Source organism: Sphingobacterium sp. HJSM2_6 (assembly GCF_049316305.1).
In the GTDB taxonomy this organism is placed as follows: domain Bacteria; phylum Bacteroidota; class Bacteroidia; order Sphingobacteriales; family Sphingobacteriaceae; genus Sphingobacterium.
Genome location: NZ_JBMOXB010000011.1, coordinates 115,343 through 160,018 on the forward strand (window position 1 = coordinate 115,343; position 44,676 = coordinate 160,018).

Annotated in this window: 49 protein-coding genes and 1 pseudogene; 29 read left to right on the top strand and 21 right to left on the bottom strand. The window is 35.5% G+C overall.

What is annotated here, in order from left to right:
- Positions 1 to 925 precede the first annotated feature (925 nt).
- Positions 926 to 1,183: pseudogene (locus tag ACFRAE_RS11215) on the bottom strand (hypothetical protein); the annotation flags it as partial.
- A 353-nt stretch (positions 1,184 to 1,536) separates the two neighbouring features.
- Between ACFRAE_RS11215 and ACFRAE_RS11220 the strand changes: the two are divergent.
- The 3 genes from ACFRAE_RS11220 (at position 1,537) to ACFRAE_RS11230 (ending at position 5,616) form a co-directional block, all read left to right on the top strand.
- The gene (locus tag ACFRAE_RS11220; protein ID WP_422797247.1) at positions 1,537 to 3,930 is read left to right on the top strand and encodes an FtsX-like permease family protein; all 2,394 of its coding nucleotides are present in this window, start codon (positions 1,537 to 1,539) and stop codon (positions 3,928 to 3,930) included.
- A gap of 124 nt (positions 3,931 to 4,054) precedes the next feature.
- Positions 4,055 to 4,714, top strand: coding sequence for an ABC transporter ATP-binding protein (locus ACFRAE_RS11225; RefSeq protein WP_422797248.1), 660 nt, complete (start codon positions 4,055 to 4,057; stop codon positions 4,712 to 4,714).
- Positions 4,715 to 4,761: 47 nt separating this feature from the next.
- A complete protein-coding gene (locus ACFRAE_RS11230) occupies positions 4,762 to 5,616 on the top strand; it encodes a transglutaminase-like domain-containing protein (protein ID WP_422797249.1) in 855 nt (284 codons plus the stop codon).
- 8 nt (positions 5,617 to 5,624) lie between these two features.
- On the opposite strand, the gene ACFRAE_RS11235 is transcribed toward ACFRAE_RS11230, so the two are convergent.
- Positions 5,625 to 6,689, bottom strand: coding sequence for a hypothetical protein (locus ACFRAE_RS11235; RefSeq protein WP_422797250.1), 1,065 nt, complete (start codon positions 6,687 to 6,689; stop codon positions 5,625 to 5,627).
- A 125-nt stretch (positions 6,690 to 6,814) separates the two neighbouring features.
- Between ACFRAE_RS11235 and ACFRAE_RS11240 the strand changes: the two genes are divergently transcribed.
- From ACFRAE_RS11240 to ACFRAE_RS11330, 19 genes are all read left to right on the top strand, one after another.
- On the top strand, positions 6,815 to 7,465 hold the full coding sequence (locus tag ACFRAE_RS11240) for an epoxyqueuosine reductase QueH (RefSeq protein WP_422797251.1): 651 nt from the start codon (positions 6,815 to 6,817) through the stop codon (positions 7,463 to 7,465).
- A 74-nt stretch (positions 7,466 to 7,539) separates the two neighbouring features.
- Positions 7,540 to 8,076: a YceD family protein gene (locus tag ACFRAE_RS11245; RefSeq protein ID WP_422797252.1), complete on the top strand. Its 537-nt coding sequence runs from the start codon at positions 7,540 to 7,542 to the stop codon at positions 8,074 to 8,076.
- 14 nt (positions 8,077 to 8,090) lie between these two features.
- Entirely contained in the window at positions 8,091 to 8,282 is a 192-nt protein-coding gene (gene rpmF, locus ACFRAE_RS11250) for a 50S ribosomal protein L32 (protein WP_422797253.1), read from the top strand.
- A 105-nt stretch (positions 8,283 to 8,387) separates the two neighbouring features.
- Positions 8,388 to 9,326: a phosphate acyltransferase PlsX gene (gene plsX / locus ACFRAE_RS11255; RefSeq protein WP_422797254.1), complete on the top strand. Its 939-nt coding sequence runs from the start codon at positions 8,388 to 8,390 to the stop codon at positions 9,324 to 9,326.
- Positions 9,327 to 9,331: 5 nt separating this feature from the next.
- Positions 9,332 to 10,321: a beta-ketoacyl-ACP synthase III gene (locus ACFRAE_RS11260; RefSeq protein WP_422797255.1), complete on the top strand. Its 990-nt coding sequence runs from the start codon at positions 9,332 to 9,334 to the stop codon at positions 10,319 to 10,321.
- Positions 10,322 to 10,384: 63 nt separating this feature from the next.
- Positions 10,385 to 10,867 (top strand): acetyl-CoA carboxylase biotin carboxyl carrier protein, encoded by a 483-nt coding sequence (gene accB, locus ACFRAE_RS11265; RefSeq protein ID WP_422797256.1) that lies wholly within the window; start codon positions 10,385 to 10,387, stop codon positions 10,865 to 10,867.
- Positions 10,868 to 10,933: 66 nt separating this feature from the next.
- Positions 10,934 to 12,295: an acetyl-CoA carboxylase biotin carboxylase subunit gene (gene accC / locus ACFRAE_RS11270; RefSeq protein ID WP_422797257.1), complete on the top strand. Its 1,362-nt coding sequence runs from the start codon at positions 10,934 to 10,936 to the stop codon at positions 12,293 to 12,295.
- A 91-nt stretch (positions 12,296 to 12,386) separates the two neighbouring features.
- Positions 12,387 to 13,256 carry a twin-arginine translocase subunit TatC gene (tatC, locus tag ACFRAE_RS11275; protein ID WP_422797258.1) on the top strand — a complete coding sequence of 290 codons (870 nt, stop codon included), beginning with the start codon at positions 12,387 to 12,389 and terminating at the stop codon, positions 13,254 to 13,256.
- A 9-nt stretch (positions 13,257 to 13,265) separates the two neighbouring features.
- Positions 13,266 to 13,703: a ribose 5-phosphate isomerase B gene (gene rpiB / locus ACFRAE_RS11280; protein ID WP_422797259.1), complete on the top strand. Its 438-nt coding sequence runs from the start codon at positions 13,266 to 13,268 to the stop codon at positions 13,701 to 13,703.
- 16 nt (positions 13,704 to 13,719) lie between these two features.
- Complete coding sequence (locus ACFRAE_RS11285; RefSeq protein WP_422797260.1) at positions 13,720 to 15,312, top strand: M28 family peptidase; 1,593 nt, start codon at positions 13,720 to 13,722, stop codon at positions 15,310 to 15,312.
- Positions 15,313 to 15,559: 247 nt separating this feature from the next.
- The gene (locus ACFRAE_RS11290; RefSeq protein WP_422797261.1) at positions 15,560 to 16,372 is read left to right on the top strand and encodes an ATP-binding cassette domain-containing protein; all 813 of its coding nucleotides are present in this window, start codon (positions 15,560 to 15,562) and stop codon (positions 16,370 to 16,372) included.
- Position 16,373: 1 nt separating this feature from the next.
- Positions 16,374 to 17,177 (top strand): hypothetical protein, encoded by an 804-nt coding sequence (locus tag ACFRAE_RS11295; protein ID WP_422797262.1) that lies wholly within the window; start codon positions 16,374 to 16,376, stop codon positions 17,175 to 17,177.
- Position 17,178: 1 nt separating this feature from the next.
- Positions 17,179 to 17,532: a GntR family transcriptional regulator gene (locus tag ACFRAE_RS11300; protein WP_422797263.1), complete on the top strand. Its 354-nt coding sequence runs from the start codon at positions 17,179 to 17,181 to the stop codon at positions 17,530 to 17,532.
- Between the two features lies 1 nt (position 17,533).
- Entirely contained in the window at positions 17,534 to 18,301 is a 768-nt protein-coding gene (locus ACFRAE_RS11305) for a hypothetical protein (protein WP_422797264.1), read from the top strand.
- Between the two features lie 14 nt (positions 18,302 to 18,315).
- Complete coding sequence (locus ACFRAE_RS11310) at positions 18,316 to 19,773, top strand: S41 family peptidase (protein ID WP_422797265.1); 1,458 nt, start codon at positions 18,316 to 18,318, stop codon at positions 19,771 to 19,773.
- Between the two features lie 182 nt (positions 19,774 to 19,955).
- Positions 19,956 to 20,495, top strand: a complete 540-nt coding sequence (locus ACFRAE_RS11315) for an ExbD/TolR family protein (protein WP_422797266.1) — start codon at positions 19,956 to 19,958, stop codon at positions 20,493 to 20,495.
- A gap of 21 nt (positions 20,496 to 20,516) precedes the next feature.
- Complete coding sequence (locus tag ACFRAE_RS11320) at positions 20,517 to 21,398, top strand: energy transducer TonB (protein ID WP_422797267.1); 882 nt, start codon at positions 20,517 to 20,519, stop codon at positions 21,396 to 21,398.
- A gap of 166 nt (positions 21,399 to 21,564) precedes the next feature.
- The gene (locus ACFRAE_RS11325; protein WP_422797268.1) at positions 21,565 to 22,488 is read left to right on the top strand and encodes a DnaJ C-terminal domain-containing protein; all 924 of its coding nucleotides are present in this window, start codon (positions 21,565 to 21,567) and stop codon (positions 22,486 to 22,488) included.
- Between the two features lie 3 nt (positions 22,489 to 22,491).
- Positions 22,492 to 22,770 carry a chaperone modulator CbpM gene (locus ACFRAE_RS11330; RefSeq protein ID WP_422797269.1) on the top strand — a complete coding sequence of 93 codons (279 nt, stop codon included), beginning with the start codon at positions 22,492 to 22,494 and terminating at the stop codon, positions 22,768 to 22,770.
- 6 nt (positions 22,771 to 22,776) lie between these two features.
- On the opposite strand, the gene ACFRAE_RS11335 is transcribed toward ACFRAE_RS11330, so the two are convergent.
- The 4 genes from ACFRAE_RS11335 to arfB all read right to left on the bottom strand — a co-directional run bounded on the left by ACFRAE_RS11335 (position 22,777) and on the right by arfB (position 26,097).
- Positions 22,777 to 23,253: an energy transducer TonB gene (locus ACFRAE_RS11335; RefSeq protein ID WP_422797270.1), complete on the bottom strand. Its 477-nt coding sequence runs from the start codon at positions 23,251 to 23,253 to the stop codon at positions 22,777 to 22,779.
- Positions 23,254 to 23,715: 462 nt separating this feature from the next.
- Positions 23,716 to 25,119, bottom strand: a complete 1,404-nt coding sequence (locus tag ACFRAE_RS11340; RefSeq protein ID WP_422797271.1) for an energy transducer TonB — start codon at positions 25,117 to 25,119, stop codon at positions 23,716 to 23,718.
- An 18-nt stretch (positions 25,120 to 25,137) separates the two neighbouring features.
- Positions 25,138 to 25,509 (bottom strand): BlaI/MecI/CopY family transcriptional regulator, encoded by a 372-nt coding sequence (locus ACFRAE_RS11345; protein WP_422797272.1) that lies wholly within the window; start codon positions 25,507 to 25,509, stop codon positions 25,138 to 25,140.
- Positions 25,510 to 25,686: 177 nt separating this feature from the next.
- A complete protein-coding gene (gene arfB / locus ACFRAE_RS11350; protein ID WP_422797273.1) occupies positions 25,687 to 26,097 on the bottom strand; it encodes an alternative ribosome rescue aminoacyl-tRNA hydrolase ArfB in 411 nt (136 codons plus the stop codon).
- Between the two features lie 93 nt (positions 26,098 to 26,190).
- Between arfB and bshA the strand changes: the two genes are divergently transcribed.
- The 4 genes from bshA to ACFRAE_RS11370 all read left to right on the top strand — a co-directional run bounded on the left by bshA (position 26,191) and on the right by ACFRAE_RS11370 (position 29,867).
- The gene (bshA, locus tag ACFRAE_RS11355; protein WP_422797274.1) at positions 26,191 to 27,330 is read left to right on the top strand and encodes an N-acetyl-alpha-D-glucosaminyl L-malate synthase BshA; all 1,140 of its coding nucleotides are present in this window, start codon (positions 26,191 to 26,193) and stop codon (positions 27,328 to 27,330) included.
- 61 nt (positions 27,331 to 27,391) lie between these two features.
- Positions 27,392 to 28,096 carry a UMP kinase gene (gene pyrH / locus ACFRAE_RS11360; protein WP_422797275.1) on the top strand — a complete coding sequence of 235 codons (705 nt, stop codon included), beginning with the start codon at positions 27,392 to 27,394 and terminating at the stop codon, positions 28,094 to 28,096.
- 25 nt (positions 28,097 to 28,121) lie between these two features.
- A complete protein-coding gene (gene frr, locus ACFRAE_RS11365) occupies positions 28,122 to 28,685 on the top strand; it encodes a ribosome recycling factor (protein WP_422797276.1) in 564 nt (187 codons plus the stop codon).
- Positions 28,686 to 28,871: 186 nt separating this feature from the next.
- Positions 28,872 to 29,867, top strand: coding sequence for a sugar phosphate isomerase/epimerase family protein (locus tag ACFRAE_RS11370; RefSeq protein ID WP_422797277.1), 996 nt, complete (start codon positions 28,872 to 28,874; stop codon positions 29,865 to 29,867).
- Positions 29,868 to 29,994: 127 nt separating this feature from the next.
- On the opposite strand, the gene ACFRAE_RS11375 is transcribed toward ACFRAE_RS11370, so the two are convergent.
- The 5 genes from ACFRAE_RS11375 to ACFRAE_RS11395 form a co-directional block, all read right to left on the bottom strand.
- Positions 29,995 to 31,887: a hypothetical protein gene (locus ACFRAE_RS11375; RefSeq protein ID WP_422797278.1), complete on the bottom strand. Its 1,893-nt coding sequence runs from the start codon at positions 31,885 to 31,887 to the stop codon at positions 29,995 to 29,997.
- 381 nt (positions 31,888 to 32,268) lie between these two features.
- Complete coding sequence (purE, locus tag ACFRAE_RS11380) at positions 32,269 to 32,769, bottom strand: 5-(carboxyamino)imidazole ribonucleotide mutase (protein WP_422797279.1); 501 nt, start codon at positions 32,767 to 32,769, stop codon at positions 32,269 to 32,271.
- A gap of 18 nt (positions 32,770 to 32,787) precedes the next feature.
- Positions 32,788 to 33,930, bottom strand: coding sequence for a 5-(carboxyamino)imidazole ribonucleotide synthase (locus tag ACFRAE_RS11385; protein ID WP_422797280.1), 1,143 nt, complete (start codon positions 33,928 to 33,930; stop codon positions 32,788 to 32,790).
- Between the two features lie 8 nt (positions 33,931 to 33,938).
- A complete protein-coding gene (locus ACFRAE_RS11390; RefSeq protein ID WP_422797281.1) occupies positions 33,939 to 34,451 on the bottom strand; it encodes an NADH-quinone oxidoreductase subunit B in 513 nt (170 codons plus the stop codon).
- Positions 34,448 to 35,035 carry an NADH-quinone oxidoreductase subunit A gene (locus ACFRAE_RS11395; RefSeq protein WP_422797282.1) on the bottom strand — a complete coding sequence of 196 codons (588 nt, stop codon included), beginning with the start codon at positions 35,033 to 35,035 and terminating at the stop codon, positions 34,448 to 34,450. The genes ACFRAE_RS11390 and ACFRAE_RS11395 overlap by 4 nt, the downstream gene beginning before the upstream one ends.
- A 624-nt stretch (positions 35,036 to 35,659) precedes the next feature.
- Here ACFRAE_RS11395 and ACFRAE_RS11400 point away from each other — a divergent pair.
- Complete coding sequence (locus ACFRAE_RS11400; protein ID WP_422797283.1) at positions 35,660 to 36,571, top strand: NADP-dependent oxidoreductase; 912 nt, start codon at positions 35,660 to 35,662, stop codon at positions 36,569 to 36,571.
- A gap of 111 nt (positions 36,572 to 36,682) precedes the next feature.
- Here the strand turns inward: ACFRAE_RS11400 and ffh are convergent, their stop codons facing one another.
- From ffh to ACFRAE_RS11425, 5 genes are all read right to left on the bottom strand, one after another.
- Positions 36,683 to 38,026 (bottom strand): signal recognition particle protein, encoded by a 1,344-nt coding sequence (ffh, locus tag ACFRAE_RS11405; protein WP_422797284.1) that lies wholly within the window; start codon positions 38,024 to 38,026, stop codon positions 36,683 to 36,685.
- Between the two features lie 134 nt (positions 38,027 to 38,160).
- Positions 38,161 to 38,841, bottom strand: coding sequence for a zinc metallopeptidase (locus ACFRAE_RS11410; protein ID WP_422797285.1), 681 nt, complete (start codon positions 38,839 to 38,841; stop codon positions 38,161 to 38,163).
- A 344-nt stretch (positions 38,842 to 39,185) separates the two neighbouring features.
- Positions 39,186 to 39,776, bottom strand: a complete 591-nt coding sequence (locus ACFRAE_RS11415) for an RNA polymerase sigma factor (protein WP_422797286.1) — start codon at positions 39,774 to 39,776, stop codon at positions 39,186 to 39,188.
- Between the two features lie 243 nt (positions 39,777 to 40,019).
- Positions 40,020 to 41,291, bottom strand: coding sequence for a serine hydroxymethyltransferase (gene glyA / locus ACFRAE_RS11420; RefSeq protein ID WP_422797287.1), 1,272 nt, complete (start codon positions 41,289 to 41,291; stop codon positions 40,020 to 40,022).
- A 123-nt stretch (positions 41,292 to 41,414) separates the two neighbouring features.
- Entirely contained in the window at positions 41,415 to 41,942 is a 528-nt protein-coding gene (locus ACFRAE_RS11425) for a hypothetical protein (protein WP_422797288.1), read from the bottom strand.
- 90 nt (positions 41,943 to 42,032) lie between these two features.
- On the opposite strand from ACFRAE_RS11425, the gene ACFRAE_RS11430 reads away from it, so the two are divergent.
- Entirely contained in the window at positions 42,033 to 42,386 is a 354-nt protein-coding gene (locus ACFRAE_RS11430) for a HesB/IscA family protein (RefSeq protein WP_422797289.1), read from the top strand.
- Positions 42,387 to 42,458: 72 nt separating this feature from the next.
- Here ACFRAE_RS11430 and ACFRAE_RS11435 read toward each other — a convergent pair whose 3' ends face one another.
- Together ACFRAE_RS11435 and ACFRAE_RS11440 are read right to left on the bottom strand one after the other, a co-directional pair.
- Entirely contained in the window at positions 42,459 to 42,692 is a 234-nt protein-coding gene (locus tag ACFRAE_RS11435) for an IS3 family transposase (RefSeq protein ID WP_422797290.1), read from the bottom strand.
- Between the two features lie 74 nt (positions 42,693 to 42,766).
- Complete coding sequence (locus tag ACFRAE_RS11440) at positions 42,767 to 42,904, bottom strand: hypothetical protein (RefSeq protein WP_422797291.1); 138 nt, start codon at positions 42,902 to 42,904, stop codon at positions 42,767 to 42,769.
- Positions 42,905 to 42,972: 68 nt separating this feature from the next.
- Between ACFRAE_RS11440 and ACFRAE_RS11445 the strand changes: the two genes are divergently transcribed.
- Positions 42,973 to 43,227, top strand: coding sequence for a helix-turn-helix domain-containing protein (locus ACFRAE_RS11445; protein WP_422797295.1), 255 nt, complete (start codon positions 42,973 to 42,975; stop codon positions 43,225 to 43,227).
- Between the two features lie 46 nt (positions 43,228 to 43,273).
- Here the strand turns inward: ACFRAE_RS11445 and ACFRAE_RS11450 are convergent, their stop codons facing one another.
- The 3 genes from ACFRAE_RS11450 to ACFRAE_RS11460 form a co-directional block, all read right to left on the bottom strand.
- Entirely contained in the window at positions 43,274 to 43,936 is a 663-nt protein-coding gene (locus tag ACFRAE_RS11450; RefSeq protein ID WP_422797292.1) for a hypothetical protein, read from the bottom strand.
- Positions 43,937 to 43,948: 12 nt separating this feature from the next.
- Positions 43,949 to 44,284 (bottom strand): AHH domain-containing protein, encoded by a 336-nt coding sequence (locus tag ACFRAE_RS11455; protein WP_422797293.1) that lies wholly within the window; start codon positions 44,282 to 44,284, stop codon positions 43,949 to 43,951.
- 41 nt (positions 44,285 to 44,325) lie between these two features.
- Positions 44,326 to 44,676, bottom strand: a 351-nt coding sequence (locus tag ACFRAE_RS11460) for an RHS repeat-associated core domain-containing protein (RefSeq protein ID WP_422797294.1), incomplete at its 5' end; no start/stop codon positions are given.

Below are 44,676 nucleotides of genomic sequence, written 5' to 3' on the forward strand. Positions count from 1 at the left end.
CCTGAATTAGTTCCTCCGTCCTTGCGATGAGAAACAATGAAGCAATCGCTGAACTTTGGTTGAACCAAGAGGAAATGAATTTATTGAGTTTAATGAATGGAAAGAATACCTGAGCTAGTATGAAACTATATTCAGGAAACTCAGGTTAATCATGGCCTCTTGGTTCAAAATCTCATATATCATGTCTAACAGACTTAACAAATTGAGAATGTAATTGATTTCATCCGGATCTCCTTCGGACTTTCGTCGAATTTGGCATGAATCTTCATTGAAAAAATGCGAATAAGGAGCGGGTGAAATCTGGGGTAGATACCCAGTTTACCCTTATCCAAGCCCTAGAATAATACATTAAATAGTTATCTGGAGGTGTTGATTCTAAAAGTTGCAGTCTTTGACCTTGAAATCATGAAAATGGGTGAAATCCCTACAATTGAACTTATAAAGACTTAAAATTACAGGAGAGACAGAAAATCAAATGACTTTATTGTCGATTCTAGAAGATCATAACCATAAAATGAAGTTTTTGCTGAGCGATGGCTTTCCGGAAAATACCCTGAAGGGTTGGAGGACGACTTATTCACACTTAGAAAATTAAATCACACAGGAATATGCAATTACAGATACGGAACTCCCTAGAATTGACCATTCTTTTATAGTAGACTATGAAAACTATCTTCGATCTGAAAAGGCCTGTTCAGATATTTCAACTGGCTGGTATCTTTAGCATCTAAGAAAGATTATTAATCTATGCTTGACTCATGGGTGGATTATCACAAATCCTTCCCAATATTATAAGACACATATCAGCAGGTCAATTTGCTACTGAATCGTATGGTCAACTCCACCGAAATATCTAAATAACTGTGAATGTTTCTGAAAATCTTAAAAATTTCGTTTATCAGCATGTATAACGGGGAAGTCTACCGGGCAATGAATAGTGGATATAAAAAGACTTGAGATTTGTAAATTTACCTGTATGAAAAAGAACCATCAAGCCAATAATCTCACTCTCACAAAGGCTAGTTTTTCTATTACGTTTTACTAATTTTTTATCTTCAATTAGTTTTTCTTCTAACATGAGTTGAATTTCCTTACAAAAATCATCCATGTTAACAAAAATATATGAAGGATTGATTGTTTTAAAGGGATTCGTGATTAGCTCTATAACTCTATCGTTCAATATAGAACTTGATTTACATTTATAACAATTTTATTATCAACTAATTGCTTAAAAAAATAAAGACGTTTTTTAAGTTTTTAACACGACTTTTTATTCTTTTTTCTTATCCCGAACTCGTTAAATTAAAACAGATAAACAATCTAAAGTAAAAAGAAATGAAGGATGAATCAGCTGTTCAGTTACGAACGTAAATTGTCCATAAACGGACAATAAAAAATAAAAACAATACCGTAACAAACTGATTTATGGCGTTTTAAAAAAATGGCAAAGGCTTTGTCCATTAGTAGGAGTTGGCCAACCAATCAGCGATTGGTTTCAACATATTTTCGACTTAATTACACATATTATAGTAATATATGCAGAATCCACTAAAACTTCTTTGGCGAAAAACGATCAAAGAAAAACTATTTACTGTACTAAATTTATTGGGATTAACCTTAGGTTTTAGTGGCTTTATATTGTCCTATCAATATATTATTCGAGAAAATAGTTATGATAGCTGGAATCCGAATTATAAAAACATCTATCGAATCGGGCTTAACTTAAAAGGGGAATTTTCAACCGAAACTCCGGCTAATCTAGCGCCCAGCCTTCAACACAGCATTCCTGAAATAACTTTAGCTGGAAGAACAATGGTTTATCCCTATGGTGGATATCCTTTATTTGGTGACAACACCATCTTTTTAAAGAATACCATCGTAGTTGACCCTGCTGCTGCACAAATTTTTCAAATTAAGACTAAAAAAGGAGCAATCATTTCATTAAGGAACAATCAAGATGCGTCTTTCCTTAATGAAGATTTAGCAAAAAGATTATTCCCCAACAAAGATTTAAACTCCAGTTTGCCTATTCAAGTTCCCATCTTAGCTAAACAAGCTGGTATGATGCAGCAAATAAACGATGTTTTAGCACCTAGGCCTTTATCGTATATATCAAGTCATTTTATAGTGCTTCGCCAATTATCGGAGGAGGACCCCTATAGTTTTCAAACATTTATACAGTTAAAAGAAGGAATTAATCTTGCCCTAGTTAAAGCTAAAATCGATAAAATATATTCACAAGAAATATCCCAACAATCCAACAATCAACATTCGGCTTTTAAGGAGGCACAAATCGTATTAGAACCTTTGTCACAGATTCATTTAAGACCTTTAGGTGGAACAAATACAAACTATATATTAGTTTGGGCATTGGGTCTTTTTTCAATTTTGATTCTTTCTTTGGCCGCAGTGAATTACACCAATATGATCTTGTCTCAGGCTCAAACAAGATTAAAAGAGCTGAGTATTCGAAAAATTCTGGGCAGTTCTCGGAAACAACTCATAGGTCAAATACTATTGGAAGTATTTTTAACTTGCTTTCTAGCTGCATTACTAAGCATTATCGCCTTATCCTTATCTGGAAATATATTAAAGAAATGGTTTAACGATGACCTACTTTATCGCTTATTTCATATAAACACCGTTATCCAGCTTTTAGGTGCTAGCCTATTTACGGCGCTGATAGCAGGGTTATACCCAGCTATTCAGTTAAGTGCAAGGAAGAATTTCGGTATCTCCACCATAAGGAATAAAAGCCGATTATTTCATAAAACATTTCAGCAAGGTCTTCTAGGCTTTCAACTCATTATTGCATTAATCTTTATTTCTGGGGTGCTTTTGATTCGAGAACAATTGGACTTTATGCAACATACAGAAAAGGGATTCGAACCAGCGCAAGTTATCACTTTTAAAGGAATAGGTTTTTATTTCGACCATAAAATAGATGGGACATATGCAGACTTTAAACAACGTCTAATAAATGATCCCGCGATTCGATCGGCCTCATCTGCAAGTAATGTCCCAGGATCTATAGAAATTCCACCTAAAAAACATTTCAAACATCTAAACAGTATACTGGAAATGGATCATACAGGAATAGATCCCAATTATTTTGAGACACTTGGCCTATCAACTATCAAAGGAGAAACGACAATTTCTACGACATTACTAAAGCAAGACTCTAGCAGACATTATGCTGTTATCAATGAAAGTGCTGCTAAGGCTCTTCAGATTAACCCAATAATTGGAGCAAAAATCAAAGGTTGTGGCGTGGATTTGGAAGTTATTGGGGTGGTACGAGATGCGTTAAGCTATGGTTTTGAAAATCAAGTCGCACCCAGTATATATACCTTTCAAGAAGAATGCATGGAGGGCCGAAATAAGATTTCATTAATGGTCAAAACGGAACCCGGAAAAATAAACAATGCTATCGCGGCAGTACAAAGAGAATGGGACAAAAACCCTTTTTCAGAATCATTACCCTTGGATTATGAATATATGGATCAACAGTATGAAATCAATTATATGAAACAACAAAATCTTTTGGGCGCATTGAATGGATTCACGGTACTCACGGTGCTGATTGCCGCATTAGGTTTATTCAGCATGTCCGCTAATCAAGCGAATGAGCGAAGCAAGGAAATGAGTATCCGTAAGGTACTTGGAGCCAGCTCCCAAGAAATATTCTTTCAATTAAACAAACCATTTATAAAAGTATATTTAATTGGTAGCATCCTGAGTTTTCCATTGGCATATGTCAGTTTCACTCGTTGGTTGGAAAATTTCACTTTACATATAGATAGTCATATTTTCTTTTTCCTGTTTCTATGGTCTAATTTTGCTATTTTAATAATTATGCTACTTAGTATCAGTATTCAATCCATCAAAGCCGCCAGAATAAACCCGGTTAAAACCCTTAGAAATGAATAAACGGAACAAGCACTTTGGCAATGAAAATACAAATAAACACCTGTTATCTTTGCCTATTCTATTGCCAAGGGTTGAATATCTAATGGCTAAAGTCTCATATTTTGTGTCTAATATCTCATAACAAATGATAAAACTTGAACATATCTTTAAATGGTATAATGTAGGAGGAGTAAAATCTTTTCTATTAAAAGACATCAATTTAACAATTGATGAGGGAGATTTTATCTCCATAATGGGACCATCCGGTTCTGGGAAATCGACCTTATTGAATGTCATCGGAATGCTCGATGATCCCAATGAAGGAACCTATTACTTTATGGGTGAGGACGTATTACGCATGAAGCAGAAAAAGAGAACTCAGCTCTTTCAGTCGCATATAGGTTATGTTTTCCAAGCGTATCACCTCATTGATGAGCTTACCGTTTACGAGAATATTGAAACACCACTGATATACAAAAATATATCCTCTTCGGAGCGTAAAAGTATTGTCAGTGATTTGCTAGACCGCTTTCAGATTGTAGGCAAGAAAGATTTGTTTCCTGCACAGTTATCAGGAGGTCAACAACAGGTCGTAGGAATTGCACGTGCACTTGCTGGATCCCCCCAATTATTATTGGCAGATGAACCTACAGGAAACTTGAATTCTAAGCAAGGAGAAGAAATTATGCAACTGTTTAAGCAACTCAACGAGGAGGGGGTTACGATAATTCAAGTAACGCATTCAGAAAAAAATGCGGCTTATGGCAAACGAATTCTAAATTTATTGGATGGACAGATTAAGTAATTACTAAGTCTGTTAGTTGTTTTGCCAATATTTTCGTAAATTTCGTTGTGAATGAGAAGGAAATTAAAGCACTAATCTATTTACTAGATGATCCGGATAAGGATATTTTTCAGGAAATCGAGCATAAATTAATCACTTGTGGACCTGAAGTAATACCCTTATTGGAGCAATCTTGGGAATCAGCATTTGATCCCCTCTCCCAGAGTAGAATAGAAAATATTGTCCACAAAATACAGTTTGATCAAGTTAAAAATGATCTTCAATTGTGGAAATTAAATAATTCGGAAGATTTATTGGAAGGGCTTCTGATTATCAATCGATTTCAATACCCCAATCTCAATGAGGAGCAAGTCTATTATCAACTGGCAGAATTACGGAGAACGGCTTGGTTTCATTTGATGTATGATATGAGCCCCGTAGAAAAGGTAAAACTATTGAACAACATCTTATTTCGGGAATTCGGCTTATCTGGAAATACCAGCAATTACCACGACCCTCAAAATTCATTCATTCAGCGTGTTTTAGAAACGAAAAAAGGGAATCCAATTAGTTTATCTTGCCTTTATGCCATCATCGCTCAGAAATTAGATATACCTATCTATGGTATCAACCTTCCGAAGCATTTTGTTTTAGCCTATGTGGAAGGTGAAAAGCATGATAAGGTTTTGTTTTACATCAATGTTTTCAACCGAGGTCAAATTATGCGTGAGGATGATATTTATGCCTTTTTAAGGCAACTGAATTTGCCGATTTCTGAAGCTTTCACACTTCCATGCTCCAATTTAGCGATTATTATCCGAGTACTCCGGAACCTCATTGCGGCCTACGAACATGTAGATAATGCAGAAAAAAAATTGGAAGTTGAATTGCTGTTAAGTTTAATTCAAGATCCCGCTGCTTAATTAATACCCTATTGCCTAGCGTCTAAGGAAATACTAATAGGTCTTCTGTTGTTAGCGCTCGGTAAAGATGATTCTGGTTTGATATTCCCATTATCTGTTTTCAAGAATCGATGTATGTATCGCGTTGCAGGATCCACTACATATAAATACTTGCTATTTAGTCTAAAATCTAAATCAACATCGACAGGTTGTTTCAATAAGGTATTTGCTCCTGAAATAATGCGGGATGGTGTTATGTTTCCGGAGACTTTGCTGATTTCAGAAAAGTTGTCAAAGATTAAAATTCGGCCTACTGTATCGTTGTTGATGATGGAATAATCTGTTAATGCCAGCATATTATTTACCGTATCAATAGACATTCCACGAATGTTGTTTGCTCCCTCTACGGTTAAGGACCGTGTTGAGCTTACATTATTGAATACACTATCTCTTTTGGGAATAATGTCCTCAAAAATGTCCAATCCACCATTCGTACCTGTACGACTTAAAACTAGATTACTTTGTACAATGGCCGCATCCCAAGCTGGAAGATTGTTGGCTAAAATATAACGTTGACTTGTTTTTGTATATGAGGAAATTCCTCGTGGACGATCGAAAATATTAATGAAAGATCCCTTACTATTCACTGAAACCGCGTAAAGTTTATCCATTCCAGGATGAAAAACTAAACCACGTACTCCTGTTAATCTCCCATTTGGAATTTTAGTATTGGATGAAGAAACTTGACCAGTTTCACCTACCCTTAAGGTTTGAATCAGCGTGTCTGTAACAGTTGAATTTATAGAGGCATGAAATACGGTTTGCGAGGATGGGTGAAAGTAAATGGTAGAACCTCCTTTTGCAGCAGATCTATAAAAGCTATTTAAAATCCCAAAATTGGAGGAATCCGCATTAGATATGACAGAGATATTATCGATTTGAGTTTGAGACTCATCCGGTTGAAAATTAGAATATGATACATACAACCTAGAGATTGATCTACTTTGTAATGGTTCATCATCATCACGTTCACAGGAGGAAAACACAGCAACTACGAGTACGACTAGCAGCGATAAATAAAACCTTTGTCTCATGCCTAAACTATTTTATTACAAATGTATAAAAATATCCATCTAACTCGCTCAAAAGGATTCTTAATAAGTGTTAATTTGAATAAATAAATCGTTTTCCGTAACATTGTAACAAAGTATTTAATTCGATGGAGAATAAAGAATTAGTTAGGGAGCAATTAGAATTACCTAATGAGGGTAAAAAACTTTTATTACATTCCTGCTGCGCACCATGCTCAGGGGAAGTGATGGAGGCCTTAATTTCTTCCAACATTGATTTCACGATTTATTTTTACAATCCGAATATTCACCCTCGTAAGGAATATGACTTACGTAAGGATGAAAACATTCGCTTTGCGGAGAAACACAATATTCCTTTTATAGATGCAGACTATGATGTAGATCATTGGTTTGAATTAGCAAAAGGCATGGAGAACGAACCAGAACGTGGAATTCGTTGTACGATGTGTTTTGATATGCGCTTTGAAAAAACAGCAGCATATGCTGCCGAGAATGGTTTTGATGTGATCAGTAGTTCCTTAGGAATATCTAGATGGAAAACGATGTCACAAATCAACGATTGTGGAATACGTGCAGCATCCAGGTATCCAAACATGGAATATTGGACTTTTAACTGGAGAAAAAAAGGAGGATCGGCTCGTATGCTGGAAATCAGTAAAAAAGAAAGGTTCTATATGCAAGAATATTGCGGCTGTGCCTACTCTTTACGAGACACCAATAAATGGCGAATGGCGAACGATCGTCCAAAAATAGAATTAGGTAAAAATTATTACGAATAGCCTGTAGGATTTTTTAAAATAAATTTCATTTATACTTAATTAATCATTACTTTTGCAGGCTCAAATGCAAGATTGTGAAGTATCTAAAAAAATATAGAATACCCTTTTCAGGTCTTACGACAGGAAAACACAGTTTTGACTTTGATGTTGATGATCAGTTCTTTGCATGTTACGAACATTCCTTAGTGAAACAAGGTAAGCTATTAGCAACCGTTTACCTACAGAAACAAGAGAATATGCTGATAACAAATTTTGATATCCAAGGCGAAATATTACTGACTTGTGACACCTGTTTATCAGACTTTCATTCTCCTGTCGAAATTAAGGAAAGAGCCTTAGTCAAATTCACAGATGAAGATTGGACGAATGAAACCGATGAGGTTATCGTGCTATCCAAAAAAGATTATGAATTGGACATTGCTCCTTTGTTGTATGAGTACATCAATTTAGCCGTACCTGCCTTTGCAAAATGCAGTTTACAAGGAGGTCTCGAATGTGACCCAGAAATGCTATCGATGATACAACAAGAACAGGAAGATGATTCATCAACAGAGGAAAAAGAACAAATTGATCCTCGTTGGGACGCATTGAAAAAAATTAAAAATAACTAAAAAAAGAATACGAGATGGCACATCCAAAACGTAAGACTTCTAAATCAAGAAGAGACAAAAGAAGAACGCATTATAAAGCAGAATTACCTACGTTAACAGTATGTAAAGAAACTGGCGCAGTTCATACGCCACACCGTGCTTACACAGTTGATGGTAACTTATACTATAACGGCAAGTTAATCATTGAGAATACAGCTTCTGTTTAAAAAAATCTTTCTGAATAAACATCCCAAAAAAGTGTGATATTTTAAAATATTCGCTTTAACTTGGGATGTTTTTTGCGTATTATTGACTAATATAAATAATAACGAATGAAGATTGGATTAGACGTGTTGGGGGGAGATTACGCTCCTGATTCAAACATAAAAGGAGCTATTGAAGCTCAGAAATTATTGGATGAATCACAGCGGATCGTATTATTCGGTGATGAAGAGGCTTGCAAACAAGCTGTTCAATCTGCCGGATCTGATCCTTCCATTTTTGATTATGTTCATGCTCCAGAAGCAATAAGCATGCATGAACATCCGACCAAAGCAATAACTCAAAAGCCAAATTCCTCGATAGCGAAGGGCTTTGACTTTTTGAAAAATGGGGAGATAGACTCCTTTTCTTCCGCTGGTAATACCGGCGCAATGTTAGTTGGTGCCATGTTTAGTGTAAAAACTATTCCTGGGGTATTGCGTCCTGCAATAGCAACCAATGTCCCTAAACTAAAGGGAGGCTATGGCATACTGTTAGATGTAGGCGCAAATGCGGACTGCAAACCAGAGATGCTGAATCAATTTGCCATCCTAGGTAGTATTTATGCTGAGCATGTATACGGGATACAATCGCCAAAAACAGGCTTACTGAATATTGGTGAAGAAGAAGAAAAAGGAAACAACCTAACCATAACCACTTACCCCCTCTTAAAAGAGAACAACAAAATCAATTTTATTGGAAATATAGAAGGTCGTGATTTATTCAGTGACCTTGCAGATGTTGCCGTTTGTGATGGGTATACGGGCAATGTGGTTTTAAAATTGGCAGAATCATTCTATGTAGTGACCTTAAAAAAGGGATTTAAAGATTCATTTTTTGATAGGTTCAACTTTGAACGATATGGCGGTAGCCCTATTTTAGGGGTAAATGCGCCGGTCATAATTGGTCATGGAATATCGACTCCTGAGGCTATAAAAAATATGGTTTTATTGTCAAGAGATATGATTTCTTCGAATTTCATTGAAAAAATCAAATCAGCCTTTAATTAATTAATATGTCAAAAATTCATGCAGCTATTACTGCAGTAAATGGTTATGTCCCAGACTATATTTTAACCAACAAAGAGTTGGAAACCATGGTCGACACCAACGATGAATGGATTGTAACGCGTACGGGAATCAGTGAACGAAGAATTCTAAAAGATCCTAGCAAAGCAACCTCCGATTTGGCTGTACCAGCGGTTCAGGGACTTCTAGAAAAAAGAGGAATATCTGCCGAAGAGATTGAATTAATTATCTTTTGTACCAGTACACCTGATATGCTATTCCCTGCCACAGCCAATATTTTAGCCGATAAAATCGGTGCTAAAAATGCTTGGGGCTATGATTTGCAAGCGGCATGTTCGGGTTTTCTTTTTGGACTAACTACCGGAGCTCAATTTATTGAATCAGGAAAACATAAAAAGGTGTTGGTTGTTGGAGGAGATAAAATGTCATCCGTAGTCAACTATAAGGATCGCAATACCTGCATCTTATTTGGAGACGGTTGTGGTGCAGTTTTATTAGAGCCCAATGATGAAGGTAATGGTGTAATAGACACGATATTAAAAACCGATGGTTCTGGCGGTCAATTTTTAAACATTAAAGGTGGTGGTTCTTTGAATCCCGCTTCACATGCCACAGTCGACGCAGGCTTACATTATGCTTATCAAGAAGGTCGTACGGTATTTAAATTTGCCGTAACCAACATGGCGAATGTTGCTGCCGAAGTGATGGAACGTAATCATTTAAGTTCAGAAGACGTCGATTGGTTAGTTCCGCATCAAGCAAATAAACGAATAATCGATGCCACCGCAGAGCGTGCAGGCTTGCCTGAACATAAAGTGATGGTAAATATTCAAAAATATGGTAATACAACCAGTGGAACCATTCCATTATGTTTATGGGAATGGGAAAGTAAGTTGAAAAAAGGAGACACGTTGATATTGGCTGCTTTTGGTGGAGGCTTTACTTGGGGCTCAATATATTTAAAATGGGCTTACTAATCCCACAGATTTTATTACCTTTATAGTTAACATTTTTCAAAAATTAAACAAACCTACTAGCATATGAGTATGGACATCAAACAAATTCAAGATCTGATTAAATTCGTTTCAAAATCAGGTGTGAATGAAGTATCTATCGAAGAAAAAGATTTTAAAATAACAATAAAAACAAATCAGGAGCCAACTTATGTTACCGCAAGTTTACCTACAGCAGCAGCTGTAGCAGCACCTGTGGCAGCAGCACCAGTAGCAGCAATCCCAGCGAGTAGTCCAGCAGCAGCGGCAGTAGCCGATGAGTCAGCAAACTACATCACGATAAAATCTCCGATTATTGGTACATTCTACCGTTCACCGGGACCTGATAAAGGTGTTTTTGTTAATGTGGGTGATGAAATTGCTCCAGGTAAAGTTTTATGTATTGTGGAAGCAATGAAACTGTTTAACGAAATCGAATCTGAAGTTTCAGGCAGAATTGTGAAAATTTTAGTCAATGATGCACAACCAATAGAATACGATCAACCTTTATTTATAGTAGATCCTAGTTAGTTTAAAACAGCATTGTTCTAAACAACAGACCTATTACGTTAAATAAAGAGTTAATCTAAAAATACTATGTTCAAAAAAATATTAATTGCCAATAGAGGAGAAATAGCGCTTCGCATCATCCGTACTTGTAAAGAGATGGGTATTCAAAGTGTTGCAGTATACTCTACAGCAGATCGTGATAGCTTACATGTTCGTTTTGCGGATGAAGCGGTTTGCATTGGCCCTCCAGCGAGTAAAGATTCCTATTTAAGCATACCAAATATTATTGCAGCAGCAGAGTTAACCAATGCCGATGCCATACATCCTGGCTATGGTTTCTTATCTGAAAATGCTAAATTTTCTGCTATCTGTGCAGAATACGGTATTAAATTTATCGGTGCTACCGCCGATCAAATTGAAAAGATGGGTGACAAAGCTTCGGCAAAAGAAACCATGAAGCAAGCTGGAGTACCTACCATTCCAGGATCAGATGGATTAGTACCTGATGTAAAAACAGGATTAGTTACTGCTAATGAAATTGGTTATCCGGTAATTCTTAAAGCTACTGCTGGTGGTGGTGGCCGAGGAATGCGTATCGTTTGGAAAGATGAAGAGTTTGAGCCAGCTTGGGATTCAGCTCGTCAAGAAGCGGGTGCCGCTTTTGGAAACGATGGTATATACTTGGAAAAATTTGTTGAGGATCCTCGCCATATTGAAATTCAAGTTATTGGAGATCAGTACGGAACCGTTTGTCACTTATCGGAACGCGATTGTTCAATCCAACGCCGTCATCAAAAATTGGTGGAAGAAGCGCCATCTCCATTTATTACGCCTGAATTGCGTGCAAAAATGGGAGAAGCGGCTATCAAAGGTGCAACAGCTGTAAAATATGAAGGTGCAGGAACCATTGAATTCTTGGTCGATAAACATCGTAACTTCTACTTTATGGAAATGAATACTCGTATTCAAGTAGAGCATCCCGTAACCGAGGAAGTCATCAATTTTGACTTGATCAAAGAACAAATTAAAGTTGCTGCAGGTATTCCTATTTCTGGAAAAAGTTATGAGCCTACCATGCACGCGATAGAATGTCGTATCAATGCAGAAGATCCATTTAATAACTTCCGTCCATCACCGGGTAAAATCACAAATTTTCATTCACCAGGTGGTCATGGAGTCCGTGTAGATACGCATGTATATTCAGGATATTCTATTCCTCCAAATTACGATTCCATGATTGCTAAATTAATTTGCGTAGCACAAACACGCGAAGAAGCAATCAATACCATGGAAAGAGCATTAAGTGAATTTGTGATTGAAGGGGTTAAAACAACCATACCACTTCACTTACGTTTAATGCGTGATCCTAATTTTAGAGCTGGTAATTTTACAACCAAATTCATGGAAACATTCGATCTAAACGAATATCCAGATGAAGAAAGTTTATAAAATTTACTTTACATAACTAAAACATGCCATTCTTCTGTCGAAGAATGGTATTTTTGTTTTCTCACGATTTAAATTATTCGAAGAAAGATCCATGTCCAAGAATTTGAAACTAATAGAAGCCATAAAAAATAAAGGCAAAAACATTGAAGCAGAAATGTCTTTCTTTGACCATCTGGAAATTTTAAGATGGCATATTATACGCGCAGTCATCGTAATTATTTGTCTCGCGATATTTTTCTTTACCTATATCGATTTCATTTTTGAGCATATCATTATGGGTCCTAAAAATCTAGATTTTTGGACTTATCAAATGATGTGTAAGGTTGGCAATGCGTTAAACTTAGAAGGTTTTTGTGTAGAAAAAATACCTTTTCACTTAATCAATACCGATTTGGGAGGGCAGTTTATGCTTCAGATCAATTCTTGTTTATTGCTGTCGTTTGCTGCAGGATTTCCATACTTGTTATTTGAAGTCTGGTTATTTATCAAACCAGCATTAACGGTTGTAGAACGCCGTTCGGCTCAAGGATTTGTCTTGTATGCTACCATTCTATTCGTTATTGGTGCACTGTTTGGTTATTATATCGTGGTACCATTATCGGTGAATTTTTTGGCGAATGTATCGGTTTCCGATTTAATCGATAACCAAATTCGAATTGATAATTATTTATCGACGATTGCGACCCTTACATTAGGTTGTGGTATCGTGTTTTTACTACCAATCCTGGTATTTATATTATCTAAAATCGGTATTATGACACCAGAATTCATGCGTGCAAGTCGTCGTTATGCCGTAGTTATTATTTTAATAATTGCAGCAATCATTACGCCTACAGCAGATATCCTTACATTGCTTACTGTAAGTGCTCCTATGTTTATTTTATATGAGGTAAGTATTATGGTTTCATCCAATGTAAAGAAGAGAAAAGTACAAGCAGAGAAAGAATTTTACAATCAATAATATCATATCATGTCAAAAAAAATTGCTATCGGAAGTGATCATGCAGGCTTTGAATATAAAGCAGCGCTAATCCAATTTTTACAAGAGCTGGGTTATGAAGTTCAGGATTTTGGTCCATCCAATGCAGATTCAGTGGATTATCCAGATTTTGCTCATCCAGTCGCAAGTAGTGTAGAGCATAAAGAAAATGAATTAGGAATTTTAATTTGTGGCAGTGCAAATGGCGTGGCCATCACAGCGAATAAACATCAAGGTATTCGCGCAGCAATCTGTTGGTTAGAGGAAATTTCTGCATTAGCTAGACAACATAATGATGCAAACATAGTTTGTATTCCTGCACGTTTTATTGATTTGGATTTAGCAAAACGTATTGCTAAGACATTTGTAAGTACAGATTTCGAAGGTGGCAGACATGCCAACCGCGTCAACAAAATTGCTTGTTTATAACCTTTCAAGTTTGATTATGAAAAAACTACTTGTTCTCAGTTTTTTGATACCGACTTTATTTAGTTGTTCGGTATCTCAACAAAGCATACAAAAAAAATATGCCTCTTTATTAACCGAAGAATCGGCTAAAAAACACCTTAATATTCTGACTTCAAAAGAATTTGCTGGTCGTGGAACTGGTCAAGAGGGTGGCAAAAAGACGGCTGAATATATTGCTCAAATTTACAAAGAATTAGGTCTAAAACCGGCTGTAAATGGCTCGTATTATCAACCGGTATCTTTGGAAAGAACGTCTTATGTAGTTGATCAATTTAGTGTAGGCGATCAATCGTTTATCAATGGTAAGGATTTCTATGTTCAAGCCAACAATCCAAGCAAAACCTTTCAAGCAAATGAAATCGTTTTTGTAGGCTATGGTATTCAATCCGAAAAATTTAATGAATTATCAGGTTTGTCAATTGCAGGCAAGGTGGTTATGTTCATCAATGAAGCTGAACCAAAAGATAAAAATGGAAATTCGCTAATAACAGGCACGAATAAGGTATCGGACTGGACAAGTTCTAAAAACAAGAGGGTTCAAGAACTCTTGAAACATAATCCGCAAATGGTTTTGGCAGTAAGTGCTGAAACTTCTCAAATGATTTCTAATTATGGATCACGATTGACTCAAGGACGATTCGGATTAAAATCAAATACTAGTAATGTTGCTAACACAGGATCTGGTTTGCCTATATTAAACATTACGGAGGAGATGGCTAATCAGCTATTAACAGCGAATGGAAGCTCATTAACCCAGTTGAAGCAAGCTATAAGCCATTCAAAAAAACCGAACCCCTTAACGCTTAAAAGCAAGCTAGCAGCTAAAATGGGCGTTAAAAAAGAAGAATTCGCTGATCCAAATGTATTAGGACTTATCGAAGGAACTGATTTAAAGGATGAAATTGTGATCATTTCTGGACATTATGACCATGATGGTATATTGCCTGATGGAACATTCTTTCCAGGAGCAGATGACAATGGTTCAGGTACTGTCGGAGTCTTGGAGTTAGCCAATGCTTTTTCAGCAGCTAAAAAGGCTGGAAAAGGCCCTCGTAGATCTATTTTATTTTTAGCTTTTGCAGCGGAAGAAAAAGGTTTGTTGGGTTCCGACTTTTACTCCCAAAATCCAGTGTTTCCATTGAAAAATACGGTGACTTGTTTGAATTTAGACATGATTGGTCGTATCGATGATAAACACCTTAATGGGAATCATAATTATATTCATGTGATTGGATCAGATATGCTTAGTACTGAATTGAAGCAAATCAATGAGAAAGCTAATCAAGAATATACCCAAATGGAATTGGACTATATGTATGATGATCCAAAAGATCCTATGCGTATTTATTACCGCTCTGACCAATACAACTTTGCCAAACATGGTATTCCCGTGATATTCTACTTTTCTGGTCTACACCCAGATTACCATACGGTAAATGATGTGATAGATAGAATAGATTTCCCTATGATGGCTAAGCGTGAAAAATTAGTTTTCCATACCGCTTGGGAAGTAGCAAATCGCGATAAGCGTCTGGTAGTTGATAAAACTCCATCTACTCAAAAACGCTAAGAAATTACTATATAAGTTATACGAAGGCTGGATCATATCAATGAATCCAGCCTTTTTTTATGGATATAATGCTCCATGTGTTCATATAAAATGTAAATCCTTCCAGGTTTATAGTTGTAGAAAAAATAATTAATAAGTCCTATACACGTTGAGGAAATTGAAAATTATTTTAAAAATAATTTGGAAAATTAAAATAGCTTAATATATTTGTAGTGTATTAAGATACTAATACACTAAAACCAATTATATGCTTGAAATAAACTCAATTAGTTATTACTATCACAAAAAGAAAGTGATTTTGGATAAGCTAACTTCAACTTTACAACCTGGAAATATATACGGATTGCTGGGTTTGAATGGAGAAGGAAAAACTACTTTTTTAAAACTATTGGTAGGAATGTTATTCCCTAAGGAAGGAGAAATATTAATCAATTCCTCCAACAGTAAGGATCGATCTGCAAAATTCCTTAGCCAGGTATATTTCTTATCCGATCACAGTAAATTACCAGCCATTAAGATTGAAGAATTCGGAAAGATTTATGGTGTATTTTACAAGGGATATAACCATGTGCAATATTTAAATAATTTGGAAGTTTTCCAAATTCAACTAGACCAACATCTTAAAAATTTGTCTTTAGGGCAGCATCGAAAAGTACATATAGCTTTTGCTTTAGCGACCAATACGCCTATTCTAATAATGGACGAGCCTACTAATGGATTGGATATACCTTCTAAGTCCATATTTAGAAAATTGTTGGCCAGTTACATGAATGATGATAAAATCATGCTCATTGCTACCCATCAGATTAAGGATGTTGATAAATTATTAGATCACCTTTTAATCATGAAAAATGGAAAATTTGTTATTGATGAATCCATTCCTACCCTATCCAGAAAATATAAAATAAGTAATCAAATTAAAGAAGGCATTCCAATCATTCATGTGGAAGAGGATTATTTTCAAAAAAACTATTTGATAGAAAATAATAATGAGGAAGAAACGAAATTGGATATAGAATTTCTGTTTAATGCCTTCTCTCAAAATTCTAAAATAAATTAAGATGAAAGAGATATTATTATACCTCCGAGCTATCTTGGGAACTCATAAATATTTATGGGTTTCTGTCCCTGTGCTGGCCGTGCTTGTATGGTTTGTAGGATTTTATTTGTTCGAAATGACTGCATTTCGCAACCTCATTAAATTAAATGATACGACACTGCAAAATGAACGAGATAAATTACTTTATAGTTTAGCTTCAAGAAATAAATTTGAATTAAGCATCATATTTACCTCATTTCTACCGCTCGTCCATCTATATTTTATTAAAAATTTTTTTTATAAAGATTACCATTTTGCTATTCCCATCTCGATTGGTAAAAAATTCGTAGCATTTATAAGTTTCGGTATTATTATCTACATCATCAATTTTATTGTTATCTCCTTGTTAAATTATGGCTTGGCTAAATATTTACAGCTCAACTATTATGATGAATTAATGCAAGCTTATGAAAAAGCTGGATACATTTACTATAGAATTAGAGAAGATAGCATATTTTATAATGGGAAAGTTAATTTAGAAAATTTAAAAAATAGTTATCTCTACTTAATTATCATTCCTGCATATTATTTGATGATTTTATTTTTTAAAAATTATAGTTTATTAATTTTTATTGCCGCATTAAGTATTGCAATTCCAAGTTTGATAATTTCCATTCAAAAAATAGAAAATTTAATAGGCTACGGGTTCAGTTATAATTTTTATAACGAAACATTAACCTATTATTATACTTTTTTCCATTATCTAATCACGGCTTGCATATTTAATTATGCATTTTATATGCTTTTAAAAGATAAGGAGATTTAATATGCAATTCACAGATCAGAAGGCAATATACCTGCAAATAATAGACCTCGTTATGGAAAAGATCTTATCGAAAGAATGGTCAATTGGAGAAAAGATTCCTTCTGTACGAGATTTAGGGGCAAACATCGAAGTAAATCCCAATACCGTAATGCGGGCTTATGATAAACTGCAGCAAGACGAACTTATCTTTAACAAACGTGGTCTAGGTTTCTATGTTTCAGAAGATGCTGTAGAAAGGATTCAGCATTTACTAAAGAAAAATTTTTTAGAACATGAAGCACCCAAATTCTTTCAAAACGCCAAATTACTAAACATAAACTTGAACGAAATTATGGAACTTTATTATAAACACTAACATGAAAAAATCACTCATTCTATATCTATTAGGAACATTCATATTTATTATTGGATTTTTCTTTCAAATTAAGTTATTAGGTAAAGTATTTATTAACGACGAATATAAAAGGGAACCAAGAAATTGGTATTCATCCATTATGAAAAATTTAGATCAACCTGATTCCTTAAAAATAGCATCTCTTGATCAAATTAACACTATAGTTATTAAGGGTTCCACCAATTTCAATATAATCAGAATTTTATTTAATAAAGAAAACAACTTCAGAATTAATAAAAACGGCCGCAACTATGCTTATAAAAGAGAAATAATTAATGACACATTGTTTATTCCTATAAATAACGACGCTGTACATGAATTTATAATTCACCTCAAAAATGATCATGAACCTAACATCATTCTAGATAATTGTTGGGCTAATATTCAAATGGAAAGCGTGAATTCCAACTCAGTTAATAATCCTAAAATACATTTAAAAAATAAATCCTACGCGATCATCAGTAAATCAAATAATGATGACGATTTAAAAATCAACACGTTAAACTTAATCGCTGATTCAAAATCGACATTTAGTTTATCAGATATAACCGCAAATAAACTAAATGCAAAATTAGACAATGGCATGATTGATTATTATAAGGAATGTGATATCGATAGTATTCAAGCCGAATTAATTGGCTTAAGTCATATCAGGGGTTTGAAAAACGAGGGGAAATTTAAAGATATAAAACTCAGCGGAGATCTATCTTATTATAATTCCCATCCATAATAAATTCAAGCGCTATGATAATTATTGTTCGCATTATTTTGAAAGCTTTATTGCTGGCACTTATTGGCATTTTTAATTATCAAATAAGCTATGGTCAGCTATTGAATCTCCATTTTGAAGAAATCGATGAACAAGGCCAACTGAGGTCTTGGACGTTAAACAATCAGCAACAGGATGGATCTAAATTAACTTTAGATAGCTTAGATAAAGCATCTGGCAAGTATTCGCTTAAACTGTCCAAATCTGGAAGTTCAAAAAATATATTCGCTGTTCAGTTTACCGCATTTACAGTAGAAAAAGTTAAAAAAATGAAACTTAGGGTAAAAGTAAAATCTGCTTTGCCTCAGATACAAGCTAATCTCTATATGTCATTCATGGATGAAGCGAAAAAGCCAATAGGGAACGTGATGAAGCCAGTCCTGTTGGATACAATGATGAAAAACGAATGGCAAGATATCAGTATGTTCTTTGTAGTAAGTCCTGACATGAAATTTATGAACTTATTCTTAAATCTATCGGGCAATGGAGAAATAAATTTCGATGATCTTCAATTGATTGAAGTCACTGAAGCAGCATCAACTCAAATTGCATCGATCGCTCAAGAGGCTATCGAAAAAATAAAGAAAAATGCTATCGTATCTGATTCTGTAGATTGGAAGGATTTAGAGCAGAAATTACCCTTAAATTTATTAGGACTTCACAGCGAAGAACATAAGGTTGAAGCAGTCCAGTTTATACTAAGTTATTTAAGAAAAGCGGGTGATTTACATAGTCATTATTATACTAAAGAACGATTTGATAACTATCGACACAAACCTGTCCAACTGCAAAATGCAAACAATACATTGAACTTTGCAACTGGTAAAATGTTACCTAGCCAAATAGCCTATGTCAAAGTCCCTAGGTTTGGTTCTTTACATGCTGAAAGTGAACAGGCATACGCCGATACCTTAAACAAGATTGTACTAGACTTGATGAAATCAGGACCTAAAGGTTGGATAGTAGATTTATCAGAAAACTCTGGTGGTAATATGTATCCCATGATTGCTGGATTATATGCTTTAATTGGTGATGGCAAGGTGTTGAGCTTTGAAAATAAACAGGGTTCAAACAGTTTATATATGAACAAAGGACAATTTGGAAGAGTAAAGTTATCCAAAATAACAGAACAGATCGCTAGCCAGAAAATAGCCTGTTTGATGAGCCAAATGACTGCCAGCAGCGGAGAAATGACTTTAATTAGTTTACTTGGAAAGCCGAATACAAAATCTTTCGGCTATCCAACAGCAGGATTAACTTCTGCCAATTCGTTTGTCGAACTTTCCGATGGCTCTGCCCTATCTTTAGCAGGATCATACGTTCGTGACCGAACAGATAAAATATATCGAGGGAGCATTCAACCTGATGTATTAATTAACGCAAAAACCTTTGAAGAAGTTCTTGCGCAATTAGAAAATTGGATATTACCCTAAATTAAATTTCTCCATATCAATTTATAAAAGCTAGCATTTCGCTAGCTTTTCTTATTTATACTCCAACTGCATTGCATTGATTTTAAAACGATTAAAATTTATTTTAAAATTATTAAGAAATATTTTATGCATTTCCTCGAGTTTTCACATCATGATTATAAATAAACTAACAATTAAACCAGATGGCAGAACTAACTCAAAATTCCGGATCAGGAAATGGTGCTAAGCACCAAAGACCTCGAAAGGCTACGCCAAAAGTGGATTTGACCGCCATGGTCGATTTAGCCTTCTTATTAATTACTTTCTTTATGCTGACTACCTCATTAAGTAAACCTCAAGTAATGGATATTGCGATGCCAGATAAAGATAGAACCCAAGAAGACTCTAAAATTAAAATTGCTGACCAAAGAACGGTAAGCCTTGTTTTAGGATCGGACGACAACATTTTATGGTATCATGGCCAAGTAACCAAGCCTATTATGGAACCAGAAATAACAGATTATTCGAAAGATGGTATTCGTAAAATATTACTACAAATGAAAGATAAGATTGCCCAGGATATGATCGTCATCATTCGTCCAAGTAATGACTCTAACCATGAAAATTTAATCAATATACTGGATGAAATGAATGTTCTGGCCATTAAAAAATATATGATAGCCAAAATACAAGAAGGTGATATAGACCTATTGAAAAAATTCCATGCATTAGCAACAGATTAATTACCCTTAAATTTTACTGATATGATAATTTCAAAATTAGATTTATTCAAAAAGGAATGGCTGGACGTAGTGTTTGAAAATAGAAATAAAGAATACGGAGCCTATGAATTAAGAAAATTTGCACCTAGAGCCACGAATATCGCATTAACAGCTGTGTCTAGCGTAGTCTTACTATTTGTGGGAATAAAGGCTTTTAATATAGAGATTTTCCAGAAATCAAATCAAGTAACTGAGCAAATTACAACACCTGTAACTTTAGAAGATCTTGAAGTTCCTCCTGCGCTTGAAGAAGAAGAACCTTTACCTCTAGAGGAACAATTGCCTCAGCAGATAGCGATAGATCCTCCTGCTATGGAACTAATTCGCTTACCAGAACCTATTATTGTTTCTGCAAATAAAGTAACTGAAGAGCCTGCAACACAAGAAGATTTTAAAAAGAATGATGCTACTCCTGCTCGTTTAACATTGAGTGCTGTACCCGGGGGAACTGCTGTGCCTGTTGGTGAATTTGGAAGTAAAAAAGTAGATGGTAAAATTACAGGAGGAACCCATGGAGATGTGGATGGTAATTCTAATGAGATTCTTGATTTCATTTCTGTTCAGGTGCAACCCGAATATCCAGGAGGAATTGAAGCGTTTAGAAAATTTGTGCAAAGCAACTTGGTCTATCCGCAATCAGCCATTGAGGCGGGCGTAAAGGGAGTCGTTCAAGTATCCTTTGTGATTGATAAAAATGGAGCTATTACAGAATTAAATATTGATAAAGATTTATCTCACGGTATTGGACAAGCGGCCGTAACAGCAATAAAAAAGGCTAAGAAATGGGAACCTGCAATTCAGAATGGACGTAAAGTACCTGTGAAATACTCCTTACCCATACGTTTGGATTTGTCGCAAATGTAATCTAATCAACTTATTAAAGAAAAGGCGGGGAATTGATTTAAATTAATTCCCCGCCTTTTCTTTAGTCTTTCCTTTTAAAAATAAATAATTTGATAGTAAATTTGATTAACAAGTTGATAAACAAAAGATTCATCCACTTGTTTTGACTTTAAACCCCATTGAATTCATGGCATTTTTAGATTATTATAAAGTTTTAGGGATAGATAAATCAGCTAGTCCAGAAGATATCAAAAAAGCGTTTCGCAAATTAGCGAGAAAATATCATCCAGACATCAATCCAAATGATGAGGAGGCTAAAAAGAAATTTCAGGAGATCAATGAAGCGAATGAAGTTTTGACAGATACTGAAAAGCGAAAGAAATATGATCAATATGGTGAACATTGGAAACATGGTGATGCCTACGAACAAAATCAACAACAAGGTAGACAATCCCGATCGAGCAATGCTTCCAATCCCTTTGAAGGATTTGACTTTAATTATACAGGCAATTACGATACTGGGGAATATTCAGATTTCTTTGAGCAAATGTTTGGTTCTCGATTCTCAGGTTCAAAGCGTTCTAGTCGTGGAGCGGGATATAGAGGTCAAGATTATGAAACGACAGTGGAATTAACGCTTCATCAAGCTTCCCAAACACATCCACAAACCTTTACAGTGAATGGTAAAAACATACGGATTACCATCCCTGCGGGCGTAGAAGATGGACAGAAAATACGTTTGAAAGGACAAGGAGCTGAAGGATCATCAGGAGGTCCCAAAGGTGATTTATACATCCAGTTTTCCATTAAACCAGATCCTCATTTTCATAGGGTAGGTAATGATTTATACACGAAATTAACGATAGATCTTCCTACAGCCATGTTAGGTGGTGACGCCATCGTATCTAGCTTAACTGGAAAGATAAATATCAAAATAAAACCGGATACCGCACATGGAACGAAGGTGAGAATTAAAGGAAAAGGATTTCCTATTTACAAAAAGGAAGGAGAATTTGGGGATCTCTATGCCGAAATACAAATCAAATTACCAAACAACTTGACTGAAAAGCAGAAAAAATTAATTCAAGAATTGGCAGAAACATTGAAATAAACTATGGAAACGATCTTATATAACGTAATTGATATTTGTGAATCAAATAGAATTGATCAATCTTTTATTGATGAGCTTCAACAGAATGGGTTGATTGAAATAGTAATAGCAGAAGATCAAACGTATTTATTGGAAGAGCAAGTGCTTCTAGTAGAAAAGTTTGCTATTTGGTATTATGACTTGGAATTAAATGTACAAGGTATTGAAGTCGTTCAACACCTTGTACAAAAAATCAGTCAATTACAAGAAGAAGTTCGTCTTCTTAAGAGTAATATCCTTTAATATAACTTAATTCGAAGTCACACGGATTCGATGTGAAAACATCATATCAACAGCTCTACCACCGATGGTACCTGGTTCCCATTGAATTTCCTCTGCTGCTGCACGTAGTGCATTCAGATAAGCTTCTTCTGTACCATGACCTACATGTTTTTCAACTTTGATATGCGTTAATTCCCCAGTTCTACTAATTACAAAAGTGGCATACAATTCACCTTCTGCTCTTGCTTTGGTAGCAGCCTTTGGAAATTTAAATTTTTTCTCCACTAATTTTCTAAAATTGCTATGTCCACCTACGGGTACAGCTTTCAACACTACAGCTTCATTATCATCATGAATTATGGAATCTTTTTTTACAGCTTCTCCAGCAGACTTAGATACAATTGCTACTGTAGATGCATTCGTGCTTGTTTGAGCTTGAACACGAAGCATAAAAGTTGAAACTATAAACATAAATGCAAATGCGGCGATAAGTTGTTTTTTCATTTTTTAAAGAATTAAATTCATACTCTATTAGTAGTACTTTAAATTTGTAGCGTGCTAATTATTCGGATTTTTTCATTCAAATGCTAAATGTATTTCCTCATTTATAAGAGTTTAATTGAAATACACTTTCAACCATTTGTAGATAATTAATCACAAGTACTGTAGGCAAATATCTACAAATATTTTAATTACACAATAGTTTGCGCTACTTTTTTTGATAAATCCTGACACTAATAATACAAATCAGCCAAAAAAACCCTAAAATATTCAATATCAATGTTGTAACACGTAAATTTTCTGTAGTAATCCCTTGAATTGTAACAAAATATATTTGTTAAAACATGGATTTACACGAAGGTTATCGAATAAGAAAGTTTCCAATATGAATAACTATTAGGCATAAAAAAAACTTCCATGACTTATTATCATGGAAGTTTTCAAACGGCTAAAACAAGAAACGAATTACATCTGTGTTAAATCCAATCGAATTGGTAAAGTGAATTTAACGATTACTTTCTTACCATCCTGAATAGCAGGTTTCCATTTTTTAGATTTCTTCATACTAGCAATTGCCGATTCTTCAATACCATAACCTAATTCTCTTATGACTTTAAAATTACCAATATTGCCATCTACATCAATTTCAAATTGAATTTCAGAAATTCCTTTTACCCCTGCTTCTAACGCAGCTGAAGTATAAATTAAATTATTTTGAACATCCCTTCTAAATTGATCGAAACCTCCAGGATATTCTGGAATTATCTCTGTTGCCCCATAAGCATACGTTTTCCTTTTAGATGTGTCTTTAGGAAATGGCTTATCCTTATCAACTACGATTGGTCTAGGTAGTGCATCTTTCTCTGTGAAATCAATTTGTTTTTTCTGCTGAAAAACTTTTGGTTCAGGCTGTCTAATAAGTTCTTCCTTTTTCGCTGAAGGAGCCACGACCTGTTTAACTGGCTCATCCATTGTTTCTACTGAGGGCTCATCTAATACGTTCTCTTTGATGATAGGTTGATCTTTTATGGAAGAGGTATCATTCGCTTTACTAATGGAGCCCTTACAATTAACAATTAATGTTAGCATCGCTAAACTGATGGGTATTATTAGCAAGTAGTATAATTGCTTCACTGATTTTGTTTTATGTTGGAATATCATTTTTATTCTTTCTTTTAATAATGATTGATTGGAAAACTCATGACTAAGTTGATATCGATCTACTTTCAGTGCATAGGCTACTAGCATTTCTGCATAAGTAACTTTATCTGCGTCGAATCGATTATCTACTAAAAACTCATGTTGAAGTTTCAACTCTTTCTTAAAGAAGTAAAATAGCGGGTTAAACCAATTAAAAATTTGAAATAGTTCTACCAATAACAAATCAATACTATGTCCTTGCGACCTATGAATCTCTTCATGTTTCCGAATGACCGAATTATCCTTTAAATCATCTCCTACACATATCCATTTTAAAAAGGAATAACTCTGAGTTGGATTTTGCTGATTTATGGGACGAAGAATTCGATATAATTTGAATATAAATAATCCTAAACATACAGCAACGCCAATCCAATATATTTGTGGTAAATAGGTCATGATATCAAATGGAATTGCACCATTCAATCCCTGATCTTCCATTACGGCCACTTTGTTTGATATAACTATTTCCGGAAGTCTCCAAATCGTCGATTCAAATACGTCAAGATCGATATTAATCCACAGCACTGTAGGAAGTAAGAATGAAAGTATCATACTACCTATTAAGAATATTCTATTCCATTGAAAGAATGTAAATTTTCTAAACACAAACCAAAATATCAAAAAGAATAAGACCAAAAGGCCATTCGCAATTAATAAATAATTCATATGATTAACGTTTTAGTTTTATGACTTATGCTGTTGGATGATCTTAAAAATTTCATCCAAATCTTTAATAGCTAACTTCTTTTCTTCTAAGAAAAAGGAAAGCATACTGCTGGCAGAATCTTCAAAATAGCCATGAAGTAATTTTCCTGTTATAAATTTCTTATAATCTTCTTTTTGAACAATTGGAAAATAGCGATGGCTTTTCCCAAATGATTCATGATCTACAAAACCCTTGGTTTCTAGAATCCTGACAATAGTAGATACCGTGTTATAAGCAGGCTTCGGATCTGGTAACCGATCTATGATATCTTTTACAAAACCATTTTCGATTTCCCACAGACTATGCATGATCTGTTCCTCTGCCTTGGTTAATTCTTTTAATTCATCCATGACTCTGTTATTTTAAATAAGACAATATTGCCTATAATCGATTATAAGATAAATATATAACTAAGTTTTTAGTTTTACAACTATAAACTTAGTTATTAACAACAAATATAGCGCAACTAATTGATTTACATTATTTTAAAATAAAAAATATACTCAATTAAATTAAAAAATGTAATACTAATGTTCAGGTTTCCATTTTCTATCTGCTTTTTTGCTAGCCAATTTCTTTTTGCGATCTAGCCTTTTTAACACCTTAGATTTTGGGATTTTTGTGGGAATTCTTGGTTTATCAGCGATAAGTGAATCAGCAATAAGGGCCATAAAGCGCTTTAATACGATTTCTTTATTTTTAAGCTGGCTTCGATCTTCATCAGAAACCATCAATAAACTTCCATCTTTCGTAAGTCGGTTAGATAGTCGTTTAAATAACAATTCTTTTTCCCTGTCATTGAATATAGTAGTATTCGGGATATTCCAAATGAGATGTACTTTTGAAGATACTTTGTTCACGTGTTGTCCTCCTTTACCACCAGAACGAGCAGTTTTGAACGTTACTTCAGTTAAAATGGATTCGAATTGATTATTCATTGTAATAAAAGTACTGACTTTTTATATCATGTTAAAAATATTGCATCACAATTATAAAAGCATACTTATCTTTATCAAAACAAAACAGTATTTATGAAAATAGGAATTGTGTGTTATCCTACCTTTGGAGGTAGTGGTGTTGTCGCAACAGAATTGGGAAAAGCATTAGCCAATAAAGGACACCAAGTACATTTTATTACATATAGCCAACCAGCAAGATTAGATTTTTTTTCAGAAAATCTATTTTATCATGAGGTTGCCATCGCACAATACCCTCTATTTGATTTCCCACCTTATGAAACCGCGTTAGCTAGTAAGTTAGTGGATGTCGTTCGCTTCGAAAACTTAGATCTGCTCCATGTGCATTACGCCATTCCGCATGCTTCTGTCGCATTTCTAGCCAAACAAATATTAGCTACTTATGGCATCAATATTCCTGTTGTTACCACCTTACATGGTACAGATATCACTTTAGTAGGCAAGGATAAAAGCTTCAGTCCAGTTGTTACATTTTCCATTAATCAATCAGATGGTGTAACAACCGTTTCAGAAAGCTTGAAAGAACAAACATTAGACTACTTCACCATCAATAATCATATCGAGGTAATTCCTAATTTTATCGATCTACAACGATTTCACAACAAAAATCACGAGCATTTCAAAAAAGCTATCGCACCAAACAATGAACGAATTGTCGTACATACCTCCAACTTTAGGAAAGTAAAGCGGGTAGATGATGTCGTTCGTATATTTCATAAGATAATCCAAGAAATACCGAGTAAACTATTGTTAGTAGGTGATGGCCCTGAACGTAGAAAAGCAGAAGAATTAGCACGAGAACTTGGAATTACAGATTGTATTCGATTTTTAGGAAAACAAGACGCCATAGAAGAAATCTTATCTATTGCCGATTTATTTATTATGCCATCCGGATCAGAGAGTTTCGGATTAGCCGCATTAGAAGCCATGGCTTGCAAAGTTCCGGTTATTTCATCCAATACTGGAGGTTTGCCAGAATTGAACGTGCAAGGCTTTAGTGGCTATTTAAGTGACGTCGGAGATATTGACGATATGGCAAGTAAAGCCATCCATATATTGACTGAAGACCAAGTATTACAACAGTTTAAAGAGAATGCATTGATCCGAGCTCAAGATTTTGAACTCAGTAAAATAGTTCCTCACTATGAAGAATTTTATGAAAAGGTGGTAGAAAAGGTAAAAAAAGGAAATTAATCTAACCAACAGCACAAAAAAATCTTATCTTTGGCTTTTGGAAATATTCCAAAAATCATATATGAAATATAAACGCATCCTACTTAAACTTAGTGGCGAAGCTTTAATGGGCGAGCAAAGCTACGGTATCGACATTAATCGAGTTCAACAATACGCAAAAGACATTCAGGAATTACATAGCTTAGGCTTGGAAATCGCCATTGTAATTGGCGGTGGAAACATCTATCGTGGATTAAGTGCTGAAAAAGCAGGAATGGATCGCGTTCAAGCTGATTATATGGGCATGTTAGCCACTGTAATCAATTCCATGGCCCTTCAAGATGCTTTGGAAAAAGAAGGTATGAAAACTAGATTACTTACGGCCATCAAAATGGAACAAATTTGTGAACCATTTATTCGTAGAAGAGCTGTAAGACATTTGGAAAAAGGCAGAATTGTAATATTTGGTGCTGGAACAGGTAATCCTTATTTTACAACAGATACCGCGGCTTCTTTAAGAGCAATCGAAATCAATGCCGATGCGGTGTTAAAAGGTACTCGAGTAGATGGCATCTATACAGCAGATCCTGAAAAAGATCCAAATGCTGTTAAGTTTGATCACATATCCTTCACCGAAGTATATGAAAAAGGATTAAATGTAATGGATATGACAGCGTTCACCCTATGCCAAGAAAATAATTTACCAATCATCGTCTTTGACATGAACAAACCGGGTAACTTATTAAAATTAGCAAGTGGTGAAGCAATAGGAACGATCGTTAGTTAATTTATTAAAGATAATATATCAAGGTATGAACGAATTTATTTCACTTCAACTGGATGACTGCAAAGAAGGTATGACCAAAGCTGTTGCACATACAGAATCTGAGTTGACCAAGATTCGCGCTGGTAAAGCAACACCTGGTATGCTTGATGGTATTTACGTGGATTATTACGGGTCTTCTACCCCATTATCCCAAGTAAGCAATATCAATACACCAGATGCTAGAACAATTGTTATCCAGCCATGGGAAAAAACATTATTAACAACTATTGAAAAGGCCATTATGGATTCCAATATTGGATTAAATCCACAAAATGATGGACTTATCATTCGTCTATCTGTACCAGCATTGACTGAAGAACGTCGTCGTGACTTGGTAAAGAAAGCAAAAGATGAAACGGAAAAAGGCCGTGTAGCCATTCGTAACATCCGTAAGGATGCGAATGAATCCATTAAAAAATTGAAAAATGATGGTGCTTCAGAAGATGAGATTAAAGTTGGAGAAGCAGAAGTTCAAAAACTAACTGATCAATTCATTGCCAAAGTAGATCATTTGGCAGAATTGAAGGAAAAAGACATCATGACTGTTTAAAATACACAACAGAAAAAAATTTTATTTCAATAAAATGAACAAAGGATTTTCGCTAAGAGAATCCTTTTTTTATGGCATATAAGTAACTAAAAAATCGAAAAGTAGCACGTCTCCATAGGCATAAAATGTAAGCATATCTTTTTTGACAAAATTTATTTATATTCATTTAGCATAAACAAATACGATATGTCACAATCTAGAAGAAATTTTATCAAATTTACGGGCTTAGGCTTAGCTGGAGGTCTTTTAGCCCCTTACTTAACGGCCTGCGACCAAGAGAAAAAAGATGCTGGTTCTCCCCTAAAAAATGTCGGTTTACAATTATTTACGTTACGTGAATTACTTGCACAGAATCCAAAAGAAGTTTTAGAGAATATTGCTAAAATAGGATATAATCATGTAGAAACTTATGGAGGTGATCCATTAACAGGGAAATTTTGGAACATAACGACAGAAGAATTAAAGAAAATTTTCAATGATGTAGGCCTAAAATCCCATAGTGGCCACTACATGATGGATAAGTATTTAGACAAAGACAGTAAAGACAAAGAAAACGTAGAAAAGTATGTGCAAATGGCTCATACATTAGGTCAAGAAAACGTTGTTGCTCCTGTACCTCCTATGCACAAATTGTCTAAATTAGGAATTGATGATTATAAGTTTATGGCCGAACAGCTTAATAAGGCTGGTGAGATGTCTAAAAAAGCTGGAATAAAGATGGGATACCACAATCATTTCTGGGAATTTAAAGAATTTGGAAATGGAACAAAAGGATTAGATATTTTACTGGCTTTTACCGAACCTGATTTAGTCAGTTTCGAATTAGACCTCTTTTGGATCTATAAAGCAGGGGAAAGCCCACAATCTTATTTTGACAAATATCCTGGACGCTTTACCCAATGGCATATTAAAGACATGGACAGGGCATTTTCAACAAAATTAGAACAAAACAATATCGATCCTAAAACAGGAAAGCTGGACACATTAAATGTCGAAGAGGCCCTAAAAACAATCCGTTATACCGAAGTTGGATCTGGCAGCTTGGATTTTCCAACATTAGCTACTTTTGCTAATGAAAGCGGATTAAAATACGCGTATGTAGAGCAAGATGAAATTTATTCAGCAGATAAATATGCCAGTATTAAAAAGAGCTACGACTATATGCAAAAGAATTTTAAATAGACTGGAACAGAAAAATGTTAATTTCATTCCACTGAACCCTTGAATAAACTTTTTATAAATAAAAAAATCAGCGTGCTAGGTTATTGAAACACCTAGCACGCTGATTTTTTTTATTTGATATTGTCGCTTATATAGTCTTTGAAATTACAGCTCCATTAACCAATTTAGTTTTGCCACCTTCCGTACCTTTAAGGTTAAATTTAGCATTGCCATTTACAAATTCTATGGTTCCATTATTGCTATGGTAATTTCCATGAACATCCACCTTGCCATTTACCTTAATACTTCCATTCAACATAACATTTCCGTAAACCGTCAATTTGGAATTACTATTCATCAATTCAATATTTCCACTACCATTGATGGTTAGATTACCGTATATCACAACCTCACCTTCAATCTTTAATTTATTATTGACATTAACATTCGTCGATTTACCACTAGCTCCTTGAGTTAAAGATCCTTTTACATAAAGTTCCGAGTTTCCGTTGATGTTAATATCACCACCCACTAATCCAGTTCCATTTAACAACATATTGCTATTTACATTCAAGGCATTGATAACGGATAATGAACCTGACATATTAAACAATACGTTTCCATTCACCTGAAGGTTATTACTTTGTAAGCTCCCACACCAGTTAAAATCTTTGCTAATATTAACGCCATTTTTAAAGACTTTACTATCCGCATAACTAGCTGCTTTATTTACATTCAAATCCCATTCTACACTTCCTTCATATTTTGGATAACTAGCATCACAAGTTGGCTGTACCGGTGTTAACTCCTCTAATTTTAAGATTTTTAATCCACCTTTTCCGCCAGCAACGAACACGTAATTATTTCTTGTCAACACAAAATTACTAGAACCTTCATTCAATACATCTAGATTGGCAGAACCTACATATGCTAAACCTGCATTACCGTCTAAAAACTTATAAATAGATATACCTGCAGCCCCATTCGCAATAAAAACACGCTTATTAAATACCGACACTGAAATCGTGGTCAATTCGCTAGCATCTATATTCGCTGATTCAGGATTAGCGGCAGGAACAGGAATGCGTTGGAATAAATTACCTGAACTAAGTTCATATATTCCTAAACCAGAAACACCTTCAGAAACCAATGCGTAATTATTATACAATTCAATATTACGTTTTGAAACCACATCATTCTGTTCCGTTTGGTAGTTATTCAATTGGTTTAAATCCTTATCATAGATTAACAAACCTTTATCAGCACTTAATGCCACCACATGATTTGCATTTGTTCTTACAGAAAGCAAACCAGAAACGGAAACACGTTTTACCACTTCTAGGGTATTCTTATTCAATTTAGAAATTTCCCCATTACTTCCTGATACGACATACTCAAAATTCCCGTCCAATGTAAAGTCAGTCGCTACTTGTCCTATTAGGGATTGTAATTGATAGCTCACTGTTGGTCTACCCGACACCAGTGGAAGAATACCTACCACCGCTGGAGTGAGAACTCCTTCTATTGTACCCACTTCTGCAGCACCTGCGAAATGTAAATTACTGCCGGAAACCGCAACCGCACTGATGTCCATATTTGGAATTCCAGCAAAGGCAAGTAATTTAGGATCATTAATATCTTTAATATCAATTACATCTATTCCCCCTAAATAAGTTTCCCCTTCGCGATTATAACTTACATAAGCAAAATCCCCCTCTATAGCCACATGAGTTACTCGAACAAGCACATCATTTACTTTCGGAGGCAATACTTCTTTTACCAAAGACAATGAAATCTCTGGCGTAGCTGCTTTTGAGCTCGTTGAAGTATTCGCTCTTAAACCCGCTTTGACATCGCGACTAGATAGCGTATTATCCAGGAAAACTATACCAGAATTTGCAGAACTGATACGCTGTTTCAAAACCGCTTGGTCTTGCTCTAGAATAACAGCTTCTTTGGTTCTAGACAAATTATCCTTTCGACAACTATTTAGTAGAAGTAGTCCTAAGGACATGGTTAAAAGTAGATGTTTTGTTTTCATAAGTATTAATAATTGAAACAAAAGTATATCATTTATACTACTTTTCAATACCCCCTTCGGTTTATCCTACTTACAATGTATAGGTTTGTAGCTGTTTAAACTTCTATTTTTGCTGATGTAAATTTGCTAATGATTTAGTTGTTTAACCATGTAAATTTTTTTATGTGGTTAAACAACAATGTAAATTATTAAGGTTTATTATCTTGCCTAGTAGGATAAAAATAAACCACTTATATAATAATCCTAAAAGATTAAATTTGTAGCTAATTTATTGAAAATCAATGTAGCCGATTAACTACAACTCGAAAATAAAGTAACAAAACAACAAAAGACCAGTTGTAAAACTGGTCTTTTGTACTATTGTGAGCTGCAGGTAGTGAATTAAAATCTTAATCGCTCTACTTCCTCCGCACTTTCTTCTACTTTTTGTTTCAATTCAGCTTTAAAGTTCAAAATTGCTTTAGCCAAACCCTCATCTGAGGTCGCCAATATTTGTGCTGCCAAAATACCTGCATTCTTAGCTGCATTTAAAGCAACAGTTGCTACAGGGATGCCATTGGGCATTTGCAATATCGATAAAACAGAATCCCAACCATCTATAGAGTTGGAAGATTTCACTGGAACACCGATCACAGGTAAGTGCGTAATTGAAGCCACCATACCGGGTAAGTGTGCAGCACCTCCAGCGCCAGCAATAATCACTTTAATTCCTCTTTCTGCTGCCTGAGCAGCATAATCAAACATACGTTGGGGAGTACGGTGAGCCGATACTACACTGACTTCAAATTCAACGCCTAAATACTTCAATACCTCTACCGCATCTTGCATAATCGGTAAATCCGATTTGCTTCCCATAATGATACCTACTTTTGGATTTTCCATTTCCATATTTGAATTGTATTATGCAATTACTTTAACAATTTCTTGAACCTTCCTTGCGTGTGCAATGGCTAAATTACGATCTTGATGAACGATACAGACATGCCCCATCTTACGAAAAGGCTTCGTATATTTCTTGCCATATAAATGCACATATACGCCATCCAATGCCAACGCTTCTTCAATACCTTCATATTTTGCTAAGCCTTCATATCCTTCTTCGCCTAACAGATTGACCATAATTGCATTCGTTATGCTCGCTGTATTTCCCAAAGGCAGGTTAAAGATTGCCCGCAGGTGTTGCGCAAATTGAGAGGTATAATTTCCTTCGATCGTCTGATGACCACTATTATGTGGTCTTGGAGCAAGTTCGTTCACCACTATTTCACCAGATTTAGTTAAGAACATCTCCACCGCTAATAAACCTACGATTTGCAAGTCATTAGCGATTTTCTTAGCAATGTGTTCAGCCTTAGTCTGTATTTCTTGACTGTAAGTCGACGGCGCAATTAAAAACTCAACCAAATTAGCTTGTGGATTGAATTCCATTTCTACCATTGGAAAAGTTGTCAATTGTCCCCGATCATTTCTTGCAACAATTACAGCAATTTCTTTTTCAAAATCGATAAGTTCTTCGACAATACTAGGCTCGTCAAAAGCATTTGAAAAATCCTCAGCAGAGTTAATTCGGAACACGCCTTTTCCATCATACCCATCCTTACGTAATTTTTGAATATAAGGAAATGCGATATGGCAGTTTTTCAGTGATTCTCGATTTGAAACAAATTGAAATGCCGCAGTAGGAATATCATTTTGCTTAAAAAACTGCTTTTGCAACCCTTTATCTTGAATCAATCGTATTACCCTAGCCTGTGGATATACCAATACACCTTCTTGCTCTAGTGCCTCTAACGCGTCAACATTCACCTTTTCGATTTCGATAGTAATCATATCCAAATCTTTTCCGAAATTATACACCGTATCATAGTCGGAAAGTGAACCTACTTCAAACTGATTACAAAGCTTTTTACAAGGTGCATTTGGATCAGGATCAAGCACATGAATATTGACATTAAAGTTGATAGCTTCTTGGATAAACATGCGACCTAATTGGCCACCTCCTAATATCCCTAAACGCATATCAGCATAAAATTCTTTTGCCATAATTTATTTTATTGCTTTACTAATTCTGGAAAAATATCCCCTTTTAATAAAGACTGTTGTTCTATTTTCTTTTGTAGTTCTAAAAATGCACCTATCAATGCTTCTGGCCTTGGAGGACAGCCCTGAACATAGACATCTACTGGAATTATTTTGTCCACCCCTTTTACGACGTGGTAACCATGTTGCCAATATGGACCGCCACAATTAGAACAAGATCCCATCGAAATAACATATTTTGGATCAGGCATCTGTTCATATAATTTCTTAATCCGATCGGCCATTTTGAAGGTAACAGTTCCTGCGACAATCATCACATCGGCCTGCCGAGGTGAAGGTCGTGGAAATACACCTAGTCGATCTAAATCATAGGTTGCGGCCATGGCTCCCATCATTTCTATAGCACAACATGCAATTCCAAAACTGATAGGCCACATCGAAGATAAGCGTGCCCAATTTAATAAATCATCCATCTTCGCAATGATGACTCCATTATTTTGCTGTAGTTGTTGGTCTAAACTCATGCTTCTGAATTAGGCTTCTTAAATTTAGGCTTAAATCCTATTTTTATTGGACTCACGGGCTGCTCTAGCGTTTCCTCTTTTTCCGACCTATCCCTGTAATCCTTGACTGCATAAACGCGATTGTTGAGCTGTTGGTAGGCGTCTGCAGGTATACCTACCTGAACCACCGGTTTACGATGAGTTGGTTTTATCCAACTGATATCACCGCTAACCCAGACGTAAACTAATCCAATTAATAAAATACCCAAGAATATACCCATCTCTATCAATGTCAACCATCCCCATCTCGGATCTGCAGCGATTAAATCAGCTTGTCCAAAAACAGTTGCCCATGGAAATATAAAGATTAACTCCACGTCAAACAGTAAGAATACTAAAGCGATAACATAGAATCTAGGATTAAACTGAACCCAAGAGGTGCCCCTTGCTTCTTCACCACATTCGTAAGTGCTCAACTTTAAGGGATTTGGGTTCTTAGGTGCTAACACACGTGCAAGAAATATCGTAGCACTTACTATTACAATGCCTACAATAGCTAAGAGTAGTATTTTACCGTACTCTGATATCTGCGCGGGGTCGTCCATGGTACAAAATTAACAATAAATTCAATTACAGTAAATAGGATTTGAGATTTAGTTTCTCTTTATTCTAAATAAAGATATAAAATTAACATCATCTATCGAATACAAGTCTTCGTTATACGCTTACAGCAGTAAATAACAAAGGAAAATGTTTAGCAACAAATCCATTAGTCAACTATTCATCAGTAATAAAAGCGAACCAAATCACAATTTCATCTCCAACACTTAATAAAACAAATCCAATTTACCCAGCAAATATCTTTTAATCATCTGTTTTCAGAAGGCTTCCCGCTTTGATAGTAATACGAACAGCCTGCTATCGGTCGTTTCAAAAACTCATTTCCTAAGGTCTATTCCTAAATAGGAATAGCAAAATATTCGCGATATTTTTCAGCAAATTCCATATAAATCGCTTCAAACCTTTTCCTATAAAAACACCGCTCATAAATTGGTTAAATCTCAAGAGCTCTTCACTGTATAAAACCCCTTCTCCTCGTAAAATTCACATTCCAACTTAGCGGGAAGTCTTTAAAATAACTTCAAGGTAACCAGTTACCTTGAAGTTATTCATAAGGCATAGTTTTGGCATATTGTATACTTTTAACCCAGATTTAAAAACAGAACACAATGAATACTGAACAAACATCCCATATACTTATTGCCAACAGCTATGGCAGGGCTGATGTACTATCCATTCAAGAAATGAATTTAGCTCCCGTACCGAAGGATCACGCTAGAATCCTAGTCAAAGCTGCAGGGATTAACCCCATTGACGCTAGACGGATGAGTGGGGAATTTAAACATGCGGGACTACCACAAACCTTCGGAACAGAATTCGCGGGAGAAATTATCGCATTAGGTTCCACTAGCGAAAAATTCCATATCTCCGATGCAGTATTGGGTTCAGGTGGTAATTATACCCATGCAACCTTGATTGATGTACCACTGGTCAATTTAATTAAGAAGCCCGAAGAACTTTCATGGGAAGTTGCAGGCTCTATCGCTGGAGTAGCTCAAACAGCTATGACGATATTAGATGAACTAGGCCCGATCCAAACATTACTAATTCATGGAGCTTCAGGTGCTGTGGGCGCAATTACAGCCCAAATCGCATTGAAAAGAGGAATTCAAGTCATAGGTACAGCTGCCGAAAAAAATGTAGATTATGTAAAAAGCCTTGGACTTATCGGTTTAGCCTATGGCCCCGAATTAACAAAAAGAATCCAAGAAGTTTTCCCGTATCCTATAGATGCATCAGTCGACATGTCTGGCTCTGAAGAGGCTACGCAAACTTCATTAGCAGTAATCAAACCCGATGGAATAATAAGTTCTATTGCCGGTAAACCAAGTACCTCGGCACGAGTTATCCCAATATGGGTAAAAAGAAACCCAAGCAATTTACAATATGTTGTGGACGGGATTGCCTCGAATCAATTCTCTTGGAAAATTGACTCCGTATTTCCTTTCGATCAGGCGAAACAAGCGTATCAAAAGGTATTGGAAGGAAAACCAAATGGTAAAGTCGTATTGACCTTTTAAAAGCTGAAGTACGCAACAATCATTCGAATACGAAGAAAAAAAATGCTTATACAAAAAAAGAGTTGATCCGATGTCAACTCTTTTTTTGTATAAGTCTTTAGTTGAAAATGCTTAGAAAGGTTTTCCAGGCATTTTTGGCATATTTTTCATCATTTTAGCCGCCATTGCCGGATTAGACATTTGTTTCATCACTTTTCGCATATCCGAAAACTGCTTCATCAATTTGTTAACCTCATTAATATCCGTTCCAGAACCCTTTGCAATTCGCATTCTACGTTTATTATCAATCGAATCTGGATTTTCACGCTCAAAAGGAGTCATCGAATCAATAATCGCTTCGATAGGTTTGAACGCATCATCGTCTATTTCTACGTCTTTAATCGCTTTACCAACTCCCGGAATCATGCCCATCAAATCCTTCATATTACCCATCTTCTTAATTTGATGAATCTGGGATTTGAAATCATTAAAGTCAAATTTATTCTTACGAATTTTCTTTTGTAGTTCCGCTGCTTGTTTCTCATCAAATTGTTGTTGAGCCCGCTCTACTAAGGAAACAACGTCACCCATACCCAAAATACGGGAGGCCATACGATCAGGGTGGAATACATCCAAGGCTTCCATTTTTTCTCCAGTACCAATAAACTTGATTGGTTTATTTACCACAGATTTAATAGATAAAGCAGCACCACCACGAGTATCACCGTCTAGTTTCGTTAATACAACACCTGTAAAATCCAAACGATCGTTAAATGCTTTTGCGGTATTTACAGCATCTTGTCCAGTCATGGAATCCACTACGAACAAAATTTCATGCGGTTGTGTAGCTTCCTTTACAGCCGTAATCTCCAACATCAACGCCTCATCAATCGCCAAACGACCGGCCGTATCAATGATGACAATGTTATGTCCATTACGTTTCGCTTCCTCTACCCCTTCCACTGCTATCGCAATAGGATCCGTCGAGGCTCTATTTACATAGACAGGAACATCAACCTGTTTTCCTAAAACCTCCAATTGATCAATCGCTGCAGGACGGTAAACGTCACCAGCCACCAATAAAGGTTTTTTATGTTTACTTTGTTTTAAGAAATTAGCTAGTTTTCCAGAAAATGTAGTCTTACCAGCACCATTCAAACCTGCAATCAAAATTACGGTTGGATTTTTAGTAATTTCTAATTCCGTAACTGAACCGCCCATTAATTCCGTCAACTCATCACTCATGATCTTAGTCAATAATTGACCAGGGGATATGCTTGTCAATACGTTTTGACCTAGTGCTTTTTGTTTAACTTCGTCAGTAAAAGATTTGGCAGTCTTGTAATTTACATCGGCATCTAATAATGCTTTGCGGATTTCCTTCATGGTTTCCGCAACGTTGATTTCCGTGATGTTACCCTGACCTTTTAATACTTTAAAGGCTCTATCTAATTTATCTTGTAGATTTGAAAACATGGTTTAATCTCTTGTAATTCTTGCTAAACCACAAAGTTAATAATTCCAAGCGAAAGGCAGACATCCTTTACATAAAAGGCAATAAAAAAAGGGATGAAAAATCATCCCTTTTTTATAGACCATCAACCGATGGGTTAATCTCTTCTTCCAAATAACATGGAAGCATAATATAATAAGGTAACTAATGCTGATAAAGCAGCTACAACATAAGTCATCGCAGCCCATTTCAAAGCATCTTTTGCACCATCATGTTCTTCAGTACTGTGCGTAATTCCCGCCGTATTTAACCAAGCTAATGCTCTATTCGAAGCATCAAATTCTACCGGTAAGGTAATGAAACTAAATAAAGTCGTCAAAAACAAGGCCCCAACTCCTACTGCTAGCACAATCATATTACCACTTGCAGCCATAATCACACCCAACAACAAAACCCAAGTCACTAATTTGGAAGCAACACTGACCATGGGAACCATAGACGATCTAAACTGTAACCATGAATAAGCGGTAGCGTGTTGAACTGCGTGACCACACTCGTGTGCGGCTACCGCAGCGGCAGCTACACTACGCCCATGAAATACTTCTGGACTTAAATTCACTGTACGATTTGCTGGATTATAGTGATCCGTTAATTGTCCTTCTACCGAAATAATTTCTACATCAGAAATCCCATTATCATTTAGCATTTTCTGAGCAATCTCTGCTCCCGAAAGCCCTGAAGACAATGGCATCTCAGAATATTTCTTAAACTTACCTTTGAAACGGAACTGGACTATCCAGCTCACTAACATAATTCCAATAAAAATAATCCAATACATATCTTAATATCTTTTTTTCTGTTTTTACAATAGAACTATCAAAACAAGTTCCAAACACTTTATTCTGCAATAAAATAAAAATAAACCACATAAGCAATGCAAAACAAGACTTCTTTTGCCAAAATGACAGTACGTTTACCTCACATTCAGCAATAAAAGCAGTTTCTACTGTAAACTGGCCTATCGTTAAAACAAAAGTTTCAGTAAAAGGAATACTTGCATTGCGCTTATGTTATGTCATCAATATTGGATGTGGAAGGCAAGTTACAATAGCGTTGCAGTTTTAACTTGATTCATTCCCAAAACATATACTGATGAAATATGCCTCATCCCCTATTCGTTCATTAACCCAATTGAAACATCATATTATTTTCTTCAATCATCTTACGCAAGTTTGATAATGCATAACGCATACGACCTAATGCCGTATTAATACTAACTTCCGTAATATCTGCAATATCTTTAAAGCTCATATCGCAAAAAAGTCGCATGATTAGGACTTCCTTTTGATCATCAGGCAGTAGTTGAATAATTTTTTTAAGGTCCAAATCGCGTTGATTTTTCACCATTTTCGTTTCGATGCTATCGTCAGAAAACTGCAATACTTCGAAAATATCAAAGCCATCATTATTAATGATATTTGGTCCTCGTTTTTCTTTTCTGAAATGGTCAATTACCATATTGTGAGCAATCCGCATAACCCAAGGCAAAAACTTGCCTTCGTCATTATACCTGCCCGCTTTGAGGGTATTGATTACCTTGATAAATGTTTCTTGAAATATATCTTCAGCTAAGTATTGATCTTTAACCTGATGATAAATGGACGTATAAATTTTGGTTTTATAACGCTCCAATAAGATTTGTAGAGCCATCTCTTCACCTTTAACATACGCCTGCACCAAATATTGGTCACTCTTTTTATTCAATAGCTTCATAATTTTTACCTCCACAACACATGTTGAAGTTTTTTCTATGTCCAGTAAATATTTTAGTTTAAGCGTAGTCGTGTTCCAATAGGCAAATTTTTTTATGTATTAATTAATCAAAGAGAGTTAAAAATTCTGTTATCTCAAAAGCATGCCGCTCTTTTTAACACAATTTCACACTGCCAAGATATAACAAAAATGACTCCAAAATTTACTTTTAGAGTCATTTAAGTATAATATTACTAGAAATATCTATCTATATAATGGGAATTCAGCCATTAACGATTTTACCTTTTCGTGAATACCAGCTAATGCTGATTCATTCGCGCGATTGTTTAATGCTTCATCGATTAGCTCACCAATTTGAAGAATCTCATTTTCTTTAATTCCTCTGGTAGTAATTGCTGCCGTACCGAAACGAACACCGGATGTAACAAATGGAGAACGGGTATCAAAAGGAACCATGTTCTTGTTTGTGGTAATACCTGCAAGACCTAATACCGCTTCAGCTTCTTTACCTGAAATATCTTTGTTTCTTAAGTCTACTAACATGAGGTGGTTATCCGTACCACCGGAGATAATATGGTAATCTTTTTCAACGAAGAATTGCGCTAGCGCTGCTGCATTTTTCTTTACTTGATGAATGTAAGCTAAATATTCATCAGACAAAGCTTCTCCATAAGCGATTGCCTTTGCAGCAATGGTATGCTCTAAAGGACCACCCTGAGTTCCAGGGAAAACCGCTAAATCCAATAATTGAGTAATGGTACGCGTCTCACCTTTTGGTGTTTTGATGCCCCATGGGTTTTCAAAATCTTTACCTACCATAATCATCCCACCGCGTGGACCACGAAGTGTTTTATGCGTCGTAGTAGTAACGATGTGACAATGAGGAAGTGGATCATTCAATAATCCACGAGCGATTAAACCCGCTGGGTGAGAAATATCTGCAACAACTAAAGCACCAATTTGATCAGCAACCGCACGGATACGTGCATAATCCCAATCACGTGAGTAAGCAGAAGCACCACAAATAATAACTTTTGGTTTTTCACGTAAGGCTGTTTCTTCTAATTGCTCGTAATTGATTAATCCTGTATCTTGTTTTACTCCATAAAATAAAGGTTGGTATAATTTACCAGAAAAGTTTGCTGGAGAACCATGGGTCAAGTGACCACCATGAGAAAGATCAAAACCTAAGATTTTATCACCAGGTTTTAATATTGCTAAAAAGACAGCAGCGTTAGCTTGTGCACCTGAATGCGGTTGAACATTTACCCATTCAGCACCAAACAATTTTTTCGCTCTATCGATTGCAATGGTCTCAATTTTATCTACTACTTCACAACCACCATAGTAACGTTTTCCTGGAAGTCCTTCTGCATATTTATTGGTTAAAACTGAACCTGCAGCTTCCATCACTTGCTTACTTACGAAGTTTTCAGAGGCAATTAATTCAACACCTTCTTCTTGGCGAATTGCTTCTTCTTCTATTAGATTAAAAATGGACTGATCTCTTTCCATAACTGTAATTTTATTGGAGAATTTTAATTATTTCGATTTAAGGTGCAAATATAGATAATTACAAAGAAAAGGCTTAATAATTACCCAATTTTTATCAATTGTTTTTTATTGATATTAAATTGTTTAAGTATTCGCTTCCTTTTTTATTAATTGTTGTAATCCGGCATAGATATCCACATCCATTGTTGAAAGTTCTTTCAAGACCGAATCAATATAGCTATCGACAGTATGAACGGGACTAAGCTCCTGTTTTTTTAATAAGGCTATCGTCAATTGTTTCACTTTCAACACATTTTCATAAACCGATGCGCTAACGTACAATTGTTGGGTACTGTTATATTGAAATTCGCTTTCTATATCTGCTATGACAACACGTACAAATTCAGGCACACTTAACTGGACTTGATAATTTCTCATTAAAGCCTCTTGAGGATTTAATCGAAGCGTAAATAGGAGCAATCGTTCATAAGCTGTATGTTTTAAGTGATCCATAGAAGTATTGGTCGCTGCCTTAAACTTCAACATATGGTACATGGTTCGTTCAATTTTAGGCCAAATCAACCGAAAGCTTAAAAGTAATGCAGCGAAAATCGCTAGAGTCAATAAAATAAGACTTTTAAAAAACTCGATCAGTTGTGGTTCTAGATTCATACTGTTTAAAGATTGTCAAAATAAGTCGTCCAATGTAAAGAACGCTTAAAAATATGTATTTTTGTAACAACATTTTAATGAGGATAAGGTATGACTTCAGAAAATATTATATCGGCAGCTCCAGTTACTATTACGGATGGTGCTTTAAAAGAACTTAAAAAACTTATCGATCAACAAGAAATCAACAGTGATTTTGGATTACGTATAGGGGTTGAAGGTGGTGGTTGTTCCGGTATGAGCTATTTATTAGGCTTCGATCAAAAAAAAGAAGGCGATTCAGAATATGAAATTAACGGCCTGCGCGTTTTTATGAATAAGGCACATGGCCTCTATTTAGCTGGTATGGAAATAGATTTCAAAAATGGATTAGATGCTCGTGGATTCACATTTAACAATCCAAATGCAACGAGTACCTGTGGTTGCGGTAGCAGCTTCTCGGCATAAGTAAAATCAACAGTCGTTTATCAAGCGTGAGCACAGCAAAAAGTGGAATTGCAACTTAAAAGCGTAGACTATTTATGCTACTAATTTTTGTTTTGCTGTGTAATATACTTCCATTTCATTGGGTGTTTTATTCCCTATTGCCGAATGTATCCTTTTTGCATGGTAAAATCCTTCCATGTATCTGAATATTTCTAATTTAGCACCCTCTCTGTTTTCAAACTTTCTGTGATGAACAAATTCTGCCTTTAGCGTTTTAAAGAAACTTTCAGCTACTGCATTGTCCCAACAGTTACCTTTTCGGCTCATACCTCTTTCTCAATTCCCGGATTTCTTGTTCATCGGGACTCAGCTTATCATTTTTAGGAAATAATGTACCAGCATTATACCTGGTCCATACGCCACTTGCTCAATCTGCCAGCATCTATTTCCAACTCTTTTGCAGCCTCAGTTACTGAACTCTTAACATAAGACAGTTCCAAAGCCATACTTTTAAACGAATCGTCAAACACTCTTTTCATCTGTTAACAATTTTAAAACTATTTATTAAATCTGTCTCCACTCAAAGGTAGCAACTCCACAGAGCGGCATTTCAAGGCTCAAAATAAGCAAGTACGAACGTGGCGAGGCCGTGCCCTCACTCGATGCTGCAAAGAAAATCGCTTCCGCACTGGGCGTGACGCTCGACTACCTCTCCGGTAAGACCGATACCGAACTGGATTCGGCTACTCTCGGTCGGATAAGGGAGATATCCGTGATGCCGGAAGATGACAAAAAACAGGTCTTCCTTGTTCTCGATGCGCTTATCCGGGATTACAAGGCAAGAAAAACGTATGCGCAATAAATAACGAAAGCCCAATCTTTATCGGATTGGGTTTTTGTTAAACGCATTAGTCAACGGTCTCCATAATACAGCCCCCTCCAATCTTCACACCTGTAATACCTTTATCAATTAAGCCATTAGCCAAGCTTTCTGAAATCATGTCTCCAGGTTTAATCAACTTGACATAATCCTTAACCTTAGAATCCTGAAGATTGAACTCAATTTTCTCAATCTGGCACATCTTGTTTTTATTATTAAAAAGCTGAAATTCAGAAAGGTCTGAGAATTCGTAATACCTTCTACTATTTTTAGTAATACCTAAATAAGCTATTATCCTTTTAACATCAAACTCAGAAAGATCAGAATACGTATACCTGAACAGGAAGTACTTCATATCTACATTCACATTTAAAAAGCTTACCGGCTCCAACGAGTACGGTAGTGTATCAAACTCTCTCAACACCTCAATAAACTTTTCACTGACGATGTAAGGCGCAGGCTTTAGAATCGGCGCATACCTCATAACATCATTAATTTTACCTTCTTTTAAAAGGTTGAAATTTAACGGCTTAGTTATTGGTTTTGTAATATCTCGAGGAAAGTTAAGAAAGAAATCATCGCTTTCGCTCTCATTATTAAATACGCCTTCATCAAATTCCAATTGGTAAATGCCGTTATTCACGCCCAATACTTCAGGCTCCCAAGCTGTACTAAATTCAAGTAAATTCATTTTTGTCTTTATCTATTTGAAAGCCTCGTTCAATGTACGGTGCCCCTCTTTAACCTTATCATTGATTTCATGTCTCAAGGTCTTTTGCAAATCCATAACATCATTGATGTCACCGCCTGAGTTTAGAATATCACCTAGCAATTTATCTACTGTTTTATTATATGCAGGATGGTTTCCATGAAAAGGTGTACTGAGTTTTTTTAGATTTTTTGCATTATTCTGAATGTATCCCATTTTCTTTAATTCCTTCTTATAGGTTTTATATACAGCATTAGGAATAATATGATGTTTTTGAATTTTGTTGGCAAATTTTAAAGTAGTAGCACCAGTACCAACAAGAGGAATCATCGCTGCTGCACTCAGGGATGCATTCAGATAGTCTCCTCTACCTAAATAGATAATGCATTTATACCGTCTGCAACTTCCCCTAAACCAGGCACAAGACCAACAACATCAAGACCCGTTTGGATATTATCTAATGTAGTATTTTCCTTTTTAATGGACCAATTTACGACAACCTCATCAATTTGGATAACGTCTTGGTCTGGTTTAAAGTTAGGCCACACAACATCATTAACCCTAACAGTATCTAGCCCCCAAGGATCTACATAATTAATTGGATCATTAAGCACATAATTATACGGAGTAAAGTTAAAATGCATCTCCGCCAACGGATCAACCACGTTCCACCTTCCAATCTCCGCGTCGTAGAACCTTGCGCCATAATCCAACTGATCACC

Bases quoted from the DNA above. Each gene is read 5' to 3' on its own strand.
- ACFRAE_RS11450 (WP_422797292.1), bottom strand. From the start codon at position 43,936: ATGAATTTACTTGAATTTAGTACAGCTTGGGAGCCTGAAGTATTGGGC.
- ACFRAE_RS11335 (WP_422797270.1), bottom strand. From the start codon at position 23,253: ATGAAAAAACAACTTATCGCCGCATTTGCATTTATGTTTATAGTTTCA.
- ACFRAE_RS11375 (WP_422797278.1), bottom strand. From the start codon at position 31,887: ATGAAAACAAAACATCTACTTTTAACCATGTCCTTAGGACTACTTCTA.
- accC (WP_422797257.1), top strand. From the start codon at position 10,934: ATGTTCAAAAAAATATTAATTGCCAATAGAGGAGAAATAGCGCTTCGC.
- glyA (WP_422797287.1), bottom strand. From the start codon at position 41,291: ATGGAAAGAGATCAGTCCATTTTTAATCTAATAGAAGAAGAAGCAATT.
- ACFRAE_RS11385 (WP_422797280.1), bottom strand. From the start codon at position 33,930: ATGGCAAAAGAATTTTATGCTGATATGCGTTTAGGGATATTAGGAGGT.
- ACFRAE_RS11330 (WP_422797269.1), top strand. From the start codon at position 22,492: ATGGAAACGATCTTATATAACGTAATTGATATTTGTGAATCAAATAGA.
- ACFRAE_RS11285 (WP_422797260.1), top strand. From the start codon at position 13,720: ATGAAAAAACTACTTGTTCTCAGTTTTTTGATACCGACTTTATTTAGT.
- ACFRAE_RS11425 (WP_422797288.1), bottom strand. From the start codon at position 41,942: ATGAATCTAGAACCACAACTGATCGAGTTTTTTAAAAGTCTTATTTTA.
- ACFRAE_RS11305 (WP_422797264.1), top strand. From the start codon at position 17,534: ATGAAAAAATCACTCATTCTATATCTATTAGGAACATTCATATTTATT.
- ACFRAE_RS11340 (WP_422797271.1), bottom strand. From the start codon at position 25,119: ATGAATTATTTATTAATTGCGAATGGCCTTTTGGTCTTATTCTTTTTG.
- tatC (WP_422797258.1), top strand. From the start codon at position 12,387: ATGTCCAAGAATTTGAAACTAATAGAAGCCATAAAAAATAAAGGCAAA.
- ACFRAE_RS11320 (WP_422797267.1), top strand. From the start codon at position 20,517: ATGATAATTTCAAAATTAGATTTATTCAAAAAGGAATGGCTGGACGTA.
- ACFRAE_RS11295 (WP_422797262.1), top strand. From the start codon at position 16,374: ATGAAAGAGATATTATTATACCTCCGAGCTATCTTGGGAACTCATAAA.
- ACFRAE_RS11315 (WP_422797266.1), top strand. From the start codon at position 19,956: ATGGCAGAACTAACTCAAAATTCCGGATCAGGAAATGGTGCTAAGCAC.
- ACFRAE_RS11260 (WP_422797255.1), top strand. From the start codon at position 9,332: ATGTCAAAAATTCATGCAGCTATTACTGCAGTAAATGGTTATGTCCCA.
- ACFRAE_RS11415 (WP_422797286.1), bottom strand. From the start codon at position 39,776: ATGAAGCTATTGAATAAAAAGAGTGACCAATATTTGGTGCAGGCGTAT.
- frr (WP_422797276.1), top strand. From the start codon at position 28,122: ATGAACGAATTTATTTCACTTCAACTGGATGACTGCAAAGAAGGTATG.
- pyrH (WP_422797275.1), top strand. From the start codon at position 27,392: ATGAAATATAAACGCATCCTACTTAAACTTAGTGGCGAAGCTTTAATG.
- plsX (WP_422797254.1), top strand. From the start codon at position 8,388: ATGAAGATTGGATTAGACGTGTTGGGGGGAGATTACGCTCCTGATTCA.
- ACFRAE_RS11325 (WP_422797268.1), top strand. From the start codon at position 21,565: ATGGCATTTTTAGATTATTATAAAGTTTTAGGGATAGATAAATCAGCT.
- ACFRAE_RS11430 (WP_422797289.1), top strand. From the start codon at position 42,033: ATGACTTCAGAAAATATTATATCGGCAGCTCCAGTTACTATTACGGAT.
- ACFRAE_RS11240 (WP_422797251.1), top strand. From the start codon at position 6,815: ATGGAGAATAAAGAATTAGTTAGGGAGCAATTAGAATTACCTAATGAG.
- ACFRAE_RS11390 (WP_422797281.1), bottom strand. From the start codon at position 34,451: ATGAGTTTAGACCAACAACTACAGCAAAATAATGGAGTCATCATTGCG.
- ACFRAE_RS11300 (WP_422797263.1), top strand. From the start codon at position 17,179: ATGCAATTCACAGATCAGAAGGCAATATACCTGCAAATAATAGACCTC.
- bshA (WP_422797274.1), top strand. From the start codon at position 26,191: ATGAAAATAGGAATTGTGTGTTATCCTACCTTTGGAGGTAGTGGTGTT.
- rpmF (WP_422797253.1), top strand. From the start codon at position 8,091: ATGGCACATCCAAAACGTAAGACTTCTAAATCAAGAAGAGACAAAAGA.
- ACFRAE_RS11440 (WP_422797291.1), bottom strand. From the start codon at position 42,904: ATGAAAAGAGTGTTTGACGATTCGTTTAAAAGTATGGCTTTGGAACTG.
- ACFRAE_RS11410 (WP_422797285.1), bottom strand. From the start codon at position 38,841: ATGTATTGGATTATTTTTATTGGAATTATGTTAGTGAGCTGGATAGTC.
- ACFRAE_RS11235 (WP_422797250.1), bottom strand. From the start codon at position 6,689: ATGAGACAAAGGTTTTATTTATCGCTGCTAGTCGTACTCGTAGTTGCT.
- ACFRAE_RS11290 (WP_422797261.1), top strand. From the start codon at position 15,560: ATGCTTGAAATAAACTCAATTAGTTATTACTATCACAAAAAGAAAGTG.
- ACFRAE_RS11395 (WP_422797282.1), bottom strand. From the start codon at position 35,035: ATGGACGACCCCGCGCAGATATCAGAGTACGGTAAAATACTACTCTTA.
- purE (WP_422797279.1), bottom strand. From the start codon at position 32,769: ATGGAAAATCCAAAAGTAGGTATCATTATGGGAAGCAAATCGGATTTA.
- ACFRAE_RS11220 (WP_422797247.1), top strand. From the start codon at position 1,537: ATGCAGAATCCACTAAAACTTCTTTGGCGAAAAACGATCAAAGAAAAA.
- ACFRAE_RS11435 (WP_422797290.1), bottom strand. From the start codon at position 42,692: ATGAGCCGAAAAGGTAACTGTTGGGACAATGCAGTAGCTGAAAGTTTC.
- ACFRAE_RS11345 (WP_422797272.1), bottom strand. From the start codon at position 25,509: ATGGATGAATTAAAAGAATTAACCAAGGCAGAGGAACAGATCATGCAT.
- ffh (WP_422797284.1), bottom strand. From the start codon at position 38,026: ATGTTTTCAAATCTACAAGATAAATTAGATAGAGCCTTTAAAGTATTA.
- ACFRAE_RS11400 (WP_422797283.1), top strand. From the start codon at position 35,660: ATGAATACTGAACAAACATCCCATATACTTATTGCCAACAGCTATGGC.
- rpiB (WP_422797259.1), top strand. From the start codon at position 13,266: ATGTCAAAAAAAATTGCTATCGGAAGTGATCATGCAGGCTTTGAATAT.
- ACFRAE_RS11310 (WP_422797265.1), top strand. From the start codon at position 18,316: ATGATAATTATTGTTCGCATTATTTTGAAAGCTTTATTGCTGGCACTT.
- ACFRAE_RS11225 (WP_422797248.1), top strand. From the start codon at position 4,055: ATGATAAAACTTGAACATATCTTTAAATGGTATAATGTAGGAGGAGTA.
- ACFRAE_RS11370 (WP_422797277.1), top strand. From the start codon at position 28,872: ATGTCACAATCTAGAAGAAATTTTATCAAATTTACGGGCTTAGGCTTA.
- accB (WP_422797256.1), top strand. From the start codon at position 10,385: ATGAGTATGGACATCAAACAAATTCAAGATCTGATTAAATTCGTTTCA.
- arfB (WP_422797273.1), bottom strand. From the start codon at position 26,097: ATGAATAATCAATTCGAATCCATTTTAACTGAAGTAACGTTCAAAACT.
- ACFRAE_RS11455 (WP_422797293.1), bottom strand. From the start codon at position 44,284: ATGATTCCTCTTGTTGGTACTGGTGCTACTACTTTAAAATTTGCCAAC.